We start from the raw sequence: 57,671 nt of genomic DNA, 5'->3' as shown, positions 1-57,671 counted from the left end.
GGCTGTTACATCCAAAACGACAACCATCATGGAACCTACTTCTATATCCGATGGTATTATTTCTTTACCATGTAAATCATAATAGGTTCGATTAATAGTTAAGAAACCATCTTGCGATGTTGGTGCAGGAGGCGTTTTTGCATAACCTGTAACTGAAAATTTAATATAAAGTGGCTGATCATGAGCGGAGTTATTAATAGACAATCCTTGTGCTAATCCCTCAAAATCATAGGAGTGTGAAACAATTGAATCAACATCATCAATTTTGCCATTTATTGACACTTTGAATTTATTACCATTTTTATGTTGATCTAATGTCCAACCAGCAATAAATAACGCATTTAATTCCTGAGTTGAGAAATAACGTTGATCATTTAATAATTCTGACAAACTATATAGATAACTTGCCTGATTATTCTTAGCCATATTATTTTCTATCAATAAAGAAAGAATTAATGACTGATCACGAACTGTACTACCATAATTGCCTAACCACCTATCATTATATGCATATGGAGTAGTAAAAACTAACGGCAGTAATTTGTCATAGGTCGACTGATAACCATTCAATTTTGCTGTTACCGCTAAATGAGCTAATGGTAACGGTGAATAGATAAATGATGTATCACTGCTCATTATTTTATCGGTTAAATAATTAATTTCATTACGCATTGCAGCAGTGATTTTCTCTTGTTTAGAAAGTATCATCAAAGCATAAGCTTTAATAGATAATTTATTAAACTCAAGCACGTTTAAATCACCGTAATAACTAAGATTATTAAATGCAGAGGCATCATAAATATATTGACCAATACGCGTCATTGCAGCATCAAGCGCTTTATCATTAACCTGATATCCACGTTCTTTAGCTTGCAATAAAAAGTCTGTCGCATAGACTGTTAGCCAATGTTCTTCTTCACTATAGTTACTCCATAAACCAAAGCTTCCATTACTACGTTGCATTGATAAGATGCGTGAAATACCTGTTTGAACTTTTTCTCGACGCTTTTCATCAGAATCAGTTTTAATGCCTAACTGCGCCAGTTGATCACTGTTAGCATATAAAGATGGGAATAACCCACTCGTAGTTTGTTCTAAACAGCCATACGGGTAAGCAAATAAACTTTTGATATATTGTGCAATATTTAAAGGAGGTTGATTAGAGACCACTAACTGCCCTTCAACAGTATTTTCGATTAAACCAGTTAAAGCTTGGTCTGATAATTGCCAACTTTCATTTGCATCTAATGCTGCGACATAAGATCTTGAAGTTGCGGCATATGCGGGTCTTATGCCAATTGTCCAAGAACGACTTATATTGAAATCAGAATTATCTTCAAGCAAAATGCCTTTTACATCTATCTTTATTGTTCCTTTACCATAACCATAGTCGGCAGCAACAGGAATCTTAATAATATCTTTCTGTTTACTATCTAGTTTTACAGCAACCGATTTTGTTTCATTTTGATAAAGCAAACCACTAGTTGATACCTCAACTTGCATGTTTTGCGTACTACCAGTCAAATTATGCAAATCTAACGCTAAAATCGCCTGATCACCACCAGATAAGAATCGAGGTGTTGTTAATTCAGCAATAACAGGAGCAGCAACTTTCATCGTTTTTTCAGCTCTACCAAAACGATTGTTATCCCAAGCTTGCGCCATTATTCGTAGTTCACCATTAAAATCAGGCAATGGTAAGTTAATGATCCCTTCGCCTTCATCATTTAACTGAATAGTTTCAAGTTGTTGTGCTACAATTAGGACTTCATTTGATGGTTTTTTACCACCAGCACCCATCGCATCACCACCAAAGCTCATACTAACATTACGCCCTGAAGCTTCAATCAATTTACCATAAACATCGTAAATATTGACATCATAGCGTTTACGCCCTAAAAATCCTGTATAAGGATCAGGAGTAACAAAATCAGTAATGTTTAATACACCGGAATCAACTGCAGAAACTAAAACAGTGACTTTTTTATCCTGTTGGATAAATTGTTTATCCATTTTGATTTTTATCGGTACAGTAGTTTCAGGTTCAACTTGTACTGGAGCATTAATTGCAACATTTAATTGTCGGTCTGCTGTATCAATTGGTAAATATAATAATCCAATCGCTCGTTTAACTGTTTGTACAGTAGCATCTGTCGATGGACGAATTATCATGGTGCTAATATAGATATCATGTCGTCCCCAATTTTCAATTGGTATATCAACATCTAAACCATTTTCATCAATAGTGATTGATTTTTTCCAAATGGTACCTTCATTGCTTTCTAAAGAGATATAACCGGAGCCAGCAACTGGTGCTTGCACATTCACTCTAGCTATATCGCCAACTTTATAAGATGGTTTATCAATAGTTAACTTAACTTGATCTGGCCGTACAGATTTTGTGCCACGAGTATTATCTTCCCAATCATAACCAGCCCAAAAACGGAAACTTGTCATAACGTTAGTTTGAGGATCAACAACTTCAACTCGATAAGAGCCATAATCTGTTGGTTGAAAACTTATTTTGGTTGTACTATTTGCATCAATAGATAGTTGATTTTCTGAAACCACATATTCACTAGAATTATAGTTTAATCGCCAACCATCCTCATCTGACCAAGTCCAATAATAACTACGACGTTCGCGAATCAACCGAGCTTTTAATGAATTTGTAGCTAACTTTTCACCTTCAAGATTGACATAAGCAATTTCAAATTCGGCATTATGGTCAATGTCAACGGTAGGTCGATCATAATATTGATCCTTATTCCAATCATAATATGGTGAATCTTCAAATAATGCTCGAATTGCAGGTAATTTATCTGCCGGCCATATGGTTTGTGTCGCATAACGTGTAACCGGTCGACCTCCTGAATCAAGTAAACTTGCTTGTAAAACCAATTTAGCAGGAGACTGTAATCCAGACCAGTTATCTTTGCTAACCTCAATTTGAGTTAAACCATCATCATCCAACTCCACTTCAAGAGGATCAAGCTCACGATATAGGCTTTCGTCTGTCACTTTTCCAATTTTGAAGTCAGCTAGGCCAGTAACTGAATCAACGCTCTTTAAATAGAGATTAGCTTCTAAACTGTTACCTGTTGCTGGTTCACCATATAAATACCAACCTTTAACATTAAAGTTAATATCTTCGTCATTAAGAATCGCACTGTTTGCTGAGCTTTTGATTTCCATTGCCATACGCTCAGGCAAAAACTCTTCAACTTTAAAGTTCCAAAAGCGATAATTATCATCGCCTAAATTAAAACGAATTGACCACTTACCAGTTGCTGCATCATCAGGAATATCAAAAGTTTGCTGATATAAACCATTTAAATCAGCATTACTTTTTAATTGGTAATTCTTAATCACTCGACCATCAGGAGAAATAATATCAGCAATGATTGGTTGATCCGGTAATGATTGCCCATCAGCATTACGTAATAATGCATTAAAATAGACAGTTTCTTCTGGACGATAAAGATCACGAGGTCCAAAAACAAACAATTGTTTTTGATAAAAAGGACTGCCTGACAAATTGAAATCAGTCAGATTAAGCGCATTACTATCAATATTTACAAATGAAGTTTGCAGGCCATCACAGGCTGTTAATACCGAATAGTCATAATCTTTATCTAGGTTAAATTCAGCATAACCATTCTGATCGGTCACTACTGAAATTGTATGGCAGTTTTTATTATTTTCATTTTTACGGCACATTAATGACAAGTTAATATTTGCTAATGGTTTACCATTATCTAAACCATGAGCCATTACGACTAGCTTAGCATTTTTATAACGATGAACTGACACACCAATATTACTAATTGAAAATAAAGTTGCTGGATTCGATTCGTTATAAATACCTGCCTCATTCATCACAGCAATATAAACACCTTCTTGATTAACTTCAGATATATTAGAAAGGTTTACTAAAATGGTTTCTTGCGCATTAGGTTTTGGATGAAGATCAAACCTTGATGAGTAAACTAAATCAGCATATCTAGTAAACTCTTTTTTGTTCCAAATTGAGAGTAAATCAATAAAACCAAAATAAGAAACAAATTCAGGTAATTTTTCTGGTTTAATTTTAAAAAAGTTAATATCAATTTTATTTACATTCAATGTTGTGACAGGTAATCCGCTCATAGATTTACTTGGTAGTAATATACCCGAACTTGCAAAACCTACTGTAGGTTGGCGGTCTTGAGTAGTAATTTCTTTTTGATAAACAGATTCTAAATGGCTATCATTGATGGCTGATAATAATTTATCAATGGTTAAAACCAGTTGCCGATCTGGTTGAAGATAACGATGTCTTAGCTCTAAACCATTATCCGATAACTCCCATGCACCATCAACATTACCTGTTTTTCTATCAACTAATCTGAGTAAATTAGAAAAATTCAATTTAGGATTTAGTGGTACAGAAAAAGTCACCACTAAAGTACTTGAACCATCGAGAATAACCTCTGAGCTATCAATGACAGTTAATTGTTTACCTTTATACTTTTCAATTAACTCTGGCGTTGGATTAAAGGCATTATGAGATTGAGATACAGCTTCACTTTCAGTTAAAGTTTCTGTTGCAACAGTATCGGTTTTGTTGTCAATGACATCTGTTGTAAACTCAGTTTTATCAACTTTCTGCGACTCTACAGTTTTATCTTCTTGATTATCACAAGCACATAGCATAAAAAATAAACTTAACACCGCTAAGTGTTTACTCAATCTCATTATTTCACCTAATCCCTTACTGTTACAATGAATGTATTGGTTGTTTTTTTAGCTATATTATGCACTTTCAGGCAAGGTTTGGCAAAACTTCTTTAATCAAATTTTTAAATTTTTTTATAATTAAATTATGAATTTTGTTGAAATTTTGAGGAACGGATTTTTTTGAGAGATAAAAATTGGCAGTTGGAATTTATTATATTGCCAATAAACCTTAACTGCCAGATAAATAATGAACCATAGGTAAACTTAAAGTCAAGTTACTGGGATTTGATAACTAATTTGTTTAAGATAAAATTTAAAATAATTCCGTATAATGGTAAAAAGAATAAACCACAGATGATTATTTTAAAGCTATAATCAATAGTGGCAATTTCACCCCAATGCGCTGCCATAAATTCGTCATTAGTTTTATAAAAAGCTATAGCAAAAAAGACAATAGTATCAATACCATTCCCTAATATTGCCGAAGCAGAAGGTGCCACCCACCATGCTCTGTTTTTTCTTAAATAATTAAATACGGTAATATCCATTAACTGTCCAACTAAATAAGCGGCAAAGCTAGCTAACGCAATCCGGAAAACAAAGCTATTAAATTCAGATAAAGCAGCCAATCCCATCCAATGAGTATCAAAAAATAACACTGAAACCCCGTAAGAAAGTAGCAAAGCAGGTATCATTACTACAAAAATTATTTTTCTGGCTAGACTAGCGCCAAAGACCCGAATAGTTAAATCCGTAGAAAGAAAGATAAATGGGAAAGTAAAAGCGCCCCAAGTAGTATGAAAACCAAAAATATCAAATGGGATTTGTACTAAATAATTGCTTGAAGCAATAACTAAAATATGAAAGAACGAAAGCCATCCAAGTGCTTTCATCTGTTCTACATGAGTAAATGGTTTAGTTTGTTCTGAATTAGTGTTCAGATACATAAGTTTTTCCTTTTTTAATGGGGTAAGCGAACCCAGTGTTACAATTAATTTGAATGACTAAGGTAATCGGTTAAACCATTATCTCGAAGAATACAGCTAGGACATTTACCACAACCACCATCAACGCCATAATAACAAGTATGGGTATATTTTCGGACATAATCCAAATAACCAAGCTTATCGGCCATTTCCCACGTTTGAGCTTTAGTAAGATACATCAATGGTGTAATGAGATTAAAGTTATAGTCCATAGCCAAATTCATCGATACATTCATTGATTTAATAAAGATATCTCGACAATCAGGATAACCACTAAAATCAGTTTCACAAACTCCGATAATAATATCGCAAATATCTTGTTGTTTGGCATAACATCCAGCTAGAAGTAAAAACAGCATATTACGACCATCAACAAATGTATTAGGATAATCAGTTTCCTTAGTGGCAGTAATTTCTTGAGAGTCATCAATTAAAGCATTATTGGTTGTCTGTTTAATCACCGACGTATCAATAACGGTTTGTTTGACACCAAGATCTTCAGCAATCCATTTAGCTTTTTCCAGTTCAATTGCATGACGTTGGCCATATTGAAAACTAATGGTTTCGACATTTTCACGACCATAATCAGCAATAGCTTGCAATAAACATGTGGTAGAATCTTGGCCACCAGAAAAGATAACAAGTGCTTTACGATTTTGCATTTTTAACTATTCCTGTAAAAAGATTAACGATTATCGATTTTTTCAGGATAAAGGTCATGATTAGCTAAGCGATTCACGGCTATTTGTTGCCAATCAGTACCTGCTTTACCATAATTAGCATAAGGATCAATAGATATTCCACCTCGGGGGGTAAATTTTCCCCACACTTCTATATATTTTGGATCCATCAATTTAATCAGATCTTTCATGATGATATTAATACAATCTTCATGATAATCACCATGATTGCGGAAGCTGAATAAGTAAAGTTTGAGTGATTTACTTTCTACCATTTTAATATTTGGCACGTACGAAATATAAATAGTAGCAAAATCAGGTTGCCCAGTTATTGGACAAAGACTGGTAAATTCGGGACAATTAAATTTTACAAAATAATCGTTGCCTGGATGTTTATTATCGAATGTTTCTAAGATTTCTGGACAATAGTCAGTAGGATAGCGAACGGATTGATCGCCTAGTAGTGTTATATTACTCATTTTTTTCCTTAGTTTTTTAGCGTGGGAGGTTCACGAACCACGTAATCAGGCGCACACCATACTCTTTTTAAATAAAAAAGTCCAGTTTAAGCAAAGTTGAGTGTATTAATAAAAAGCACCATTAATACTAGATCAATGGTGCTTATTTAGTTATAACTTAGTAAAAAAATGTGAGGAAAGCACTTTTTAAGCCGAATATAATTTATTTGCTGGTCAATTGTTTGTAATAATCAGCAAGCTTCTCTTTAGCATCAGCTAATTCTTTTTCGGCATCATTTAATTTCGCTTTTAATGCATCGATTGTATCTTGATGGGCATTAACCTTGTCTTTTGCATACTCTTTAGTTTTTTCAGCTAATTCTTTGGTTTTATCTGTAACATCTTTAGTTTTTTCAACTATTAATCTTTTATATTTTTGTTCTAAAGTTTCATCAGTACAATTGGTATTAACTTCTTGCAACGCTTTTTCAAGACCAGTCACTTCATTACTATTATTTGCTTTTTTAGCTTGTTCAATTTTTGTTTCAATTGCTTGCTTTTTAGCATCGCAATTTAATCCTTGGTTTTCGTCATTACTTGATGCATAACTATTTACCGAAAATGCAGTAACTAAAGTGATAATGCTTAACTTACTTAATAACCTTATTGCTGATTTCATATTGACTCCCCTTAAGTTTATTTTCTTAATTGAACACAATCTACTTTATGATCTTTACCTTTGGTTAAAATTAAACTTGCTCGTTCCCGTGTTGGTAGGATATTTTCAATCAAATTTAATTCATTGATATCTCGCCAAAGGCGGTTAGCAATATTCACGGCCTCTTCCTCTGGAAGCTTTGAATAATGGTTAAAGTAAGAGTTAGGATCGCTAAATGCCCCAGCTCTAAATTTTAAAAAACGATTAACATACCAATCGTGTAATAGCGGTAATTGTGCGTCGACATAGATCGAAAAATCGACATAATCAGAAACAAATACACGATTATTAGCTTGAGTATAGTTTATGCTGCCTTGTAAAACATTTAATCCTTCAAGAATTAAAATATCAGGACTATCAACAATAATATGTTCATCTTCAACAATATCGTAGACTAAATGAGAATAAACGGGCGCCTTAACTTCTGCTTGTCCTGACTTTACATCAGCAACAAAATTAAGTAATTTCTTGATATCATAGGATTGTGGAAACCCCTTTTTATTCATGATACCACGTTCTTCAAGATAACGATTAGGATATAAAAAACCATCAGTTGTCACCAATGCAACTTTCCGATGCTCTGGCCAACGAGTCAACAATGCCTGTAGGACACGGGCGGTAGTGCTTTTACCAACAGCTACACTACCTGCAATACCAATAATATAAGGTATTTTTTGACTTTTTCCTAAAAATTTTGATAACACTGCCTGACGGCTAAAACTGTTGCTTATATAATAATTGAGTAATCGAGATAAAGGCAAGTAAATTTCACTTACCTCATCCATGGATAAATCTTCATTAATACCTTGTAATGAAGTCAATTCTTCTGGCGTTAAAGTCATTGGTACCGCATTACGCAAGCTCGCCCATTCTTGTCGGGTAAATTGCATGTAAGGGCTCAAATGATTTGTCATATTTTATTCTCTATTGCTAGCTGATATAAATAATTTGGCTCAGATTATACTAAATCTATTTTTTTACAATCATAAATTGGTATTATCTCATGCTCATAGCTATATTGATGACTTACTGGTAAAATACATTTAGTCAGTTAATAATCAGATATTAAATTGAGATTGTATGTTAAAAAATAAATCAAAACAAAAACCTAAAAAAACCCGCCAAGAGATTAATGAAGAATCTCGTGAGTTAAAGCGCAAACGTAAGCATAAAGGTTTACCTAGTGGTTCACGTTTTAGTGGTCAAGATAACAATCAAAATAATAAAACAACTAAAGCAATAAAAGATCCTCGTATTGGCAGTAAAAAACCAATTTCATTGGTAGTAGATGATAATTCATCTATTAAAAAGGTAGATAAAATTACTCAGTCCAAAATGACTAAAGCTAAATTAACACCACAACAAGAATTAGAACAACTTGAAAATGATACTAAATTGGATCAATTACTAGATTTAGTAGAGCAAGGTAAAACCTTAACTGACGAGCAACAAACTTATCTTGATAATAAACTAAATCGTATAGACAAACTTATGCAACTATTAGGTTATGAAGATGAAGATTTCGAGGATGAACAAGAAGAAATAAAAGAAGATATCGTCAGTCTACTGAAACGTAATTAATTTAGTTTTAATTAAATATGTGTTAAAAACATCAATAATCTTATATACAAAATAATCACGATAAAGAGTCGTATACCATGCCACTATTGATTATGCTATGTTTATACTTAGGATTATTTATTTGCACTTTATTATATTTAAAAAAAACAAATTACATTAAATTAAAAACACAAATAAGAGCAAAACAACGTAATACAGCAAAACGTTATGGAAATGACAATGTCAAACGCAGGACTAAATAAAAATGTGATTCAACCCCTATTATGGGATCAAGCGTTAATTGAAAAATATAATTATTCAGGTCCAAGATATACCTCTTATCCAACAGCACTTGAATTTAACGAACAGTTTACTGAACAAGATTTCATTTTAGCGACCAACCTTTATCCTGAACGACCATTATCGCTTTATATACATATTCCGTTTTGCCATAAACTTTGTTATTTTTGTGGTTGTAACAAACTGATCACACGACAAACCCATAAAGTCACTAAATATCTTGATGTATTAGATATCGAGATTGCTAAACAGTCCGAATTATTTAAAAACCGGACTGTGACACAAATGCATTGGGGAGGAGGAACTCCTACTTTTTTAACTGATGCTGAAATTAGCCGCTTGCTCTCTTCAATAAAAAAACACTTTAACTTTGCTCAAAATGCCGAACTATCCATTGAAATAGATCCAAGAGAAATAAGTCCACAAACGATTGATCATCTGGCTAATGTTGGCTTTAATCGGTTAAGTATGGGGATCCAAGATTTCAATCATGAAATTCAAAATTTAATTAATCGTGAGCAAGATGAAAACTTGATCCGTTCATTAATTATCCAAGCAAGAAAAAATAACTTTCGTTCTATTAGTCTAGATTTAATTTATGGATTACCTAAGCAAACTGTTGAAAGTTTCACGGAAACATTAAATAAAGTGATTGATATTTCGCCAGATAGATTAAGTGTTTTTAATTACGCACATTTACCTAGCCGATTTGCTGCACAGCGTAAGATCAAAGATAATGATTTACCTAATGCAAGTCAAAAATTGAAAATCTTACAAACCAGTATTGAAAAATTGACTCTTGCTGGTTACCAATTTATAGGTATGGATCATTTTGCAAAACCAACTGATGAGTTAGCTATCGCACAACAACAGAACAAGTTACATCGCAACTTTCAAGGTTATACCACTAAAGGGGATGCTGACTTACTTGGTCTCGGTGTATCAGCAATAAGTATGTTGGGAGACAGCTATGCCCAAAACCAAAAAGACTTAAAAAGTTATCAAAATCAAGTTGAACAAAAAGGACATGGTTTATGGAAAGGATTTACCTTAAATCGTGATGATAAAATACGTCGAGATGTTATTAAACAACTTATTTGCCATTTCCAGCTTGATAAAAAGCAGATTGAACAATATTACCATATCCAATTTGATGACTATTTTGCTGAAGATTTAAAACTGCTTGCACCACTAGAACAAGATGGATTGGTTGTCGTTAATCAAGATAGCATTAATGTTCGACCTAAAGGCCAGCTTCTAATTCGCAATATTTGCATGTGCTTTGATATTTATATGCGTCGATTGGTACGACAACAACAGTTTTCACGCGTGATTTAATTGAATAAATTCACGCATGACCATTTAATGATACTGATTTAAGTGTTAATGACTGGCTAAATAAACCTTAAATTTAGTCGTTTGAGCAATAATTTCAACACTTTTAAATGTTTCATCCAAGATCGATTGATATGGTAAAAATGAATTTGCCACAATACAAAGATAGCCATTTAGTTTTAAGTGTTTTTTTGCTTCCTTAATCAACTTGTTAACTGCGGTATAACTTGTTTCTTTGCCATCGTGAAAAGGTGGATTAGAGATGATTAAATGATATTTATCGCTTATATCTGAAAACACATCACTAGCAATAACACTTGCCACAATGTTATTAGCAGCTAAAGTCGCTTTACTTGATTCTAATGCAGCACTACTTACATCAGTTAATGTTAAGCTTATATCTTGATTTAGTTTACTTATGACTGTTGATAATATGCCCGAGCCACAACCAACATCAAGAATATTTCCTTTGATAATATCACTATGATCCATAAGTGCATTTAATAACAGCTCACTTCCTGCATCTAAGGCTTTTTGGCTGAAGACGCCTGGTAAGCTTTTAATTTCGATATCCTGTTTTTCAATCGTTAAGTGATAACTCAACCACCAGTCTTTTACTTCAAAAGCCAAACGACTATCAGCTCGAAAATGATATAAACCACATCGTCTTGCACTATCTATTTTTTGGATAGAACCAAAGTCACTTAACAGCCCTTCCACACTTTTTACCCCTGAACGATTTTCACCAATGATAAAAATATCACTATCTTTAGGCATATTGTTCAATAAATAGGATAACTGAAATTGTGCTTCACTCTTGGTTTTAGGCCAATAATAAATGAGTGTATTTATATCAGTATAAAAAGATGTATCAGGATAGAGCGAAAATATAGTGCTATTGGCTCGTTTACTATTTTTAAAGCTTAAAAAAGTATGATATTGGGAACAATGAATCTTAACTATATTGGCTGAAATAACCGCAGGATAATTATCTTGAATATCACCAGCAATAAGGATATTTTTATCATCAAAAAATGACTGATGACGTTCAAGTACTTGGCTAGCTGGAGTAAAAACAGATGTTGCCATAATGCCTCAATGAAAAACCTTTATAAATTGAAGCGAAGATTATACAATTAACTTCCTTTAATCCCTAGTAAAACCGTAATCTGATAATGACACAAACTGATTGGTATCTTAAACAGTGTAATATTACTCAATATGTTTTACGCAATTCAACCGTTTTTCAGGGTGAACTTGCGACTCATATAGACGATAAAATTCGTTTAATTGTTGTTGCTAAACAAAAACCAACACAAAAAATATATTACGATATTTTAAAAGCCATCCGTTTAACAGAAGAACAAGTGTTATTTCTTACCCCTTCGCAATTAATTATTTCGGCGGATGAAGTAAAAATAGTGACATGGTTTATAGATGTGCTTAGCAATGAACCATGGCAAAATAGTTTAACCATTAATACCTGTGATTTAGATTCGCTAGCTAAAGATCCACACCAAAAACGTAAACTTTGGCAGCAGTTATGTGAATATGAAAACAATTTCCATCCTGAATGAACATGATTTAACGGAAGCATATGAGTTAGAACTCATATGCCACCCTATCCCTTGGTCCAAAGAAACTTTTTTTTCAAATCAAGGGGAACGTTATATCAATCTTAAAATAACTGTTGGTAATAAGCTAGTCGGCTTTTGTATTTGCCAACAAGTTGCCGACGAAGCAACTTTATTTAATATTGCTATACATCCTGCATACAGACAACAGGGATTAGCTAAAGCATTATTAAATCATTTAATTGATAACTTAATAGCCATTAGCTCACCGCAGGCTATTTCAACTTTATGGTTGGAAGTTAGAAAATCTAACACGCCAGCAATTGAGTTATATCATTCAATTGGCTTTAACCAAATAACAGTGAGAAAAAATTATTATCCAACAGTTAATGGTCATCAAGAAGATGCAATTATTATGGCTTACACATTAACGCTATAAATTAATTTAATGGGAATAATCATGCAAAAAAAAACAGCACTACTATTTGTCAATGGTGAACCACCAAAAGATATTCCCAGTAATATAAAAGATTATACTTATATTGCCTGTACTGATGGAGCCTATCATAGCTATTTATTTACATCAGCCATTGAACCTGATTTTATTATCGGTGATTTAGATAGCATAGACTCAACTAGGGCAATTCCGTCAAAAACACAAATTATTCATACGCCAGATCAATCTAAACCTGATTTTGAAAAAGCATTATTATTTTTGAATAGTAAAGGTGTTACATCATTTACAATATATGGTGCATCAGGAGGAGCCAGTGATCATTTCTTAGGTAACTTATCTATAGCAATGCAATACTATCATCAGTTCAAAATGATGTTTTATGATAATTATTGCCATTTTTTCTTCGCTGATCATCATCAGATTATCCACCACGTGAAAAATCATATTGTTTCGTTAATGCCATTGTCTACAGTAACTAATTTGACTATAACAGGCTTTGAATATCCTTTAACTGACCAAAAATTAGTTCTTGGTGGCCACATTAGTTTGCGTAACAAAGCTATCGATGATAAAGTAGAAATCTCTTTTAAAAACGGTGATTTACTAATTTTGATCCAAAATGATTTCAATTAGATTGACATAAATATTTACATTACTTTACAATACTATTACAAACAATTAGCGTGATTTTGGTGAAAGGAACCGCTCTATGATAATAAAAAAACTTACTGTGCTTGCTTGTTCTTCTCTCGTTTCTTGCATGGCTTTTGCGCAGAACGATAGTGTAAGCATTACAGATAAGATAGTAGATAGTTTTCTCGCTTGTGATAACCAATTTTTTAAGCAATTGGCTGAAAATAAAAAATTATTCAGCGATTATGTTGATTTAACAACAACTGATAATGTTACTTATATTCCTGTAGAATCAATTTATCAACAAAACAAAGATAAAGTTAATTTCAAAAAACCTCTTAAATACCACGGATTAACAATAACTGGGTATCAAAACATCTATATTCCAACCAATTTATCTGGACAATATTACTATTGGGGCTTTATTTTTGATAATAGCCAAGAAGAAATTACTAATACACTTAATAATTTAAAATGGTTAAAATATAATAACGCTGTTTATATTGCCAATGCCAAAATCTATGATCGCAATGCAAAATCACCGGTATGGCAAGATAATCCCTACTCAATTGATGGTGTTGTACCAAAACTTGGTACCATTGAAAAATCACTTTATCTAGAAGCCTTTACTGATAATCAAAACCGTGTGCTTTGTTCCATCCAAGGTGATATAAAGAAAGACATTCTTTATAAAGATCGTCCAGATATGAAACCACTTGACGACAAAATGGATAAAGAGCGCCAAGAAAAGATCAAAGCTTATAAATTGAAAAAACAACAAGAAAAAGAACAAAAAGAAGCTCAAGAAAAGCAATCTCAACCCCAACAAGATAAACCAGTTGAAAATAGCTCAAAAGAGGGAGATAAAATTTAAATGAAAAAATTATGTTTATTTTTAATGCTCTTTTCTTTTACAGCTATTACTCATGCAGAAGAAAAGAAACCACTTACTCAAGATGAATTAGCAGCTCAAGCTAAAGAAGTAGAAGTAATGCTAAGTAATCCTAAAATAGGTGAACAATTTACGCCTCTATCTAAAACTGATGAGGATAACACCATTGGTTATGCCTATCTTGATAAAAAATCCATAAAATTACATCCTTATAACGATAAAATTCGAATTTTTAAGGAAGTTACCAATTACATTCCAGCATTAGTTCAAGATATTGATAATGTAAAAACACCATATCATACAGTAGTTGTTAATCATTATGCTAATTGTGATAAAAAAGAAATTGCTAAAGGTAAAATTGAACTTATCGAGAACTATTTTGCCGAAGGTAAACTAGTAAATACTATTGATATTCCAAATCGTTGGACGAGAGCAGATAAAGGCGATGAAAAGCATAAATTACTCGTTATTGCCTGTTCATTACCATTAAACAATTAATTCGATTTTCATTCGTTTTTACTCTTGCCGCCTAGCGGTGGCGGAGTATTTTTTTTTATGTTAATATCAATTTATTAACTGTATAATTTTAATTACATCAATATGAATATCACGCAATTCCATGCCTTAACCGATCAACTTTTTTACCAAATCGAATTATATCTAGATAAATACGCTGACGAACACGATATAGACTTAGATTATGAAACTAATGGCAACGTTATTACCATTAGTTTTCCAAACAATAGTAAAATTATTGTTAATACTCAAGAACCACTTTTTCAAGTTTGGTTAGCAACACAAAAACAAGGTTATCATTTTGATTTAATTAATGAACAATGGATATGTAATCGAACTGATCAACCATTTGAAGAGATATTTGCTTCGTCAGTGCAAGAGCAATCTGAGCAATAATTATAATGATCAAAAAAGGATACTAAGTTAAAAGTTAGTATCCTTTGATTGTTTAGTATTTTATTATTTACATTAAGGTAAGATTTGCCAGTTTCACAACTAGCCATTTAACCCCTTCGTTAACAAAAGCAATTTGCACTCGTCTATGTTCACCTTCGCCATCTAAATTAACAATGGTACCTTCACCAAAACGATTATGCTTAACTTTCCTACCTAATGTGTATCCATCACTTTCTTTTTTCTTCTTAATATATGACTTTTTACGATCTTGATAGAATTGCTCATCTTTAGTGAAAGTATCATCATCATTATTATTAAATGATGTTAAATTAGCTCGGTAACTGATTTCTTGTAAATTATCAACTGGTAATTCTGCTAAAAAACGTGATGGCAAATTACGCTCTTCACGCCCATAAAGCCGCCTTAGTTCAGACAAAGAGAGCGTTAAAAACTTACGTGCTCGGGTAATACCGACATAAGCTAAGCGTCTTTCTTCTTCCATTTTGTCTCGTTCTTGAGAGGAACGTTGTGCCGGAAAAATACCCTCTTCCAATCCAACAATAAAAACATTGTCAAATTCTAATCCTTTTGCTGAATGTAAAGTCATTAATTGCACCGAATCTTGTTGATTTACTACGTCACGGCTTTCAAGAGAGGTAAATGCTAAAAATGATTCTAAAACAGTTAAGGTTTTGCCTGTTTCATTGTCCTGAATTACATTATCTTGGTTAACTCTAAAAAATTGCTCTGCAGATGAAACAAGCTCCTCTAGATTATCCAATCGTGCTTGTCCTTTGATGCCTGGTTCTTGTTCATACATTTGCAATACGCCAGATAATTTAATAATTGCATCTAGTTGTTTATAAAATGGTAATTCATTAACTTCGACATGAATAGATTCCATTAATTCTAAAAAACGACTAATACCTGAACGTTGCCTTTCAGTTAAAGCATTTTTTTGGATCAGCATTAAACATGCATTCCATAACGAAATATTATTTTGCTTAGCACATAATCTAACTTTGTCTAAAGTGACATTACCTATTCCACGAGTTGGAGTATTTACCGTAGTTTCAAATGCCATATCATTATCATGGTCATGCAATAATCGGAGATAGGCTAAAGCTAATTTAACCTCTTGCCTTTCATAGAATCTTATCGAACCATAAATTTGGTAAGGTACGCCAGCTTGTAATAAAGTATCTTCAAAAATACGTGATTGCACATTATTACGATATAAAATGGCACAGCTAGCATAATTATGACCATCGTCATGATATTTTTTTATTTGTCCTACAACAAACCTTGCTTCATCAATATCGTTGAAACCGACATATAGTGAAATTTTTTCTCCGTCACCACTGTCGGTCCATAAATTTTTACCTAACCGATTTTGGTTGTTAGCAATCAATTTATTTGCAGTATCTAAAATAATGCCTGTCGATCGATAGTTTTGCTCTAGGCGAATAATTTCAGTTTCTGGATAATCATTGATAAACATTTGTAAATTATCAGCATTAGCTCCACGCCAACTATAAATTGACTGATCATCATCACCAACAATCATTACATTCGCGGTGTCTCCAGCTAATTTTTTCACCAGCCAATATTGGATTTTATTAGTATCTTGAAATTCATCTATTAATATATTTGAAAAACGATGGCGACAATAATTTAAAACATTTTCATTACGACAAAGCAACTCATATGCTCTCAAAATTAATTCTGAGAAATCAACATACCCAACTCTGTCGCAAATTGCTTGATAATCACGATAAATTGTTTGCCACATTACTTGTTTCGGATCTTCTGGTTTTAGATTATCTGCCCTAAGACCTTTTTCTTTTTGTGTGGAAATAAAATTAGCACACTCTTTTGGTGACCATTGCTTTTCATCAATTTTCAGTTCACGAAAAATTCGTTTAATAAGACGAATCTGATCTTCACTATCAATAAGTTGAAAATTTTCGGGTAATTTAGCTTGTTGAGAAAACATACGCAATAAACGGTGGGTTAAACCATGAAAAGTTCCTACCCACATACCATTTAGGTATCCTTCACCGACTAAAGCTTGTATTCGCTCTTGCATTTCAGCAGCTGCTTTATTGGTAAAGGTGACTGCAAAAATAGAGTTAGGAGAATAATTTTTTTCAACACACAACCAAGCAATTCTATGAACTAATACACGTGTTTTACCACTTCCCGCACCAGCAAGAACAATAGTATATTGACTATCAGTTGTAACAGCATTTTTTTGTTCTGTGTTTAAGTCGGTTAATAACGACTGTTTATTTTCCATTATGTGTTAACCCATCGCAATTATAGCAACCATTAATTAGTATTAATGTTGTAAATGTTTTTAAATTTTTCATTATATTTATAATTATTATAAGTAGGGGTATAAAAGAATAAAGACAGGTATTAAATGCAAAATACATTTAACTTCACTGTCTTTTTATACATATATGAACTGAATTATAACAGATTATCTAATTCTGGCAATTGCGTTATTTCAATATGCGGTAAACATCTAGCATCGGAGAGATGATAAATATCCTGTCCAAAAATATTAATCCAACAAGCTAAAAAACCATTATTAATCGCACCATTGACATCTGTCTCCAAATTATCACCAACGTGCAGAATATAATTATTAGGAATAGCCAATTTTTGCGCGGCTAAAGCAAAAATTTCGGGAAATGGTTTTGAACGACCGTCAGGACCACCTCTTAGCGAAAATTGAAAATAATCGCCTAAACCTATTCTATTTATATCAACATTACCATTAGTAATTACCCCTAATGGATACTTATTGGCTAATTTAGTTAATAACATATGCGTTGATTTAGGAACAACCATTTTATGACGCCAAAAATTAAAACAATCAATAGCTTCATCAATAATCTTGCTATATTGAGATGAAGGGATATTGGTTTTATTTAATAACGATTTAATTGTCTCAACTCGCCAATCAATAACATCATGATATATTTCTGGATTTATAGCGAGCACCAATTTTTTTTCTTGATAGTACAAATCCAATGTCAAATAATGTAATGGCTCATATTGTTGTAAATTTTTTATCACTTCCTCTTCAGCTTTATCTACAATCATACTATTGTCATATAAAGTGTCGTCGAGATCGAATGTGATTGCTTTAATGCAGTTAATTGAACGATAAAAATGCATTATTTTCTTCCTCTTTTAGCTCTCGGATGAGCCGAATCATAAACTTCTGATAAATGTGAAAAATCCAAATGGGTATAAACTTGAGTAGTAGATAAATCGGCATGACCTAATAATTCTTGTACTGCCCGTAAATCACCGCTCGATTCAAGCATATGAGTAGCAAATGAATGACGCAGTTTATGCGGATGAATATGTGAACTTAATCCTTGTTTTATTCCCCATTGTGCAAAGCGTTTTTCAACATTTCGTGGTGAAATTCGCTTACCCAGTTTAGAGATAAAAACAGCATCATCTTGCGGTTTTAAATCATTTCGCATAGTTAACCATTGCTCAATCCATCTAATTGACTCTCGGCCTAAAGGCAATTTCCGCTCTTTATTACCCTTTCCTGTTACCCGGACTTCACCTTCAGTTAAATTTAATTCCCGACAATTGAGACTTACTAATTCAGAAAGGCGTAATCCTGAACCATACATCACCTCCAACATTGCCCTATCACGTACAGAAAGCGGATCACTATACTCAATATCAAGCAGCTGATTGATCTCATCGATATCAATATTTTTTGGAAGATGTTGACCCAATTTAGGGTTTAATACACCACGGGCTGGATTGGCTGAGATCAGATCGTTTTTAACCATCCAATCAAAAAAACTGCGTAATGCAGATAATCTTAATGATAAACTACGAGCTTGTAAGCCGGTTTGTCGACTGCGACTAATAAGTAACCTCACAGCAGATGAATCAATGTCCTGCCATTTAGTAATATCTAAGCCGTCAGTTAAATCAATAAGCGCATAAAGTTGACGACGATAGTTAATTTGAGTATTAAGACTAAGTTGTTTTTCAGATTTTAAATAATTTAAAAAATGATCTACAGGCTCGGTTAAAAAAGAAGAAAGATTAGAATTCATTTTAACCATCATATTTCCTTACTTTTTGCGCATGATCCATTTTTCAACAAGAATTGGCAATATTTCACCGATTTTTTCTAACAATAAGGTACCTTGTCCTGTCTGATAATGCTGTGGATCTGCACTCGTAAACATTAACAAACCAAAATCGCCAAATTGCCCTAACAATGATAAAGCCACAGAGCCAACGTAACCATGTTTAGGTAATAGAAAATCTAATTCAGTTGTATTTAATGAACCTAAATAAAATTGGCTATACTGTAAATGTCTTACACGAATAAAATCAAACTGCGATGAATTTAAAGCTAAGTAATGATAGTTGGATGGTGCACTAAGTAACCATTTGTCATCAAATAAATATAAATAGGCACCATTAAGTCCTAAATCTTTAGCCCAAACTTTTAAAGAATCTAATAATTCGTTTATATCTTTTGCTTTAATTAATTGAAACTGCAATTTTATTAGCTGATTAAAAAGCAATTCATTAGCACTTGCGTGCTCCATCAGCATCGTGATTTCTGACTCAAGTTGACTGATTTTATTACGTTGCCTTGCCATATGCCATTCAGGTAGTGATATCATACCTCTCACTGGGTGTGGTACGCGCATACGCTCAATATGAGTCGCATTTCGAATAAAAAAATCTGGGTTATCAATAATATATTGGCTAACCATTTCATCATTTAATTTAACAAATGATTTTTTTCGTTGCGACGGTTTTGACTTCAATGTTTGTGTTTTTTTTACGACCATAATTTATTTCATTGTCTTTATGTAATCTATTAATAAAATTCATAAAGTCTAGCGTAATTAAATTGCAATATAACCATCATACACATGCGTAGCTGGTCCTGTCATATAAAGCGGCGACTGATTACCTTTCCAATCTATTATTAATTTTCCTCCGGGTAGATTAACATTCACCCGCTGGTTTAATAATCCTTGATTAATGCCAACAGCAACAGCGGCACAAGCTCCTGTTCCACAAGCTTGAGTTTCACCAACGCCTCTCTCATAAACACGTAAATTAATATTATCTCTATCAATAATATGCATAAAACCAATATTCGCTTTTTCAGGAAAGCGTTCATGTTGCTCTAATAACGGACCTAAAGTTAATACTTGAGCGGTTAACACATCTTCAACTTGAATTACACAATGCGGGTTCCCCATAGAAGCGACACCACATAAAACTGTTTGTTCTTGTGCTCGAATAATATAAGTTTTTTCTTCTTTAATGGCTTTGAAAGGAATTTTATTAGGCTCAAAAATTGGTGTTCCCATATTAACCCGAACGGTTTCATCATCATTTACCGTCAAAACAATATTACCTTTCATAGTACTGACTTTTAATACTCTTTTTTTAGTCAATCCTTTCAATCGTACAAAACGAGCAAAGCAACGAGCACCGTTACCACATTGCTCAACCTCTGAACCATCAGCATTAAATATACGGTAATGAAAATCACTTTCAGGAGAATAAGGTGGCTCAACAATAAGTAACTGATCAAACCCAATTCCTGTATATCGATCTGACATACGTTTGATCATTTCACTTGAAAGATGAACATTTTGCGTTACTGCATCAATAACCATAAAATCATTACCCAGTCCATGCATTTTTGAAAAGTTCATCTCTAGTTACCTTTTATTGTAAATCGTCAGTATTTATTACTTTTTCATCATATTGTTTGATTAGATGTATTAATCAAGCAAAAATTAGAAAACATATGTATCAACTTCATAATGAATTATAATACTAATTCACCACGCCATAAATCATCAAAAGTTTCACGCTCTCGAATCAATTTATGCTGATTACTATCTTCAAGCATGACTTCGGCCGGTCGAGGATGACTATTATAATTAGACGCCATACTAAAGCCATAAGCACCTGCACTACAAATAACTAACAGATCATCTTGTTCAACTGAAAGTTCACGTTGATAAGCTAATACATCACTAGATTCGCAAATTGGCCCTACAACATTATAAATCTTTTTGGTATTTGAATCTCTTGATTCTTTAACAGGTAGGACTTGCATCCACGCTTGATAAAGCGCTGGTCGAATCAGATCATTCATTCCGGCATCAACAATCGCAAAATGATTGCCATCTTGATGCTTAGTATATTCAACTTTAGTAATTAATAATCCAGCATTGGCAACGATTGATCTACCTGGTTCGAAAACAATTTCAAGTTCAGGATAATTTTTTAACTTTTCAATTAGTTTTGATACCAGTAATGTCGCTGATGGTGGCTGTTCATCATCATAACAAACACCTAAACCTCCGCCTAAATCAATATGCTTAAGATGAATATTTTCTGCTGCTAGTTGGTCAACTAATGCCAATATACGATCAGCTGCATCAAGAAAAGGCGACAGCTCAGTTAATTGAGAGCCAATATGACAATCAATACCGACTATTTTAATATTATTTAATGATGCTGCTTTACGATAAGTATCTAAAGCTAATTGATAACTTATACCAAATTTGTTTTCACGTAATCCTGTTGAAATATACGGATGTGTTTTTGCATCTACATCCGGATTAATCCGTAAAGAAATGTTCGCTGTTTTCCCTAATTGATGAGCAATATCATTGATACGATATAATTCAGGTTCTGATTCAACATTAAAACATTTAATTCCTACTTCAAGTGCACGTCTAATCTCAACAACAGATTTTGCAACTCCTGAAAATACAATTTTTTTAGGATCAGCACCAGCTTTTAATGCTCTCTCTAATTCACCTTGTGAAACAATATCAAAACCAGCACCAAGTTTAGCTAATAAGTTTAAAACAGATAAATTGCTATTCGCTTTTGCTGCATAACAAATCAAATGCTTCTTATTTTTTAAAGAATCTTGATAAGAAAGAAATTGCTTAGTTATGTGATCAGCAGAATAAACATATAAAGGAGTACCATATTGATTAGCTAAATCGCAAATAGAAACGTTATCCGCCAATAAATAGCCATTTTGGTAATGTAAAAAATCCATCATATTATTCCTTTAAGCTAATTTATTTGTATCATTAGATTCAATAATTGCATTTGACTGATCTGCTGGATGATAAAGAGGTCCTTTTAAACCACAACCTAATAAGGTGAAAATAACTAAAAAAAGAGAAAAGAGTTTTAGAGCGGATTTCATAAAATATTCGCAATTTAATCAGATTTATAATGCAGACTATATTACACGATAGCCATATTCGTGCAAAGATCAAATCTTTAAGTTTTCTAAGCATGATACAAAAAAAATTTGCATAATTTTATGCTATTGATAATAAAAAGTTATATAAAAATTTAATATAAATTACAACACTTAAATCATAGTATCGCTAAAATTTAGTTCAATTAATCATAATTATTTTATTATTGATAATCAGAGAGTCTAAAAATAAAATTATAATTGCAATTAATAAATTTAAAGCTGCCATAATTGGATTAATTATATATCTTCAAATGATATATAAAGAATATCAATGCTCCATTTCTAAAATTCATGAAACATAGAACATTGATAATTTATGATTAGATAAAAATTAACTAAACAGGACAAATTCGGCATTTTCAGCTATGGTTTTGAGCCGTTTTTGAGCTGTTATAATGTTTTCTCTCCATTTATGATCTTTTGCCCACATTTCAATAACAAGCGGAGCAGTATAATTTATCTGTTTTAGTATTTTAAATATAGCAAGAAAATCAACCTCCCCCTCACCAATAGTTAAATCTCTAAACTGACCAGAATAATTAGCTTTAACCTTATAAGTATCTTTTAGATGTATTTGAACAATGTGCTCTCGACTTAACATAAGCTCTGTACAGACATCATAATTCCAACCAGAAATGTTCCCTACATCTGGGTAAGCCATAAAATAAGGAGAATTGACTTCTTTTTTTAGAATTTCAAACTTACAGAGTGAATTGAGATAACTAGTATCCATGATTTCAACGGCAAGCATTATCCCCATTTTTTCAGCCTGTTTCGCTGACCACTGCATTCCCGCAATAAATCGCTGGTGAGTCTGTAAATTGGCTGGTTCATAATAAACATCATATCCAGCTAATTGAATTACCCTTATTCCTAGTTTATAGGCGAGCATCAGTGCTTTATTCATAATAACTTTGGCTTGCTGACGTACGCTTTTATCGGCAGATCCAAATGGAAATTTACGATGAGCACTTAAACACATAGAATGCAATGGTAGTCCATATTGTTCACATAATCGCTTTAATCGATAAATTTCATCATCTGACCAATCAAGTCTTGCTCTTCGCTGTTCTGATTCATCAATTGATATCTCGATAAAATTAAATCCTAATGTTTTCGCTTCGTGCAGTTTTTCTTGCCAAGTAAGTTCATTAGGTAATGCCTTTTCATAAATACCAATATAATTAGATTGATTGGTCGGATTGATTGCATATTTTGCCATAATAAAACCTAATAATATTTATTTGAACATCAAATATGCAGTCATTTTACTGACTGCATCGCATCTATTACCAATATTTAGCAATTTGCTCTCTTAAAGCTTGAGCAGTTTGCTTACCATTTTCACTAGCAAGAGCTCGACCAGCAATAAAGGCTTTGGTTTTAATTCCTGCAAATAGGTGAATATCTTCAGGAATAATTCCGCCCGTTATGGAAAGTTCAAGACCTAAATCTGACAATTGTCGCATTTTAACCAAATCATCCTTTCCCCAGCCAATACCAGCTAATTCAGCATCACGAGAACGGTGATAAATAGCCTGTTTAATACCTAATTTTCGCCACGCTTTGGCATCATCAAAAGTCCAATGTCCATATAGTTCAATTTGAATTTCACCTTTGAAATCATCTGCCACTTTTTTACATGCTTCAATAGTGGCAATATGTGCTGCTGCTGATACAGTTAACCAATTAGCACCTGCATTAAAAGCCATTTTTGCTAAAATAGCTCCGCCATCAGTGGTTTTCAAATCACACACTAAGATATGATTAGGATACAGTTGCCTTAAACATCTAACACTTTCCATTCCACCACCAAAAGCAAGAATAGTTCCTACTTCTATGATATCTACAAATCCTGATACGTTTTTAGCAACATCAAGAGCTGATTTTAAGTCTGTTTGATCTAAAGCAATTTGTAATTTTGGTAAAGTCATTTTATTTCCTTAATTTATTTTATTTTGGCCATAATAAGCATTAGCACCGTGTTTACGGAAATAGTGCTTATCGGATAATGTTTGTTGAATTTTAACTGTTTGGTTAAGTTGTCGAGTTGAAATGGCCATCATTGCCACTTCTTCAAGAACTACCGCGTTATGAACAGCATTCGAAGCATTTTTACCCCAACAAAAAGGCGCATGACCTGAAACAATCACACCAGGCATAGCACTAGGATCAATAGCTTTACGCCTAAATTCTTCAATAATGACTAAACCGGTATTTTTTTCATAATCTGTAGCAATTTCACTATCAGTTAGTCGACGAGTACAAGGTACATCACCATAAAAATAATCAGCATGTGTAGTGCCTAGTGCTGGTATATCCAATTCAGCTTGCGCCCAAACGGTTGCATATCGCGAATGAGTATGGACAATCCCACCAATATTTGGGAATGCTTTATAAAGTTCAATATGTGTAGCTGTATCACTAGAAGGGTTTAAATGACCCTCTATTATTTCACCCGTTAATGACACAATGACAATATCATCAATAGCCATATCACTATACTCAACACCAGAGGGTTTAATAGCTATCACCCCATTTTTACGATCAATTTCTGAAACATTACCCAGGTAAAAGTGACAAGATGATATTTGGGTAATAATAAGTTAGCTTGTAATACTCGGTCTTTTAAAGCTAGAAACATATTTAACCTCCATTCAATGCCTGATCGATGACAGCATAGACATCTTCTTTCGTGTTACAGCATCTTAATTTATCTAAATCAATACCTGTTTCACTATTTTCATCCTCTACGATTTTTATCACTTCCATCAAACCTTCCATATGCTGATCAGATGTACTGCCAGCAAGCGTGACAAGTACATCAACAGGTGCAACTTCACCGTCAAAATATATTGGATTTTTCAAGGTAACTAACGCAAAAGCAGTGCGATTTACACCATCTTCAGGTCTGGCATGTGGCATAGCGAGATTTGGAGCAATAATAATGTAAGGTCCCATTGTGTTAACACAATGAATGATTGCTTCATGGTAAGATGATTCAATTGCATTAGAAGCAATAAGCATATCAGTACCTAACTTCACCGCCTCTTGCCAATTATTAGCGTCTGCTTTTAGTAAAATAGAGTTATTTTCAATTAATGATTCTTTGAAAGCCATGTTAGCCTCCTTTTTAGTATATTTTGTCTATTTAGCATTAACTTTATTGATAATCTCGATGAGTTCATCGCCAAATGTTTGTGGATTTAACATATTTTGTACACCTAATGCATGTTGTCCTTCATTAACTTCAATTTCATGAATTAAATGCTTTGAAGCAACAATAATGTCAACGTTAGGCAATCGTGATTTGTAATCCGTAACTGCACATGAATCCATAATATTTGGAATACCTTTTTTATCTAGATAGTTAGCTATTTTCATTTTCATCATCATTGACGAGCCTTGACCACTACCACAGACAGCAAGAATACGTATCGGTTGACCTTCACTGATTGCTACTTCATCCATTTTTTCAACAACAGCTTCATTAATATCTTGGCTAACATCGTTGTCTTCTAGTCGATTTTTTTGTAATGCTTCTTCTGCTCGTAATCTTTTTGCAGCAAAAAACATATACACCAGTGCTAGTCCGATTAGTAAATAAATGAATAAATGAGAGAAAGATAAGCCTTGTAAAATTGGAGGAAATAAAATTGCCCAATCAGCCATTCCCATCCATGAATCAATTGGTGTGCCATGTTGAGCAAAAATATTAATTACCCACGCCGAACCCAATACTTCTATCATTCCCATCACAAAACAGATTTTCATTACTGCTTTCCATCCACCAAAATGGTTAGCGAATACCCCTATTGTTGCATTTGAAAAAAACATCGGGATAAATCCAGGAATAATCATGATTGGAGATTTAAAAATCAGTAATAGTGCAATAGCTAAAAATTGACCTAATGCGCCCCATATAAAACCGAATACCATTGCATTAGGAGAAAATGCATAAATAGCAGCACAATCGATAGCAAGAACCGCATTCGGAATTAATTTTTCAGAAATGCCTTTAAATGCTTCGGATAACTCTGCTACAAACATTCTTACACCACCAACAATAACCTGAATTGCGACAGCAAATTTAAGTCCTGTTTCAAAAATATAAATAGTCCAATGGGTTGATCCAGCCATTGTTTGTAAGTTATCTAAGCCAAATGAAAGTAAAATAATTCCGAAAAATATCGTCATAACTATTGTAGTTGCAGCAATACTATCGTGAAAAATATGTAACCATTTAGGTAGTTTTAAATTATCAACAGAATCATTTTTGTCCCCTAATTTTGGCGCTAACTTAACTGCTATCCATGAACCAAACTGTTGTTGATGGCCTATTGAAAAACCTGCTCCTCCAGTGACTGCTTCGGTAGGTTTAAACATCATATTCGAGAATATTCCCCAATATAACGCAGTGATAATTGATGAATAGATAATGGTTTCCCACATGCTATAGCCAAATAAGAAATAAAACAGTGTAATTAAACCAACTTGTTGAAACATAATATGGCCAGTTAACATAATCGTTCTAATACCAGTTAAACGACGAAAAATAACAAGTAGGATATTAATAGCTAATGCCAGTAAAACAGCATAGCCAACCCATGAATAGTGTTCACCCATGCCATTTTCCACCGCAACCATAGAAGCATATGTATCAATGATTGATCCTGTAATACCATGATATTCTGAAAGTTTGGCAATAACAGGTTTAAAAGTTGAAACTAAAACACCTGAACCAACTTGTAATAACATAAAACCAACAATGGTTTTAATCGTACCTTTTAAAATAGTCGTGATATCTTTACGTAAAAGGCAATAACCTAACATGGTGACCAACCCTAATAATAAAGGTGCCTTTGTCATAACCTGACTATAAAAAATATAAAATATGTTATAAATTACTTCCATATGTCCCTCTCATTGGTTATCGACATTTCTAACGTTAACGTTATTGTTTAGGTATCTATAACCTTCAAATGTCTTTTATATAATTACCTATCGCAAAACTCATAGATGGAACTTCAACCTATTTAATATTATTCAGTTCGCTGAATAACACTTGTTATATTCCACAATCAAAAATAATCATTCAATGATTGTTTATGATTATTTTGATATTGATCACTTTTCTAAACTTATTGACTTAGCAATTGTGACATTCATCACATTATCTTCAAAAAACAGAAGCAAAACCTAAAAATATAACTATTATTATCAATATATTGAACTTATGATTATTAATATTGATATTTAAATAATTGACAAAATGCAAAATGATAACTAACATCATTTTCAATCAAATTTAATCATATTAAATTAATAAGAGGGAACAATGAACGAAATATCACGCCACAACGAAATAGTGGCAATGGTTAATGAAAAAGGGATGGTAAGAGTTACTGAATTGGTTTCTTATTTTGCAATATCACCAGCGACAGCCCGTCGAGATATTACAAAACTCGATCAGGACGGAAAAGTAAAAAAAGTTCGTAATGGCATTATGCGAATAGAAGTACAAAAACCAATTTGGGCACCGATAGGAAATAATAATACCGATCATTATCATGAAAAAGCACGTATTGCCATAAGAGCGGCAAAATTGTGTGGAAGTGATGAAAATATAGTTATTAATTGTGGTTCAACAGCATTTTTATTAGGTCGTGAATTATGTGGTAAAAATGTTTCGATCATTACCAACTACTTTCCTTTAGCTTGTTACTTGATTGAACATGATCACGAAAACGTCATCATTATGGGAGGATTATATAACAAAACACAAAACATTATTCTAAATCCTATAGCAAATATAACTGATTCTTATGCAGGAAAATGGATGTTTACAAGTGGTAAAACATTAACACCCAATGGGCTGTATAAGAATGAAATACTAGGAGCGGTGGCTGAACAACAAATACTTGAAAAAATTGAAAAATTAGTAGTCGTTGTTGATAGTTCTAAAATAAATACTAAAGCTAATTCTGGTATGCTTTTTTGCCCAGTAACTAAAATTGATATTTTAATTACTGGTAAACAAGCAAATAAGGAAGTAATTGAAAAGATAAAGGAACAAGGTACTGAAGTGATTTTAGTTTAAAAACGCAAATATAGAAGGAATAAAGTATGAGTAAAGTGAACGAAATTACCAGAGAATCATGGATTTTAAATACATTTCCTGAATGGGGAACATGGCTTAATGAAGAAATAGAAACAACCGAGGTTAAACCAAATACATTTACCATGTGGTGGCTTGCTTGTACTGGAATTTGGTTAAAATCTGCAGGTAATACAAATATTTCTGTCGATTTTTGGTGTGGTACAGGTAAAAAAACTCACGCAAATCCATTCATGAATAAACAACATCAAATGATGAGAATGGGAGGAGTAAGAGAATTACAACCTAATTTAAGGACTAGCCCATTTGTCCTCGATCCTTTTGCAATAAAAGAGATTGATGCAGTTATGGCAACCCATGACCATGCCGATCATATTGATGTTAACGTTGCCGCGGCAGTCATTCAAAATTGTTCACCGAAAGTAAAATTTATTGGCCCTAAAGCCTGTGTTGACCTATGGAAAAGCTGGGGAGTTCCTGAGGATCGTTGTATTGTTGCTAAGGTAGGAGAAACCATTGAAGTTGGTGATATCACAATTCGCGTATTAGACTCTTTTGATAGAACTTCATTAGTAACCTTACCTAAAGGTGTATCATCTACTGACAAATCAATATTAGATAGTATGGATGATCGCGCTGTAAATTACCTATTCGAGACTTCTGGTGGTTCACTTTATCATTCTGGGGATTCTCACTATTCTAATTATTATGCAAAACATGGTAATGATCACAAAATTGATGTTGCATTGCTATCTTATGGAGAAAACCCTAGAGGGGTGACGGATAAAATGACATCTTCTGACATTTTACGTGCAGCAGAATCATTAAAAACGGAAGTCGTGATACCTTTCCATCATGATATTTGGGCTAATTTCCAAAGTGACCCTCGTGAAATAGAAGTACTTTGGCGAATGAAAAAAGAATCGTCTTGAATATGAATTTACACCATTCTTTTGGCAAGTTGGTGGTAAATATACATATCCAACTGATAAGCATAAAATGAACTATCAACATTATCGCGGATTCAGAGATATTTTTACAGATGAACCAGAGCTGCCATACCGTTCATTTTTATAATTAAAAAGCTAACTGATGTGGACTAGAACATCTTTCTAAGTCCACTTTTTTATTGTTTTTTTCTATTTTGTTATATCCTAGTAAGAAAAGAGATTTCAACAAAACAATAATTACTAATATTCTAAACTATAAGCAATTTATCAATAAGAACAAGATTAAGCATTGATATATTTTTGCCGTTCCGGAAGCCAACAATCAACAAGTTGTTTAGCGCACTCTGGAGACTCGCTTAAGATAAGATATGATGCTTTTTGCACCTCGCTAATTAAATGCTGATCACGGATTAAATCAACGATCTTAAAATTCGCTTCCCCCATTTGCCTAGTACCTAAAATTTCACCACTACCTCTAATTTCAAGATCTTTTTGGGCAATCACAAAACCATCATTGCTTTCACGCATTACTCTCATGCGAGCCTGAGCAATTCTACTTAATGGAGCTTGATACATTAACACACAATGTGAAATTGCACTGCCGCGTCCCACCCTACCTCGTAATTGATGTAGTTGAGCAAGTCCTAAACGTTCAGCATTTTCAATGATCATTAAGCTTGCATTGGGCACATCGACCCCAACTTCAATAACCGTTGTCGCAACTAAAAGTTGAACCTCTCCCGCTTTGAAAGCCTGCATAACAGATTGCTTTTCATCAGATTTCATTTTGCCATGGACAAGTGCTATATTTAAGTGTGGTAACCTTTCTTTCAATTCCTCAACTAACATTTCAGCGGCTTGAGCATCCAGAGTTTCTGATTCTTCTACTAAAGTACAAACCCAATAAACCTGACGATGACTTAAACAAGCTTGATTAACCTTGTCGATAATTTCTTCTCGACGGGAATTAGGAATAACAACAGTGGTAACAGGGGTTCGTCCTGGAGGTAATTCATCAATTATTGAGACATCCAAATCTGCATAAACTGTCATTGCCAACGTTCTTGGTATTGGTGTTGCTGTCATGATTAATTGATGTGGATGTATGGCATTTTTAATACCCTTTTCCCACAAACTTAACCGTTGATTCACGCCAAATCGATGTTGTTCATCAATAATAACCAGCCCCAAATTGGAAAATTCAACTTTATCAACAAACACCGCATGGGTACCAACTAACATCGTTATTTCACCTTGCTTTAAAGCCTCATATCGCTGCTGTTTATTTTTAGCTGTTAATCGACCAGATAGCCAATCTACAGTAATACCTAATGGTTCAAACCATTGTTTAAAATTATTAAAATGTTGCTCTGCCAATATTTCGGTTGGCGCCATTAAAACAACTTGATGACCATTCTCTATCGCATTTAAGGCTGCCATAGCTGCCACTAAAGTTTTACCTGAGCCTACATCTCCTTGCACTAGTCGCATCATTGGAATATGTTTTGTCATATCTTGGTAGATATCTTGTACAACTCTTTGTTGAGCATGCGTTGGATTAAATGGTAATGAAGCTAGAAAAGGCAGAATCAATCGCTGATTACTGTGCATTGAATAAGCACGTTGCTTTTGATTATCTCTTTTAATCATTAACATGCTTAAATGATAGGCAAGTAACTCTTCAAATACAAAACGTTTTATAGCTGGATGTTCACCGACTAATAACTGGTCAATATCAGTCGTAATAGAAGGATTATGAATGATATTTAATGCATCTAAAATAGGTAAATAATTTTGACTTAATGAATCAGGTAATATTTCATTTGGTAAATTGTTTTTCAGTAAAATTAATGCCGATTTTATCATTTTACGGATCACATTTTGTGTCAATCCATATGTAGAAGGATAAATAGGTGTAAATCGCTCTTCATTTAAATCGCTTAGCGAAGCTTGTTCAGCTTTATTCGCTTTGATCTTAAATTGCGGATGAATAATTTCTAAATTAGTTTTACCGCTTTTTATTTCACCATATGCACTTATCCATTTTCCTACTATCATCGACGCTTTCATACCTGCATTAAAATGCATAAAACGTAAAATAGCGATTCCAGAATCATCTTGAATATAACATAACAGCATTTGACGACGCTTAAAAATAATCTCTGTTTTAATTATGCGACCTTCAATAGTGGTATATTCGCCAACTGTAGCATCACCGATAGCGCAAGAAGAACTTCGATCTTCATAACGGAGAGGAAAATGTAATAGCAGATCTTGAATGGTTTTAATGCCTAGTGCATGGAATTTACTTTCTAAACTAGCACCAATACCAGCTAATTTGATTAGTGGTATATGGTTTAGTAAACGATCAGACATGATAATTAATTAATATTACGCATCACACTCACTACATCTTGTTGTAGTGATAACTTTCTAATTAAATCATTTAATTGTTGTGAGTTTTTAACTTCAAGCTGCAAAATAATTGTATAAATTTGCCTATCTTTTTCTTCGGTATTCAACCACTGAATATGAGCTTTTTCGTCATTAATAATCGAAAGAATATGACCTAAAGTGCCTTGACTATTAATAATATCTATCCAAATCTCAGCAACAAATAGTTGTTCAATATTTGGTGCCCACTTAAGTGCAATATATTTTTCTGGGTTATTTTGATAACCACTAATATTGCGACATGATTCATGATGAACGGTTAAACCTTTTTCAGGGCTAACATGGCCAACAATCGGATCATTAGGAATAGGATGACAACATTTTGAAAAGGTCACCAAAACGCCTTCACTACCGGTAATAACTAGGGTTTTATTGGTATCAGATTGATTAGATAAAAGCGCTTTATGTTCTAAACCTTTAACAATAAAATGGGACATGATGTTACCAAGACCAATTTCGGCTAATACATCATCAAAGCATGTTAACTTGGTTAACTCAACAATACGATCTTTCTGTTTGAGTGTTAATGATTCAATACCACCTGATTTAATTAACGCTAAATTAAGTAGACGACGCCCTAACTCAATTGCATCTTCTCTTTTTAACGTTTTTAGTGCTTGGCGAATACGAGATCGTGCTTTAGCACTAACGACAAAATTTAGCCAGCTAGCATTAGGACGACTTTCTGGCGAAGTTATAATTTCGACAGTTTGGCCATTACTTAAAGGTTGAGAAAGCGGATAAGGTTTACGATCAACTAACGCACCAATACATTGGAAACCAATATCAGAATGCACTGCATAAGCTAAATCAACTGCTGTTGAGCCTTCAGGTAATTGGACGATACGACCTTTTGGAGTAAAAACATAAATCTCTTTTGGAAAAAGGTCTGATTTAACATTTTCAATAAATTCAAATGAATTACCAACACTTTGCTGAAGTTCTAGCAAACTTTGCATCCAGCGTTGGGCTTTAATCTGAGTGGTGGTATTGTTTAACTCATCATTTTCATTATAAATCCAATGCGCAGCAACGCCCATTTCCGCCATTTGTTCCATGTCTTCAGTTCGTATTTGAACCTCTACCGGGGTACCATGCGGACCAATTAATGATGAATGCAATGATTGGTAACCATTAGCTTTAGGAATAGCAATATAATCTTTAAAACGATTCAGACGTGGCTTATATAAATTATGCACTAAACCAAGTGCACGATAACAAGCATCAACATCTTCCACTACAATTCGGAAAATATAAATATCCATAATTGAATGAAAATGTTGTTCACGCAGTTGCATCTTCTGATAAATCGCATAGATATTCTTTTCAAGCGCTTCTACTTGAGCATCAATACCTGCATCTGCTAGACGACTTCGTATTTCGGAGAGAATTTGTTGGATCAGTTCTTTTCTGGTACCTCGAGCAATTTTAACCACTTTTTTAAGAACCTTAGCTCGATTAGGATGCATAGCAGTAAAACCAAGTATTTCAAGCTCAGTTTTAATATGATGAATGCCTAAACGATGAGCCAATGGCGCATAAATCTCTAAAGTTTCTTTAGCAATACGGCGACGTTTATCTGGTCTTAAAGCACCAAGAGTACGCATGTTATGCGTTCTATCAGCTAATTTAATTAAAATTACTCGCACATCTTCGGTCATGGCTAAAACCATTTTCCGAAAATTTTCAGCTTGAGCTTCTTGTCGATTTCTAAATTTTAACTTATCAAGTTTTGAAACCCCTTCCACTAAAACTGCAACATGCTTACCAAATTTCTGCGTAATATCTTGGAAGGTTACCGGTGTATCTTCGATAGTATCATGCAAAAGTGCAGCGATGATGGTTTCATAATCTAGCCGCATATCAGCTAAAATGGCTGCAACAGCAACTGGATGGGTTACATATGGTTCACCGCTACATCGGAATTGCCCTTCATGTGCTTGCTTAGCAAAGAGATATGCAGCTTGGATCAATTCAACTTGCTTGACAGGAAGATAAGATGCAACTACCTCTTTTAAGCTTTCAAAATATTGCATGGGCAATTCTCAGCAATGTTTATTCGTATGAAGGAGTATTTTCTAAAAGTACCGTTTCATGAAGGGCTGTACGCACTTCTGATTCTTCATCTTGACGAGCTTGGAATTCAGCAGTATCAAGAATTTGTTTATTGACAAGTCCATCTTCAATTTCGCGTAAAGCAACCACAGTTTCTTTATCGTTTTCTTCTGGAATTAGTGGCGATTTATTTTCGACTTGTAATTGACGAGCACGTCTTGCGGCAACTAAAACGAGATCAAAGCGATTACCAATTTTTTCTACTGCATCTTGGACAGTTACACGAGCCATTTTTACCTCTAATATTTTAACTTATATGCTTCAATTGAAAGATCCGCTATTCTACTTAATTTTGTAGCGAATTGTCCATAACTAATATTACTATGTTATGCAAAATTCACTATTTTAGATAAATTAAAATAATAAATATTTATTCCATTACCTCTAGCCAAACATTAGCACCTATTATAGGCATATCTAAAAGGTAACGTCGTAAGCCATCCAACGCAATTGCTGCCAAAACTTGTTGCTGCGTTCTTTTGCTTTGACTTCGACCAATATACTTTAAGTTGAAATGCAATACTTTTTTTAATGTTGCAATAATTAAAGTAAATTGACTATTCTTTTCTTGAAAATTGATAATACCGATCGCAATATTAGCACCTTGTTCTTTTAATAATTTTGTGAAATAACTGCTCGGATCATCCAATAATAAAGGTACAATCTCTGATTTTATGACAGGCGCATCAGCTTCGAGCAATTGATAACTAATAATCCCCGCTGATTGCTGTTCAATAATAACGACAGATTGATTTTTATCGTGCAATAATTTTGATACCACATGAGCCAATCCTGACTCATCTAATTCATTTAATACACCTTCATAAAGCAAATTAGCATTAACAATCGATTTAATTTGTTGCCATAGCTTATCCATTTCACTTCTTTGGCTTTCAGGACCCGTTGCTTTTAATTCAATAATAGGCATTGCAGCACGATAACCAATCGTGATATTTTCTGGAATCTCGAGTATGGCGTCAATTTCTTGTGCTAAATCGCTTTCAGTTCGGCCCATTGTTGTTAATCGATAACAAAGTTTGCTATCAGTCAGCGGGTAGTTTAACTTGATCTCGGGGAGAATCTCATTTTTAATCATTTGTTTAAATTCAGAAGGCACACCTGGAGTAAAGAATAATAGACAATTATTCACCTTCATTTTAAAACCGCATGCGGTACCAATAGGATTATCAATTAACGTCGCACTTTGAGGTAACATAGCTTGTTTAATATTACTTGCAGGCATCGCCCTACCACGATTAAGAAAATAACGCTCAAGTGACTTAAGCCATTCTTCGTGTAAAACTAACGATTCATTATTAGCCAGTGCGGCTGCTTGAGCACTAAGATCATCACTAGTCGGCCCTAATCCACCATTGACAATTAAAATGTCATTTTGCAAACTACGCTCTTGCAAAGTATCAATCAGCGTTGATAAATTATCCCCTACTGTATGACGAGAAGTAATGATAATACCTTCTTGAAACAGAAAATCAGATAACCATGCAGCATTAGTATCAATAATTTGACCATATAAAACTTCATCACCGGTACTAAGCATTTCAATTTTAATACGATCTTTGATGTTAGCCATAATTACCCTTAGTTAATTAAAAATGATTATTTAATGTTTAGTTAATAACTTCTTCATCCTCTTTACTATCCATATGCTCCTTACTTTGCACTAATCGCACAGCAAAATAGAGGTCATAAGCAAATTCGATATAATCACTATCTAATTTAAGATTCATCTGTTTAAACCAATTTTTTAATGTTTTGCGTCGACCAGCCAAAATTAGCACAACATTTCTAACTTTTAATGAATTTACCAATTCATCAATACCCGTCAACACACTAACATCTTTATAAGTAAAACAAGGTATCGCATCGACAATGACATAATTGATCGGATCAGCAGAATCATCAATATAATTGATGATTCTACGCTTAAAATAGGCAATATTAAAATAAGTAAGTGGCGAATTAAATCGATAAATCATAGTATTACTCAATGGTTTGACATCTGAACCAATTGAATGAATTCGACCACCATCATCAACACCTAATAGTTGATCATTCGGTCTAAAAACACGACGTAAAAATAAAAATAATCCTAATAAAACCGCCAGCGCCATCCCCGGAATAATACCAATAACTAAAACTGAAATAAGTGTAGTTAAACTTAAATAGAATGCATCGCGATCAAATTTAAAAAACCGAATAATGGTTTGAAAATTAATAAGTGACAACGAAGAATAGATGAGAATCACGCCTAATACGCAGGTAGGAATGTATTGTAATGGAGATAAAAAGAACAACACTACAAAACCAATTAAAACAGCTGCTATGATTGACACTAATTGGGTTTTACCGCCATTAGCATCATTAACAGCTGTTCGAGATGAAGTACCACTAACAACAAATCCTTGGGATAACCCAGCAACTATGTTGGCCATACCCAATGCTTTAAATTCCACATCGGCATTGGTTTCATAATTATTTTTAGAAGCAAAACTACGTACCGTTATCATCATACTAACAAAACAGATAACGGCAATATTAAGAGAAGGAACGACTAGATTTCGCATTAAGCCTTTATCAAAATCTAACCATGATTCTGCTGGAATGAAATCACTGGTCACGCTACCAATAATCCGAACGTTATATTGTTCAAAATTAAACAGCCATGAAAAAAAAGTCATAATAATGACCGCAAACAGTGGTGCCGGATAACGTGGTTTAAATTTTTTTAAAGCTACCAATATTACTAAAGTAAAAAATGAGACTAACGCAGTTAATATATGAATTTGTGATATCTTTAAAGGAAAATAAACAATCCGCTCAATCAAATAAGAGTAGTCATACTGAAATCCCAATGTTTTGGCGAGCTGATCAACCATAATCGTAATTGATATACCATTTAAAAGACCAATTAAAATCGGTTGGCTTAATAAATCAGCTAAAGCCCCTAGGTGAAGTTTACCGGCAATTAGACACCAAATACCAATCATAATGGTTAATAATACAACTAATTGCCAACGTAAAACGGGATCATTAGCAGCTAAAGGGAAAACTACAGCGGCTACAACTGCACAAGTTGCTGTATCTGGCCCAACGATTAATTGTTTAGAAGAACCAAATAGTGCATACACAATCAGTGGCAAGATGGTCGAATATAAGCCAGCAATTGCTCCCACGCCAGTCAGTTCAGCATATGCTATTGAAACTGGTAACGAAACCGCAGCTACTGACAATCCAGCTTTAATATCAAAATTGAGATATTCTCGCTTATAATGCAATAAACTCATCAGCCCAGGCATCCAAAAAATGATTTTTTGGAATAATGCACTATTAGTAAACTTTCCCATGTTTAATTACTTTCCTGCTATACTCATTTTCTCAATCAATATTGAACCACATTGTATATTACTTCTTGTTTCAATATCATTACCTATCGCTACAATATTCTGATATATTTCTTTAAGATTACCGGCAACGGTAATTTCATTAATTGGATATTGGATTTTACCATTTTCAACCCAAAAACCTGTAGCTCCACGCGAATAATCACCGGTCACATTGTTAACACCTTGTCCCATTAATGACGTAATAACAACGCCTTTATCTAGTTTTCTTAACATTGCAGTGAAATCAGCATCAGTTTGGCTTGGTGAGACTAACCAATTATGTATACCACCTGCATGTCCAGTAGATTTCAAACCCAGTTTTTTGGCTGAATAATTACTTAATAAATAAGTTTGCAAAATACCTTGTTCAATAATATTGCGCTTAACAGTTCTCGTCCCTTCACTGTCAAATGGTGAAGAACCTACTCCTCTTAAAATATATGGGTCTTCCAAAATTGTCAGCCAAGCGGGAAAAATTGCTTTTCCTACACTATCCAACAAAAAAGAAGACTTTCGGTAAATCGAACCACCACTAATTGCAGCAACTAAATGCCTTATTAACCCCACTGCTACTTCAGAACAAAAAAGGACAGGTACTTGCATGGTTGGAATTTGTTTAGCACCTAAATGGGCAACAGCTTTCTCAGCAGCTTGTTTTCCTACCCAAACAGGTGATTGCAGCTCATTAATCTCCCGAGACGAAGTATAGGCATAATTACGCTCCATTTGCCCATTTTGCTCAGCAATCACCGAGCAAGAAAGTGAATGCGAACTGGCACAGTAGCCTTGTAACATTCCTAAACTATTACCATAGACATAAACACCATAACGGCTATTAAAATAACCACCATCACAACTTATTAATGAAGACTCAGTAAGCGCTGTTAGTTCCGTCTGTTTAGCTTGTTCTATTGCATTATCAACATTTAAATCACTTGGATGAAAAAGATCTAAATCGGGAATATCAAATGCCATAAACTCTCGATCGCCCAAACCAGAACATGAGTCAGGTGAAGTATATTGCATAATATTGATAGCCATATCCACTGTTTGGCTGATCGCCTGTGGTGACAAGTCACTAGTAGATGCGCTACCCTTACGTTGATTTTGATAAACGGTTATACCTAATGCACCATCACTATTAAATTCAACATTTTCAGTATCACCTTCTCTAGTACTGACACTAATACCAGTAGATTGATTAATCGACACCTCTACTGAATCGACCCGAGCTTGTGCTTGTTTGATAGCATCGGCAACAATAGCGGATAGATGTTGTTGTTGGCTTATCGCATCTTTTTTAATTTGTTCAATACTCATTTTATTATTTTCTACAATTCTGCTAGTGATACGTTATAATATGCCAGAATTTAATTTTAGTTAACAAAAGAAATAGCATGAATAACAATCAAGAGCCAAATCTAGAACCCGACTTCAATATAAATCAAGAAGATGATGAAATTATTTACGTTAGTAAAAGTGAAATCAAAAGAGATGCCGAGGTGCTTAAAAAATTAGGTGTCGAACTTGTCAATTTAAGCAAAAATGAAATAAGTAAAATCCCACTTGATGAAGACTTATTATATGCTATTGAATTAGCTCAAAAAATAAAAAAAGAAGGCTATCGTCGACAAATTCAATACATAGGTAAATTACTTAGAAATCGTGATATTGAACCGATTACACAAGCATTGGATAAACTCAAAAATCGTCATAATCAGCAAGTTGCCATGTTTCACCGATTAGAGAAACTACGTGATGAATTGATCGAAACTGGCGATGCTGAATCAATTATGGAGTTATTTCCTACCGCAGATAGACAGCAATTACGCACACTTGCGCGTTCAGCTAAAAAAGAACTAGCTGCAAATAAACCGCCAAAAACAGCCAGACAAATTTTTCAATATTTAAAAGAATTGAGCGAAACAGAGTAAGTTTTTATAATGTTCGCTTTATATTTATGATTAAACACTACTAACTAATAAAAGATAGAGGATACAAAAATGGGACTATTAAACGTACCAGCCGGTAAAGAATTACCTGATGACATCTATGTTGTGATTGAAATCCCAGCGAATGCTGACCCAATTAAATATGAAGTCGATAAAGATACAGGTGCAGTATTTGTTGATAGATTTATGGCAACTGCAATGTTTTATCCATGTAATTACGGTTATATTAATCACACTTTATCACTTGATGGAGATCCAGTTGACGTATTAGTTCCAACTCCATACCCATTACAACCAGGTTCTGTAATTCGTTGTCGTCCAGTTGGTGTTTTGAAAATGACTGATGAAGCAGGTTCTGATGCTAAACTAGTTGCAGTACCGCATACTAAACTATCAAAAGAATATGACCATATTAAAGATGTAGACGATTTACCTGAATTATTAAAATCACAAATCAAACACTTCTTTGAACAATACAAAGCACTAGAAAAAGGTAAATGGGTAAAAGTTGATGGTTGGGATAATGCTGAAGCCGCTCGTAAAGAAATAATTGAATCTTTTGAAAGAGCCAAACAGAAGTAATCCTACCTAAATTATTCAAAAAAGTAATCATTTCTACTGAGTCATAAGAAAAATTTTTTATGATTCAGTTTTTAAACTTTTTTTTACTTTCGAAATAACTTCAATAACTTAGCACCACTACAATTTGTCATTTATCAAATTACACAATTTAATATAAAAATTTTATATAAAACCGCGCACTAAGATGAAAAAATTGTCATTAACATCTTGCTTTCGATTTTAAATTGTGAGGTAATAGTAACGGGCTAACAACAAGAAGCATTTTTATGAAAACGATTAACTTTCTAATTTAGTTCCAGACTAGTTAGATTAGTTTATGAGTGGGTGTATTAATGTTTAGTTAATGCCTAAACTGCCGATAAGGCAAATTATTAATTATTGTTAGGATGTCTAGTAAATGAATAAAAAAACAGGCCAAGTAAAATGGTTCAACGAAAGTAAAGGTTTCGGTTTTATCACTCCAGCCGATGGCAGCAAAGATGTATTCGTACATTTTTCTGCAATCTCTGGTGATGGCTTTAAAACCTTAGCTGAAGGACAACAAGTCGAATTTGCTATCCAAGATAGCCCTCGTGGACCAGCAGCGGCTGAAGTAGTTGTTATCTAATTAAACTTTAATTAAATAATAAAAACAAAACGCCTATTTCTCGAAATAGGCGTTTTTTTTATTAAGGTAGAATATAATTTCCCTTTCTAGAATTAAAAAAAGCGACACAAGGTCGCTTTTTTGCAATTACAACTGCTTCTAATTATTTAGCAACAACTGCAATTAAGTCTAATACTTTGTTTGAGTAACCAACTTCGTTATCATACCAAGAAACTAATTTAACAAAGTTGTCACTTAATTGGATACCAGCTTTAGCATCAAATACAGAAGTACAAACTTCACCTAAGAAATCTGTAGACACAACGTCATCTTCAGTATAACCAAGAACGCCTTTCATTGGACCTTCTGCTGCTGCTTTGATAGCTTTACAGATGTCTTCGTATTTAGCTGGTTTTTCTAAACGTGCAGTTAAGTCAACAACAGAAACGTCAGGAGTTGGAACACGGAAAGCCATACCAGTTAATTTACCATTTAATTCAGGAATAACTTTACCTACAGCTTTAGCTGCACCAGTTGATGATGGGATGATGTTTTGAGCAGCACCACGACCACCACGCCAATCTTTGTGAGATGGACCGTCAACAGTTTTTTGAGTTGCTGTAGTTGCGTGAACAGTAGTCATTAACGCTTCAACGATACCGAAGTTATCATTAACTACTTTAGCTAAAGGCGCTAAACAGTTAGTAGTACAAGAAGCATTAGAAACGATATCTTGACCTGCATATTCTTTATCATTAACACCCATAACAAACATTGGAGTATTGTCTTTAGATGGGCCAGTTAAAACAACTTTTTTAGCACCAGCTTGGATGTGTTTACGAGCAGTTTCATCAGTTAAGAATAAACCAGTTGCTTCAGCTACAACATCAACACCTACTTCATTCCATTTTAAGTTCGCAGGATCTCTTTCAGCAGTAACGCGGATTGTTTTACCGTTAACGATTAATTTACCGTCTTTAACTTCAACAGTACCATCAAAACGACCGTGAGTTGAATCATATTTAAGCATATAAGCCATATAATCAACGTCTAATAAATCATTGATAGCAACGATTTCGATGTCAGAGCGTTTTTGAGCAGCACGGAAAACAATACGACCGATACGGCCAAAACCATTAATACCTACTTTGATTGTCATAACAATTACCTTCTTTTTGTTTTAAATGATAAAAATAACTTGCAGTAAACTACCAAATTTTGGGGGCTTATTCAAGACCATTACACATAATTAGGCACGAATTAATCAAATAGTTTTTAACCATAAAAGAAATTATGGACAATATTAAATAAAATCAAATAATTAATGTAATGAAAATTTTTACTCTCAGCATAAAAATAACCACTGCATTAAGTAAAAATAATTCGTTATAATAAGTTGGATTATAAGAATGATACCGCTTCAAATTAAGTAACAATTTCATAGCGAAGATTTTATCGACCATAAACCTAATATATATTATTCTAGCAATAATTTATGCTAGCTTAGCTTAGTTACAAAATTTTACTATCATAAGCCATTTGGCTGTCTGACTATGGGATTCTGCGATAGAAGTTGAAATTGTAATAGATTTGATAAATTGAATTTTAAACATTAAAGAAATAACACTATGACTGATAACCAAGATTTTACCGACCACACACCAATGATGCGCCAGTATCTAAAGTTGAAAGCTGAAAATCCTGATATTTTGCTATTTTATCGTATGGGGGATTTTTATGAGATGTTTTATGAAGATGCTAAACGTGGTTCACAGCTCTTGGATATTTCACTAACCAAACGAGGCTCATCTAATGGTCAACCTATTCCGATGGCCGGAGTACCTTACCATGCGGTTGAAAGTTATTTAGCCAAACTCATTTCACTTGGTGAATCAGTCGCAATTTGCGAACAAATTGGTGATCCTGCAACAAGTAAAGGACCTGTTGAACGTAAAATTGTTCGTATTGTTACTCCCGGTACTGTTAGTGATGAATTATTGTTAGAAGATCGCAAAGACAATTTACTTGCTTGTATTTGGCAACAAAAAGAACACTTTGGTTATGCAACTTTAGACATGAGTTCTGGCCGTTTCTTTGTATTTGAATGTGATAATCCCGAAGCAATACAAGCAGAATTACAACGAACCGCGCCTGTCGAATTACTCTATCCAGAAAATTTCGAATCGCTGTCTTTGATTGAACATCGTCATGGTTTAAGGCGAAGACCTATATGGGATTTCGATCTTGAAACGGCAAAACAACAACTTAATTTACAATTTGGTACTAATGATTTAGTTGGTTACGGAGTTGAGAATTGTCATTATGCATTATGTGCAGCAGGTTGCTTATTGCAATATGTCAAAGATACCCAACGCACAGCTATGCCTCATATTCGATCAATAATTAAAGAATCGCCTGTTGATTTTGTAGTCTTAGATGCAGCTACCAGAAAAAACTTAGAAATTACTGAAAATTTATCGGGTGGCACTGAACATACCGTTGCCGACATTTTAGATAAAACCCAAACCGCTATGGGTAGTCGAATGCTCAAAAGATGGTTGCATTCACCAATACGCAATCTATCTATCTTACACAATCGGCAACAAGCAATAAGTGAATTACAAAATAATATTATCGATTTACAACCGTTATTAAAACAAATCGGTGATCTTGAACGAATTTTGGCAAGATTAGCATTAAGAAGTGCACGTCCGCGTGATTTTGCTCGATTACGTGATGCCTACAACCTTTTACCACAACTTCAGCAATCATTGTCTGAACTTAAGGCACCGGCACTCATTGCATTGCGAGCTAAAATCAATCAATTTGATCAAATAGCCGATCTATTAAATCGAGCAATTATTGAATCACCACCAGTAATTATTCGTGATGGAGGTGTCATTGCTAGCGGTTACAATCAAGTGTTGGACGAACTGCGTGATCTAGCCGATGGTGCAACCAACTATTTAGAACAGCTCGAAATTCGCGAGCGTGAAACTTTAGGCATTGATACATTGAAAGTTGGTTTTAATGCGGTTCATGGTTATTATATCCAAATTAGCCGTGGCCAAAGTCATTTAGCACCAATCCATTATACCCGAAGACAAACACTAAAAAATGTCGAACGCTATATTATTCCTGAGTTAAAAGAGTATGAAGATAAAGTCTTAACATCTAAAGGTCGAGCTTTAGCTCTAGAAAAACAACTTTATGAACAACTATTCGATCAACTGATGCCATCATTAGCTGATATGCAAATCAGTGCTGATGCAATTGCGGAACTTGATGTACTAACCAACCTTGCTGAAAGAGCCTTGACGCTTAATTATTATTGTCCAACCTTAACCAATCAAGCAGGTATTGAAATCAAAGATGGCCGACACATTGTAATAGAACAGGTATTACAAAAGCCATTTATTGCCAACTCATTATCATTATCACCAAATAGAAGAATGCTAATTATAACTGGTCCAAACATGGGTGGTAAAAGTACCTATATGCGTCAAGCTGCATTAATCATTCTACTTGCTTATATTGGTAGTTTCGTTCCTGCCTCTAAAGCAATCATTGGTCCTGTTGATCGTATTTTTACACGGATTGGTGCTTCCGATGACTTAGCTTCGGGACGTTCAACCTTTATGGTGGAAATGACTGAAACCGCTAATATTATGCATAATGCGACACCAAATAGTTTAGTTTTAATGGACGAAATTGGGCGTGGAACGTCAACTTATGATGGTCTGTCACTAGCATGGGCATGTGCTGAAAATTTGGCTAACCAAATCAAAGCAATGACTCTATTTGCTACCCACTATTTTGAACTAACTCAATTGCCAGAACAGATGCAAGGTGTTTATAACATCCATTTTGATGCAATAGAACATGATAATACTGTCGCCTTTATTCATGAAGTCTCAGAAGGTGCTGCAAGCAAGAGTTTCGGTATAGCGGTAGCAGGACTTGCAGGAGTACCTAAAACCATCTTAAAACGCGCCAAACAAAAACTAAAAGAGCTAGAAGTCATTTCTAAACAATCAGCTAATAGCTATGTTGAAAGCTCACAACTTACCTTTATTGGCGATGCAGAACCATCAGAAGTCGAACTAGCCCTACAACAGATCGATCCTGATGCACTAACACCAAAACAAGCGTTAGAAACCATTTACCAATTAAAAAAATTACTTTAACTAATCAACAATAATAGTAAATTAATCAAAAACCGCCATTAAATTAATAGTGGCGGTGATAATTTTAGAATTTTGGTTTGAATTATTTCCAAAATTTCTTCTTGGAGGTTTTACCAATACCTGGATTGAAACTATTAGTTGGATCTAACTCATGGTAAAAGTTTTTCAAATCTGAATTAGCATGATACAAATGGCCAACATTATGTTCAGCTGGATATTGCGCTCCACGCTGATCAAGTATCACCAACATCTCCTCTTCCACTTTAGCACAGTCAGTACCTTTTTTTGCCAAATAGTCTTGATGGAACACTGAACAGAAAAAATGACCATAATATAACTTATGAATAAAATGCTGACTAATGCTTTCAGGCAAGGTTTCGAACCAATCTTTATCATTACGTCGTAAAGCGATATCTAACGCGACTAAATCCTCAACCGTTTTAGTATGCACATTACGATAAACTGTCGCCGCACCAGCAACGGCAAAACGGTGCAACATTGCGGCTTCTGCCTCTTTATCATTACAACGAAAATAACTGCCATTACGTTTTTCCGTTGAACTGGTAGCAAAATAGTCCTGCAAAAATGCCTCAGCTTCAGCTATGCCTCCATCAGACATTTTTAAAATCAAATGATGTTCATAACGATCACGATAATCACGCATCGATTTTGGCAAATGATTTGGCCACAATTTACAAACAGTCACGGCAAATTTATCGGAAAAACTGCCCGAAATGAAGGGAATTTTACTCATTATTCGATCAACAAAATTCTTCAAAGCATACATGCGAGGTATGTTATCGGTGCCCAATTTTTGGATCGCTAAAAATAGATGTTTACCATATACTGCAGCTATATCAAACGCATCTCGATGAATATACTCACCAGATACTGGTAAATTTTTAAATTGTCCTAAAATATGACGACGAATATCATCCAGTTCATTGGTATTATTCGTGCCAATATAAAACACTGCAGTATTTTCTTCTAATGGAAACGTATCTAATCGCACCGCAAATACCATTAACCGCCCTGCACTACCTGACGCTTCGTAGTGACGAGCTGGATCTGCATTATATCGAGCCGGCGTATCAGCATCGATTTGTCGCACATGATCACAATAATGGTGATCATGCCCTAAACCTGCGTTCGGGTTAACATCTTTATCGGTATAAACACGATTTTGTAGATTTTGTAAAATATCTTCAGGCGTATCGCCTAACTCAATACCTAAATGATTAACCAAATGTAACTGCCCTTGCTCGTCCAATTGAGCAAATACTGCCATTTGAGTATAAGCTGGCCCCCGTTGAATTAACGCACCACCCGAATTATTACAAACGCCACCTAATACTGAAGCACCAATACAAGACGAGCCAATCACTGAATGTGGTCCACGATGATATTTTTTTAGTTCTTTTTCTAAATGAAATAACGTACTACCCGGCAAACAGACAACCTGATCGCCATTTTCAATTACTTGAATACCATCTAATCGACGGGTACTTACAATAACTATCGGTCTATCATAATCATTACCATCTGGCGTTGAACCACCTGTTAAACCAGTGTTAGCTGATTGAGTTATTACAATAACATCAGCTTCAACACAAGCTTTTAAAACTTGCCACTGCTCTAATAGTGTGCCAGGTATAACCACCGCTAATGCATCCCCTAGGCCAAAACGCGCACCTTGGCGATAAGGTAAAGTACGACTTGGATCAGTTAAGGTATATTTATCGCCAACAATACTTTTTAACTTTTCAACAAGGCCTGATGTACTATTATTCACTGTCATTTTGGTTCCCTTATTTAAATTAGAATTAGACAAATATTCAACTCTTCCTGATCATATTATAACCAATTAAATTTGTTGAAAAGAGCACATTACACTTTACAGAGAGAAAGAACAAAACTGACACAAAAAGCTAAAAGGAATAAAAATAAAAGATAATTATTAGTGTATAGAGGTGGTATAAAGAATGAAGATTAAAGTTTTATTGAACAATGCATACATTTTTGAGTTTTAAAAATAGCGTTCCTCAACTTTTTTTGCTAAAAAATTCTTTTAGTCGATAAAAATACTTTCCTAAAAAAGCAAATATACGGTGTTGGTTACTATTCTTTTTTAGTTTTTTAAATTCTTGAACTGATTTTATTAATGGTACATCTGTTTTGAATATTTTTTTCGGTTTCTTTGGCTTTCTAATATTTTTATTTTGTATTCGATTTTCAATAACGCCAACAATACTAATCATAATAACAAATAATATGATTAAAAATTCAGAAAAAATAAAGAAAAATACCTGTTCACTATTGCCCCTAATAGTATAAAATCTTGTTGATACTACAGCTGCATAGCTATCTGTGATCGTCAGCAAAAATAGCATGAGAAATAAAAAAACACTTTTCAAATTTAACATTCCTTTGTCACTATATTCTTAAGTGATGACTGAAAATAAGCATACAACAAAGTATAAAATTTGCATATAAATTAGATAATTTTAGATTGTATTTCATTAGAAAAATCATTTAATTTTTCCAATTATATTATATAGGTTATGCAGATAATTTAAACATTGTTGTATTATAGATTTCATAACTTCATAATTAAAAAATATAGTTTAATCGCTTCAATATCTCGTTCGTTTCGTATCGGTGCTTTAATGACCTTATATATCGGTGGACAAGTAGGATTTAAACTCCGAATAATTGAAGAAACACCTGAAGAAGAAAAAATTGAATCGACATTATCGTTATTAGACGGTCAACAACGAATTACTTCAATGTATTAAGTAACTTTCCACAAACAAACTGTTGAAACAAGCACACCTAAAAGTAAAAAGTTAAACGCAGATTTATATTGATAGAAAAAAGCCTTAGATTCTAATATAGATAGAGAAGAAGCAATTATAGATATTGCTGAAGATAAAAATTTGAAAAGGATAAGAAGATTAACTCAGATTTAATTCTTTGTACATTAACTATTTAATATATTAAAATTTAAAATAAATATTGAATGGTTGGGAATATAATAACTAAATTTTATAATAATATGATGAAAAAACTTTATTTATTGATTATTTTCTTTTTTCTATTTTATAGTAGTAAGTCTGCAATTGCCGAACAAAAAACTATTGATGTAAATCCTATTAAAGAAACATCAGTAGTGCCAGAAAAAAATACTCAATCTCAATATATTTCTTATGAAATGGTGAAAAATTTATCCTTAGATGATGCACTAGAGAAATTTCCTTCCTATAAAAAAGAAACATATATTTTAGGAACTACTCAAGGTCTAATAACAGAATTTAGGATAGGGCTGCTTAATATTTTCAAACAAGACGAAATTAAACAGGGGAAAATTAAAATAACCGAAATAACTTGGCAAATTAATGCTGTAGAAAATTTAACAGTTTGGTATCACCTACAAAAGGAACAATGGCTACCTATAGATCATTATATTTGGCATAAAGATTCGCTGTTTTAATCTGTTAAAAAATAGTTTGCCACCAATGACGACCACTATCTACAATTTAATAAGAGATCCATTTTATTAGTAAATGGATCTTAACGCTAAATTATAGAATCAAAAATCAAGTATAAAAAATACTAGAACAACGTAGTTTATCTTATAATCCGAAATGCTTTACAAAGCGAATACAACATGCAATCACTTTCAATTTCATCTTAATAAAATTCAATTATTCATTTTCAATAACGAGTTTATAATCTTTTGCAATAATATCAAAAACATAATCATATGTTTGTAATACATAGTGTTTATGATCTTCGCTTATCTTAGAGGATATGCTGCCGTTTTTTAACTCTTGAATTAAACTAGAATTACAAACTAAATCAAAAGATGAATCTAATTTTTTTTCATTTATATAAAGATCTAATTCGCAACACTGATAATAAATAACACCAGAAAAAGAAAAAATATATGGAATAAAATGTTTGTCAGAATTTATACCCGTCAATGAGGAGCTAAATTCACCTTTAATAATACAACAATATTCTGTACCAAATATCTGTCTAAATTCATCCAAATAAATAGCATCTCTGCCATAAATAATACCTATCTCTTTAGTTTTAATAGCCCTGTATTCCATATTATTGAATCATCCAGTTTTTAATTTTTTATATTAACTTAATATTAACAAGCACTAAAGTGCAAAAGTCAGTAGATAAATTTTGCACTAACAGGACCCATTAGCTGTATCCGATTGCATTATAGAAAATATAAAATCGCACATTTATAGGAATAAAGCATTTTATTTCTGCAAATTCCTAATCAACCAGAATAATTAAGTAAATAAAAAATTTTGCATATCTTTATATTTTTGTTGAAGTAATACTTTCTAATCCAATTTTGGATGTTGATCAACCAGTTCTTGTCTTTTATTTTGTAGTTTTTCGATCTGTTGATCAATATCTTCTACTTCATCTTCAATAGAATCAAAATGTTCAGATAAGAGAGCTTTGGCTTCATAGCGATCAGCCGCAGTTGGAGTCGTACCGTGCAATGGTTTTTTAGCTGTTTCGTGCATTGCAAGACCAGTAATAACACCAATAAAACCTATCATCATTAAGTAATAAGCTGGCATAAATAAATTGCCGGTTGATTCAACTAACCATGCCACTAGTGTTGGTGTTAACCCTGCAACAATAATCGCAATATTAAAAATACTGGCAATGGCACTATAGCGAATATTAGTTGGAAACATTGCCGGCAATATTGAAGTGATAATTCCAGTAAAACAGTTTATGAATAACGCTAAAACAAATACTCCTAAAAAGACGAGTGGAATATGTTGGCTATTAATTAACACAAATGCTGGATAAGATAAAAGAAGTAAGCCAATACTACCAATCAATATAAAGGGCTTGCGACCTATTTTGTCACTTAATAAGCCAATTATGGGTTGAATAATTAACATCCCAACCATAATAGCGATAATAATTAGCAAGCCGTGCTCAGTATCATAATTTAGGTTATGTGCTAAATAGCTTGGCATATAAGTTAATAATAAGTAAAAAGACACATTAGTCACAATGATCAATCCAGCACAAATTAAGATATGTCGCCAATATTGGCTAATAATTTGTTTTAGCGCAGTAGTTGATGATGTTTCAGCTATGTCAGCTGATTGCCTAGCCTCAAGGTGCTGTTGAAAAGTTGGGGGTTCTTCTGAGATATGATGCAATATAAAGCTAATTATACCTAAAGGTAAAGCGATTAAAAATGGGATACGCCAGCCCCAACTGTACAAAGACGACTGACTAAGTAGCATAGACAAAAATACTACTATACCTGCCCCTAAAATAAATCCAACCATTGAACCAAAATCAAGCCAGCCACCAATAAAACCTCGTTTACGATCTGGTGAATATTCAGCAACAACTGTTGCTGAACCTGAATATTCGCCACCTATTGAGAAACCTTGAGCTAATTTAACAATTAATAACAGAACTGGTGAGGTAACACCAATAGTTTCATAAGTGGGAATAAGGCCAATACCAAACGTACTTAATGACATTATCACTAAACTAATCGATAACACTTTTTGACGGCCAATATTATCACCAATTAAACCAAAAATAATGCCACCTAATGGGCGAATGAAAAAGGGAATCGAAAAAGTGGATAATGCAGCAATAATTTGCACACTAGGAGATACATGAGGAAAAAATATCTGTCCGATAATATAAGCCAAAAAACTGTAAACCCCAAAATCATACCATTCAATAGCATTACTAAAAGCCGATGCCCAAGTCGCTTTTTTTAATTGATTATCATCAATAATGGGAATATCCGTAATGTCTAACGGTTTATTATTCGTTTTATTCACTTTTGCCATAAAATACCGCCTTTTAAATTAATCAATATCAAGATTTAAATCCAAATAATTAACTTTAATTAGCTACTATGCCAAACAGCAGTAGTTATCATTACCCGACTTGACTTACTTTTTGTTGAAAGTGTACGATTATTATTAATAGAAGACCATATCACAATGATTGATACAGTAAAAAAGATAAAATCGTAAAGTTGTAAAAATGTATAATAAGTAACACTGACAAATAATTAGAGTTATCTAAGTGACTAGATAAAGAATTAAGACAAAACTTTAATCACATATAATTGCAAATTTAGTTTTGTTTATACGAATAATACTCCAAAGAGTATAACCAAAATTATATACCTAAAATCAGCAAAAATAACGCTCTTATCATACTATTTTATCATTTACTTTTTTAATCAAGTAATGGATGTCTATTGCTAGTAACCTTATCTATAATCCTTTAAAATAATATAACTTAAACTGATGAGGTATTCCCTATGCGTTGGAGAAACCAAAGAGAGAGTGATAACATTGAAGATCGCCGCTCACAATCAGGAAGTGATATTGGAACAAGGATTCCAATTGGTGGTAAAGGTAAAATTATTTTATTTATTGTCGTGTTAGTTGCTGGTTATTACGGCGTTGATTTAACTGGCTTACTGAATAGCAATCTGATTGATTTAGACGATACCACATCCATATCATCAACATTGCCTGTTGATAATAGTTCTATAAATAATAATGCAACTAAATTTACCTCAATTATCTTGGCCAGTACTGAAGATTATTGGAGTCAAGAGTTTCAACAATTAGGTAAAACCTATATTGCACCTAAATTAGTACTTTATAGTGGTGCAACTCGAACTGCTTGTGGCACAGGTCAAGCAATGATGGGGCCATTTTATTGTAATCTCGATCAAACGGTTTACCTTGATCTATCATTTTATCAAGAGATGAAACAACGCCTTGGAGGCGGTGGTGATTTTGCTCAAGGCTACGTGATTGCTCACGAAGTAGGACATCATGTACAAAACTTACTTGGGATTTTTGCTAAGGTTGAACAATTAAGGCAAAATCAATCTAACGAGACCAATAACCAGTTATCAGTCAAACTTGAATTACAAGCCGATTGTTATGCTGGATTATGGGGAAATGCCATGCAAAAACAGAATATTTTAGAAATGGGTGATATCGAACAAGCCCTAAATACCGTACAAGCAATTGGCGATGATCGCTTACAACAGCAAAATAATGGTTATATAATTCCTGATAGTTTTACTCATGGTTCATCAAAACAACGTTATAGTTGGTTTAAACGTGGTTTTGATAGTGGAGCAATTGATCAGTGCAATACATTTATTCAATAAGGAAATTAAAAAGGAAATAAGTATGTCGAAAAAATTAGTCAACCGAGTTTTATTAGTTAATGATGATGGAATTGATGCACCTGGGATCCGAATTTTAAAGAGTATTGCTGAAAATATTGCCAACGAAGTTTGGATAGTTGCACCAGTTGTCGATCAAAGTGGTGTTTCTTGTTCAGTTAGTTTGAAATCACCATTTCGCGTACAAAAGCGTAACCAAACAGAATATGCAGTTTATGGTACACCAGCTGACTGTTCGTTATTTGCCATCAAATCATTAATGGCTGCACAATTACCAGATTTGGTTCTATCTGGGATTAACAATGGTTCAAACTTAGGCTTTGAAACTGTATTATCAGGAACAGTTGGCGCAGCAATGATGGCTATGACACTTGGTGTGCCAGCAATAGCATTGAGTCAAGTGAGTAGTGAGGACAATATACCAACAGATTGGCATTGCTCAACTCATCTTGCTGAGTCAGTAATAAGGCAATTGCTATCCCTAACGACACCAAAGAATACTTGTTTTAATATTAATTTTCCTAATTGCCGAGCAGAGCAAATAAAAGGAATTAAAATCACCAAGCAAGGGACTGCTGATGTTAGCAAATTTGTAGTTGCTGAAACACAAGATCCTGAAGGTCATGAATATTTTTGGTTTAGAGCACAACGCAATCAAAATGTGCTTGATGATGATAAGGAGCTTGATGCAGCCAATAATGGCTATATCGCGATTACGCCATTACATTATGAACGTACTGATTACGACTTTTATCAACAAATAAAAGCTACATTTAACGTTTAACTTTTTGTTTTATGGAATTATTGCGTCTTCCTTGATTAGCTAAATAATCAGGAAGACGTAAAATATAAGTATAAAGCTTTTGAAATTATTTCTTAACCAATGCACAAAAGACAAAAGAAATAGTAACCATCACTAAGCCAATCCAATAAATTATTTCATGACCATATGCTTGTGATGCAAAACCTTGAATAATCCCAGCCAAAATAACACTACAAATAATGCCATTATTAAATAAAGTTGAAGCAACCCCCATTCGAGTTGGTAACAAGTCTTGAAAATAGATAATACCAATATTGGCAACGATGCCAATAAATAGTGCGTTAAAAATCTGCAATACATATAACATGGTTGGGTCAGTGAATAAAATCATACCAACATAAAATAAAATTCCGCAAATGATAGCGATAAAAAACAGATTTCGCTTACCTAATGCTGGCACCATATAGCCAGCAATTATCATTACTGGAATCTCAATCCCTGCAGCCAGCCCCATTAACGCACCAGGTAATGAATCAGAAAGATGCAATACCTTTTCAACATAAATTGGCATATCGATAATATACATCATATTAGCAGTCCACATAAAAATAGTAGAAAGTAGCAAACACATCACATTACGATTAGTAAAAATTGATTGATTAGCGGTAGCTAACTGACCAGGACTAAGTGAGCTGATTGACTTCTTTTCTACTGGTGGTAAAAAAACTGCTACTACAAACATGGATATGATAAACATCGACATCGCACATAAATACATTGAGGTAAAACCATAATGGATAGCTAAACCAAATGATAATGGCGGACCAATAACCCATGCCAAAGATAATTGCGCTCTAATCAATGAATTAAATGCAACAGCATTACGGCCACTTTTTTCAGCATATTCTCGCGCCATAGCAAAAACTTGTGGCATGGCAGCCGAAGCTAACGCTGCAAAAAATACGCCTAATGTAATTAATACATAATAGTTACGTGAATAAGCAAAAATCAGACTATTTGCTAATCCCATCAAGCAACAAAAAATAACAATCTTACGTCTGTCACCTTTGTTGTCTGAATATTTGGCTAACAAATAACTACCGATAATACTAGCTAATGCATTAATTGAGAAAAAGATACCTACCAAACGAGGATCAGCACCCACTTCAAATGATAAGAAACGACTTAAGGTGGGTGATTGCAATGCACCAGCCACACCAATAATAAATGTAGTCACTAAAAAAGCGCCAAAAATTACGCCCGATTTTCGAAGAGATGAAGAAGTCATAATAGGAACTTAACAATTTGATAATGTGTGATAATTATATCCCTAAAAGTAGTGTGAATATAGGCTTAAGTTTGATCAGTAGCTAATTATTCAAGCAATAGTTAATATTAATAATAAAATAAATTTGTGCTAATGATTTTTTCACCATTAAATTAAACGATCAATGCCATTAAGTTTGCCATCAAACGCAGAGAAAACAATTGTTACTGAACAGCCATATAACCACTTAAGTCAAAATCACCAGCAGGTTTAAATCCTCATGACTTAGGTTTAGATTTCTTTACTACTATAGGAATGGCTTTTTCTTTGATGATTAAATAATTGTAGTAATTGAGGATAACAAACGAGTTTTTTGAAAAGAGTTCCTAATTTTTAATTCGAGAAAAGACAAAAGATGAATATTTTTAATCCTCTTAAAAACCCTTTCCTCAAAAATTTCTAAACATTATTTCTATAAAAAAATTTGAACCAAAAAAGTTTCGGTATCTTAATCATCATTGAATAAATAGGTAAGCGACATGGTTTAGTAAAACTAAAATAATATATAAACTGGGTAAATTACAGAAAATATATTATTAATTGAATTATTTTTTATTATTCAATTAATCTAGTATTTACTAAACCATGCATGAAACCAATAGATTGATAGTAATCTCTTTATCAACAATAAGTTAGCAAATTTTTACTTTAATCGAATTGATTTAAATCAATTTTATTGACAAATCCTGAATAAATTCATAAACAATTTCAACAGAAAATATCTCGACAACAACAAAAATTCATGATTATTCCAATCTTTGGTTAGAGAACATCCATGTTAATTAACAAAAATACCTTTTTTTGTACTGGTTAGTATAAATAATTTATTTTTTTTTACAATTTTAGTTTTAAAAAAATTGTTAAGATATGTAAATAAATTTCAAAATTACTATTCCATTTTCTTTATTATGTTTTACAAATTTAGTTAAAAAAGATTTCTTTTTGTTTTTTTGAGTGTACAATCAAAATCATCCACAAAAAGAGGTAACGTTATGTTATATAATAACAAATCCACCAAAACTCACCATAATAATCACGACCATTGTCATGGAGATTGTCATAATATTGCTCATAATCATACACATAATTCCCAACATACTCATGAAACAAATCATGAACAGGCTATAGGACATTGTTGTGATGGGCATGATCATAATTCATCACAACAGTGTGAAATTGAAGATCCTCCCGAAGATCCTGAACGGACCAGTCAAGATGTTAAGCTTACCTGGAAAATTCAGGGTATGGATTGCGCACATTGCGCAAGTAAAATCGAAAACGGTGTAAAAATACTACCTAATATAAATCAAACCAAAATTATTTTTTCTACTGAAAAGTTAATTGTTTTTGTTCCTAAGCATGATGATGCAGTAATAAAAATGATTGAAGACAAAGTCACGGAATTGGGATATACCCCAATTTTTGAATCAACCCCTAACCATGTTCATCACCACGAGCATTCACATAATTTTGATAAAAAAGCATTTATTCCGTTAGGTATTTTAGGCATATTAATTGTTATTAGTTATCTTATTTTGTTGATGAACCATACAGTTGGAGAGTATGCGTTTATAGTAACAGCTGTTATTGGGATAATCCCAATTTTGAAACAGGCTATGGTGTTAACCCGTAGTGGTACACCGTTTGCTATTGAGTCTTTAATGAGCATTTCGGCGATTGGTGCACTGTTTATTGGTGCCGCCGAAGAAGCCACCATGGTCATCTTTTTATTTATGATAGGTGAAATGCTTGAAGGCTTCGCCACTAGTAAGGCCAAAAAAGGAATTTCGTCACTGGCAGAATTAATGCCTGATGAAACAGTGGTTATCATTGATGGTAAAAGAAAAACCGTTGCCAGTCATACATTAAAACCTGATGATATAATCGAAATTTCCTCTGGTGGACGATTACCTGCTGATGTTGTTTTGATTAGTGAACAAGCCAGTATTGATGAGAGCGCTTTAACTGGTGAATCAATTCCAGTTAATTACTTAAGTGGTGACAAAATTTTAGCTGGCTCGTTAGTGGTAGATAATACCATTCAACTTAAGGTAGTTTCGGAATCAGGACAAAATGCGGTCGATCGCATTTTGCAATTAATTGAAGATGCAGAGGATCGTAAAGCGCCAATTGAGCGGTTTATTGATAAATTTAGTCGTTATTATACTCCAGGCATTACACTATTTGCTTTATTAGTGGTAATAATTCCACCATTATTGATGGGTGCAGACTGGTATACATGGATCTATCGAGGATTAACATTATTATTAATTGGTTGTCCTTGTGCATTAGTCATCTCCACACCAGCAGTTATTACTTCTGCCTTATCTAGCGCGGCTAAATATGGGGTATTGATAAAAGGTGGTGCCGCACTTGAACATATTGGTTCAATCAAAATGCTGGCATTCGATAAGACGGGTACCTTAACCGAAGGTAAACCACAAGTAACAGATGTAATTAACCATCAATGTTCCATAGAACAGTTATTATCTATTGTTGCGGCTATTGAAAGCGGATCACATCATCCGCTTGCGAAAGCTTTAATTGATTATGTGAGGCAAAAACAGATCCCTTTTTACGAAGCAAATAATCGTAAGGCAATTGCTGGCGTTGGCATTCAGGGAGAGCTTGATCAACAAACTTATTTTGTCGTGTCACCAAATAAGATTGAAACAGTAGCAAACGCACTAAGTATTGAAGATCTGCAAACGATCAACCAACTTGAAGATAATGGTAAGACTGTAGTAGTCGTCACAACTGACCAACGATTATTGGGAATTATTGCTTTACAAGATGTACTACGAAATGATGCTTTGCCAGCTATCGGTGAACTTAAACAACTTGGTTTACAAACCTTAATGTTAACCGGTGATAATCAACGAGCAGCAAAAGCAATTGCAGGTAAATTGGGCATCGATTATCGTGCAGAGTTACTGCCAACTGATAAATTAGTAAAAATTGAGGAGATTGGACGCAATACTTCAATTGCGATGATTGGTGATGGAATTAATGATTCCCCGGCAATGAAAGCTGCAACTGTCGGAATAGCTATGGGCAGTGGTACTGATGTTGCACTTGAAACTGCTGATGCAGCACTGACTAAAAACAGTTTATTAAGTTTGCCAATATTAATACGCCTAGCCCGTTTTGCTAATCGTAATATTAAACAAAATATCACTATTGCATTAGGTATTAAGCTGATATTTTTAATCACCAGCTTATTTGGCGTAACTGGACTTTGGTTAGCTGTGTTAGCCGATTCGGGTACCACCGCGATTGTTACCGCTAATGCCTTGAGATTATTAAGAGTTAAAAAATAACAAACAATTAAATGGTGCCCCATTACAATTAAATGGGGCTATTTTATACAGTGCTATTCATCACTTCTTAATGAAATTTCCCCACCAATAAAAGTATTAGTTTTACCATTTTGTTCTAAGATTAATGCACCTTG

At 33.6% G+C, this 57,671-nt stretch carries 49 protein-coding genes, 2 pseudogenes and 1 riboswitch (2 of these 52 only partly in view); of the genes and pseudogenes, 19 read left to right on the top strand and 32 right to left on the bottom strand.

What is annotated here, in order from left to right:
• The 6 genes from RAM17_RS05310 to coaA all read right to left on the bottom strand — a co-directional run.
• Window positions 1–4,737 carry the 5' portion of an alpha-2-macroglobulin family protein gene (locus RAM17_RS05310; RefSeq protein ID WP_146208340.1) on the bottom strand. Its footprint begins 396 nt before the window's first position, so the window shows 4,737 of its 5,133 coding nt (coding positions 1–4,737); it begins with the start codon at window positions 4,735–4,737; its stop codon lies beyond the left edge, outside the window.
• 257 nt (window positions 4,738–4,994) lie between these two features.
• A complete protein-coding gene (locus RAM17_RS05305; RefSeq protein WP_110448223.1) occupies window positions 4,995–5,666 on the bottom strand; it encodes a 7-cyano-7-deazaguanine/7-aminomethyl-7-deazaguanine transporter in 672 nt (223 codons plus the stop codon).
• Between the two features lie 44 nt (window positions 5,667–5,710).
• Window positions 5,711–6,367: a 7-cyano-7-deazaguanine synthase QueC gene (gene queC / locus RAM17_RS05300; RefSeq protein WP_110448224.1), complete on the bottom strand. Its 657-nt coding sequence runs from the start codon at window positions 6,365–6,367 to the stop codon at window positions 5,711–5,713.
• Window positions 6,368–6,390: 23 nt separating this feature from the next.
• Window positions 6,391–6,864: a preQ(1) synthase gene (gene queF / locus RAM17_RS05295; RefSeq protein ID WP_086363504.1), complete on the bottom strand. Its 474-nt coding sequence runs from the start codon at window positions 6,862–6,864 to the stop codon at window positions 6,391–6,393.
• Between the two features lie 2 nt (window positions 6,865–6,866).
• Window positions 6,867–6,911, bottom strand: a riboswitch (PreQ1 riboswitch).
• Window positions 6,912–7,066: 155 nt separating this feature from the next.
• Window positions 7,067–7,522: a DUF1090 domain-containing protein gene (locus RAM17_RS05290; protein WP_110448225.1), complete on the bottom strand. Its 456-nt coding sequence runs from the start codon at window positions 7,520–7,522 to the stop codon at window positions 7,067–7,069.
• A gap of 17 nt (window positions 7,523–7,539) precedes the next feature.
• Window positions 7,540–8,475, bottom strand: a complete 936-nt coding sequence (gene coaA, locus RAM17_RS05285) for a type I pantothenate kinase (protein WP_086357041.1) — start codon at window positions 8,473–8,475, stop codon at window positions 7,540–7,542.
• Between the two features lie 166 nt (window positions 8,476–8,641).
• Here coaA and yihI point away from each other — a divergent pair, with 166 nt between their 5' ends.
• Window positions 8,642–9,142: a Der GTPase-activating protein YihI gene (gene yihI / locus RAM17_RS05280; RefSeq protein WP_110448226.1), complete on the top strand. Its 501-nt coding sequence runs from the start codon at window positions 8,642–8,644 to the stop codon at window positions 9,140–9,142.
• Between the two features lie 219 nt (window positions 9,143–9,361).
• Window positions 9,362–10,759, top strand: a complete 1,398-nt coding sequence (gene hemN / locus RAM17_RS05275; RefSeq protein ID WP_110448227.1) for an oxygen-independent coproporphyrinogen III oxidase — start codon at window positions 9,362–9,364, stop codon at window positions 10,757–10,759.
• Window positions 10,760–10,804: 45 nt separating this feature from the next.
• Here the strand turns inward: hemN and rsmC are convergent, their stop codons facing one another.
• The gene (gene rsmC, locus RAM17_RS05270) at window positions 10,805–11,845 is read right to left on the bottom strand and encodes a 16S rRNA (guanine(1207)-N(2))-methyltransferase RsmC (RefSeq protein WP_110448228.1); all 1,041 of its coding nucleotides are present in this window, start codon (window positions 11,843–11,845) and stop codon (window positions 10,805–10,807) included.
• A gap of 86 nt (window positions 11,846–11,931) precedes the next feature.
• On the opposite strand from rsmC, the gene RAM17_RS05265 reads away from it, so the two are divergent.
• The 6 genes from RAM17_RS05265 to cyaY all read left to right on the top strand — a co-directional run bounded on the left by RAM17_RS05265 (window position 11,932) and on the right by cyaY (window position 15,224).
• Window positions 11,932–12,333, top strand: coding sequence for a DNA polymerase III subunit psi (locus tag RAM17_RS05265; RefSeq protein ID WP_110448229.1), 402 nt, complete (start codon window positions 11,932–11,934; stop codon window positions 12,331–12,333).
• Entirely contained in the window at window positions 12,308–12,769 is a 462-nt protein-coding gene (rimI, locus tag RAM17_RS05260; RefSeq protein WP_110448230.1) for a ribosomal protein S18-alanine N-acetyltransferase, read from the top strand. Before RAM17_RS05265 ends, rimI begins: the two co-directional genes overlap by 26 nt.
• A gap of 21 nt (window positions 12,770–12,790) precedes the next feature.
• Window positions 12,791–13,420 (top strand): thiamine diphosphokinase, encoded by a 630-nt coding sequence (locus RAM17_RS05255; protein ID WP_181414684.1) that lies wholly within the window; start codon window positions 12,791–12,793, stop codon window positions 13,418–13,420.
• Window positions 13,421–13,496: 76 nt separating this feature from the next.
• Entirely contained in the window at window positions 13,497–14,294 is a 798-nt protein-coding gene (locus RAM17_RS05250) for a hypothetical protein (protein WP_110448232.1), read from the top strand.
• Window positions 14,295–14,810: a surface-adhesin E family protein gene (locus RAM17_RS05245; protein WP_110448233.1), complete on the top strand. Its 516-nt coding sequence runs from the start codon at window positions 14,295–14,297 to the stop codon at window positions 14,808–14,810.
• A 102-nt stretch (window positions 14,811–14,912) separates the two neighbouring features.
• Window positions 14,913–15,224, top strand: coding sequence for an iron donor protein CyaY (gene cyaY / locus RAM17_RS05240; RefSeq protein WP_198199271.1), 312 nt, complete (start codon window positions 14,913–14,915; stop codon window positions 15,222–15,224).
• A 67-nt stretch (window positions 15,225–15,291) separates the two neighbouring features.
• On the opposite strand, the gene uvrD is transcribed toward cyaY, so the two are convergent.
• From uvrD to RAM17_RS05180, 12 genes and pseudogenes are all read right to left on the bottom strand, one after another.
• Window positions 15,292–17,523 carry a DNA helicase II gene (uvrD, locus tag RAM17_RS05235; protein ID WP_110448234.1) on the bottom strand — a complete coding sequence of 744 codons (2,232 nt, stop codon included), beginning with the start codon at window positions 17,521–17,523 and terminating at the stop codon, window positions 15,292–15,294.
• Between the two features lie 176 nt (window positions 17,524–17,699).
• Window positions 17,700–18,413 carry a 5-amino-6-(5-phospho-D-ribitylamino)uracil phosphatase YigB gene (yigB, locus tag RAM17_RS05230; RefSeq protein ID WP_110448235.1) on the bottom strand — a complete coding sequence of 238 codons (714 nt, stop codon included), beginning with the start codon at window positions 18,411–18,413 and terminating at the stop codon, window positions 17,700–17,702.
• Window positions 18,413–19,327 carry a tyrosine recombinase XerC gene (gene xerC, locus RAM17_RS05225; RefSeq protein ID WP_110448389.1) on the bottom strand — a complete coding sequence of 305 codons (915 nt, stop codon included), beginning with the start codon at window positions 19,325–19,327 and terminating at the stop codon, window positions 18,413–18,415. Before xerC ends, yigB begins: the two co-directional genes overlap by 1 nt.
• Window positions 19,328–19,345: 18 nt before the next feature.
• On the bottom strand, window positions 19,346–20,056 hold the full coding sequence (locus RAM17_RS05220; protein ID WP_372339522.1) for a DUF484 family protein: 711 nt from the start codon (window positions 20,054–20,056) through the stop codon (window positions 19,346–19,348).
• An 81-nt stretch (window positions 20,057–20,137) separates the two neighbouring features.
• Entirely contained in the window at window positions 20,138–20,962 is an 825-nt protein-coding gene (gene dapF / locus RAM17_RS05215) for a diaminopimelate epimerase (RefSeq protein WP_065650897.1), read from the bottom strand.
• Between the two features lie 116 nt (window positions 20,963–21,078).
• Window positions 21,079–22,332, bottom strand: a complete 1,254-nt coding sequence (lysA, locus tag RAM17_RS05210; protein ID WP_110448237.1) for a diaminopimelate decarboxylase — start codon at window positions 22,330–22,332, stop codon at window positions 21,079–21,081.
• Between the two features lie 12 nt (window positions 22,333–22,344).
• The gene (gene lptM / locus RAM17_RS05205; RefSeq protein ID WP_110448238.1) at window positions 22,345–22,485 is read right to left on the bottom strand and encodes an LPS translocon maturation chaperone LptM; all 141 of its coding nucleotides are present in this window, start codon (window positions 22,483–22,485) and stop codon (window positions 22,345–22,347) included.
• 391 nt (window positions 22,486–22,876) lie between these two features.
• Complete coding sequence (locus tag RAM17_RS05200; RefSeq protein ID WP_110448239.1) at window positions 22,877–23,767, bottom strand: L-ribulose-5-phosphate 3-epimerase; 891 nt, start codon at window positions 23,765–23,767, stop codon at window positions 22,877–22,879.
• A 67-nt stretch (window positions 23,768–23,834) separates the two neighbouring features.
• On the bottom strand, window positions 23,835–24,479 hold the full coding sequence (locus RAM17_RS05195; protein WP_086363488.1) for a 3-keto-L-gulonate-6-phosphate decarboxylase UlaD: 645 nt from the start codon (window positions 24,477–24,479) through the stop codon (window positions 23,835–23,837).
• 9 nt (window positions 24,480–24,488) lie between these two features.
• A pseudogene (locus tag RAM17_RS05190) lies at window positions 24,489–25,189 on the bottom strand (L-ribulose-5-phosphate 4-epimerase).
• A gap of 2 nt (window positions 25,190–25,191) precedes the next feature.
• The gene (locus tag RAM17_RS05185; RefSeq protein WP_110448241.1) at window positions 25,192–25,665 is read right to left on the bottom strand and encodes a PTS sugar transporter subunit IIA; all 474 of its coding nucleotides are present in this window, start codon (window positions 25,663–25,665) and stop codon (window positions 25,192–25,194) included.
• 27 nt (window positions 25,666–25,692) lie between these two features.
• Complete coding sequence (locus RAM17_RS05180; protein WP_232350069.1) at window positions 25,693–27,414, bottom strand: PTS ascorbate-specific subunit IIBC; 1,722 nt, start codon at window positions 27,412–27,414, stop codon at window positions 25,693–25,695.
• 469 nt (window positions 27,415–27,883) lie between these two features.
• On the opposite strand from RAM17_RS05180, the gene ulaR reads away from it, so the two are divergent.
• Both ulaR and ulaG read left to right on the top strand, forming a co-directional pair.
• Complete coding sequence (gene ulaR, locus RAM17_RS05175) at window positions 27,884–28,645, top strand: HTH-type transcriptional regulator UlaR (protein WP_086363484.1); 762 nt, start codon at window positions 27,884–27,886, stop codon at window positions 28,643–28,645.
• A 26-nt stretch (window positions 28,646–28,671) separates the two neighbouring features.
• Window positions 28,672–29,740: pseudogene (ulaG, locus tag RAM17_RS05170) on the top strand (L-ascorbate 6-phosphate lactonase).
• Between the two features lie 155 nt (window positions 29,741–29,895).
• On the opposite strand, the gene recG reads toward ulaG, so the two are convergent.
• The 6 genes from recG to pmbA all read right to left on the bottom strand — a co-directional run bounded on the left by recG (window position 29,896) and on the right by pmbA (window position 38,906).
• Entirely contained in the window at window positions 29,896–31,989 is a 2,094-nt protein-coding gene (gene recG, locus RAM17_RS05165) for an ATP-dependent DNA helicase RecG (RefSeq protein WP_110448244.1), read from the bottom strand.
• Between the two features lie 5 nt (window positions 31,990–31,994).
• On the bottom strand, window positions 31,995–34,103 hold the full coding sequence (gene spoT / locus RAM17_RS05160; protein WP_110448245.1) for a bifunctional GTP diphosphokinase/guanosine-3',5'-bis pyrophosphate 3'-pyrophosphohydrolase: 2,109 nt from the start codon (window positions 34,101–34,103) through the stop codon (window positions 31,995–31,997).
• Between the two features lie 19 nt (window positions 34,104–34,122).
• On the bottom strand, window positions 34,123–34,413 hold the full coding sequence (gene rpoZ, locus RAM17_RS05155; RefSeq protein ID WP_034903119.1) for a DNA-directed RNA polymerase subunit omega: 291 nt from the start codon (window positions 34,411–34,413) through the stop codon (window positions 34,123–34,125).
• A gap of 139 nt (window positions 34,414–34,552) precedes the next feature.
• Window positions 34,553–35,773: a CinA family nicotinamide mononucleotide deamidase-related protein gene (locus RAM17_RS05150; protein WP_110448246.1), complete on the bottom strand. Its 1,221-nt coding sequence runs from the start codon at window positions 35,771–35,773 to the stop codon at window positions 34,553–34,555.
• 37 nt (window positions 35,774–35,810) lie between these two features.
• A complete protein-coding gene (locus RAM17_RS05145; protein ID WP_198199255.1) occupies window positions 35,811–37,547 on the bottom strand; it encodes a SulP family inorganic anion transporter in 1,737 nt (578 codons plus the stop codon).
• Between the two features lie 6 nt (window positions 37,548–37,553).
• Window positions 37,554–38,906 (bottom strand): metalloprotease PmbA, encoded by a 1,353-nt coding sequence (pmbA, locus tag RAM17_RS05140; RefSeq protein ID WP_110448247.1) that lies wholly within the window; start codon window positions 38,904–38,906, stop codon window positions 37,554–37,556.
• A 77-nt stretch (window positions 38,907–38,983) separates the two neighbouring features.
• On the opposite strand from pmbA, the gene yjgA reads away from it, so the two are divergent.
• The 3 genes from yjgA to cspE all read left to right on the top strand — a co-directional run bounded on the left by yjgA (window position 38,984) and on the right by cspE (window position 40,727).
• Complete coding sequence (gene yjgA / locus RAM17_RS05135; RefSeq protein WP_110448248.1) at window positions 38,984–39,520, top strand: ribosome biogenesis factor YjgA; 537 nt, start codon at window positions 38,984–38,986, stop codon at window positions 39,518–39,520.
• A 69-nt stretch (window positions 39,521–39,589) separates the two neighbouring features.
• Window positions 39,590–40,120: an inorganic diphosphatase gene (ppa, locus tag RAM17_RS05130; protein ID WP_065578025.1), complete on the top strand. Its 531-nt coding sequence runs from the start codon at window positions 39,590–39,592 to the stop codon at window positions 40,118–40,120.
• A gap of 397 nt (window positions 40,121–40,517) precedes the next feature.
• Entirely contained in the window at window positions 40,518–40,727 is a 210-nt protein-coding gene (cspE, locus tag RAM17_RS05125) for a transcription antiterminator/RNA stability regulator CspE (protein ID WP_025315032.1), read from the top strand.
• Window positions 40,728–40,869: 142 nt separating this feature from the next.
• On the opposite strand, the gene gapA is transcribed toward cspE, so the two are convergent.
• Window positions 40,870–41,865, bottom strand: coding sequence for a glyceraldehyde-3-phosphate dehydrogenase (gene gapA, locus RAM17_RS05120; protein WP_086363477.1), 996 nt, complete (start codon window positions 41,863–41,865; stop codon window positions 40,870–40,872).
• Window positions 41,866–42,334: 469 nt separating this feature from the next.
• Between gapA and mutS the strand changes: the two genes are divergently transcribed.
• A complete protein-coding gene (gene mutS / locus RAM17_RS05115) occupies window positions 42,335–44,893 on the top strand; it encodes a DNA mismatch repair protein MutS (RefSeq protein ID WP_110448249.1) in 2,559 nt (852 codons plus the stop codon).
• A gap of 82 nt (window positions 44,894–44,975) precedes the next feature.
• Here the strand turns inward: mutS and dld are convergent, their stop codons facing one another.
• A complete protein-coding gene (dld, locus tag RAM17_RS05110; protein WP_110448250.1) occupies window positions 44,976–46,691 on the bottom strand; it encodes a D-lactate dehydrogenase in 1,716 nt (571 codons plus the stop codon).
• 244 nt (window positions 46,692–46,935) lie between these two features.
• Window positions 46,936–47,307 carry a hypothetical protein gene (locus tag RAM17_RS05105; RefSeq protein WP_146208341.1) on the bottom strand — a complete coding sequence of 124 codons (372 nt, stop codon included), beginning with the start codon at window positions 47,305–47,307 and terminating at the stop codon, window positions 46,936–46,938.
• Window positions 47,308–47,559: 252 nt separating this feature from the next.
• Between RAM17_RS05105 and RAM17_RS05100 the strand changes: the two genes are divergently transcribed.
• Both RAM17_RS05100 and RAM17_RS05095 read left to right on the top strand, forming a co-directional pair.
• Entirely contained in the window at window positions 47,560–47,688 is a 129-nt protein-coding gene (locus RAM17_RS05100) for a hypothetical protein (RefSeq protein ID WP_258334370.1), read from the top strand.
• Between the two features lie 224 nt (window positions 47,689–47,912).
• Complete coding sequence (locus RAM17_RS05095) at window positions 47,913–48,383, top strand: hypothetical protein (protein ID WP_146208342.1); 471 nt, start codon at window positions 47,913–47,915, stop codon at window positions 48,381–48,383.
• A gap of 214 nt (window positions 48,384–48,597) precedes the next feature.
• On the opposite strand, the gene RAM17_RS05090 is transcribed toward RAM17_RS05095, so the two are convergent.
• Window positions 48,598–49,008: a hypothetical protein gene (locus RAM17_RS05090; protein ID WP_110448253.1), complete on the bottom strand. Its 411-nt coding sequence runs from the start codon at window positions 49,006–49,008 to the stop codon at window positions 48,598–48,600.
• A 249-nt stretch (window positions 49,009–49,257) separates the two neighbouring features.
• A complete protein-coding gene (gene proP, locus RAM17_RS05085; protein ID WP_110448254.1) occupies window positions 49,258–50,757 on the bottom strand; it encodes a glycine betaine/L-proline transporter ProP in 1,500 nt (499 codons plus the stop codon).
• Between the two features lie 482 nt (window positions 50,758–51,239).
• Here proP and ypfJ point away from each other — a divergent pair, with 482 nt between their 5' ends.
• A complete protein-coding gene (gene ypfJ, locus RAM17_RS05080; RefSeq protein WP_110448255.1) occupies window positions 51,240–52,109 on the top strand; it encodes a KPN_02809 family neutral zinc metallopeptidase in 870 nt (289 codons plus the stop codon).
• A 22-nt stretch (window positions 52,110–52,131) separates the two neighbouring features.
• Window positions 52,132–52,911, top strand: a complete 780-nt coding sequence (gene surE / locus RAM17_RS05075; RefSeq protein WP_181414685.1) for a 5'/3'-nucleotidase SurE — start codon at window positions 52,132–52,134, stop codon at window positions 52,909–52,911.
• Between the two features lie 85 nt (window positions 52,912–52,996).
• Here the strand turns inward: surE and RAM17_RS05070 are convergent, their stop codons facing one another.
• Window positions 52,997–54,178 carry a sugar efflux transporter gene (locus tag RAM17_RS05070; protein WP_110448257.1) on the bottom strand — a complete coding sequence of 394 codons (1,182 nt, stop codon included), beginning with the start codon at window positions 54,176–54,178 and terminating at the stop codon, window positions 52,997–52,999.
• Between the two features lie 1,031 nt (window positions 54,179–55,209).
• Between RAM17_RS05070 and RAM17_RS05065 the strand changes: the two genes are divergently transcribed.
• Complete coding sequence (locus RAM17_RS05065) at window positions 55,210–57,537, top strand: zinc/cadmium/mercury/lead-transporting ATPase (protein WP_110448258.1); 2,328 nt, start codon at window positions 55,210–55,212, stop codon at window positions 57,535–57,537.
• A 53-nt stretch (window positions 57,538–57,590) separates the two neighbouring features.
• Here RAM17_RS05065 and birA read toward each other — a convergent pair whose 3' ends face one another.
• On the bottom strand, window positions 57,591–57,671 hold the 3' portion of the coding sequence (gene birA, locus RAM17_RS05060; RefSeq protein WP_110448259.1) for a bifunctional biotin--[acetyl-CoA-carboxylase] ligase/biotin operon repressor BirA. Its footprint extends 873 nt past the window's final position; the window shows 81 of its 954 coding nt (coding positions 874–954); its start codon lies beyond the right edge, outside the window — the gene reads right to left on this strand; it ends in the stop codon at window positions 57,591–57,593.

The organism is Gilliamella apis (genome assembly GCF_030758615.1).
GTDB classification, from domain to species: domain Bacteria; phylum Pseudomonadota; class Gammaproteobacteria; order Enterobacterales; family Orbaceae; genus Gilliamella; species Gilliamella apis_A.
The sequence above is the reverse complement of the archived record's forward strand: the minus strand, read 5'-3'. Positions and strand labels throughout refer to the sequence as shown.

Bases quoted from the DNA above. Each gene is read 5' to 3' on its own strand.
- RAM17_RS05305 (WP_110448223.1), bottom strand. From the start codon at position 5,666: ATGTATCTGAACACTAATTCAGAACAAACTAAACCATTTACTCATGTA.
- queC (WP_110448224.1), bottom strand. From the start codon at position 6,367: ATGCAAAATCGTAAAGCACTTGTTATCTTTTCTGGTGGCCAAGATTCT.
- queF (WP_086363504.1), bottom strand. From the start codon at position 6,864: ATGAGTAATATAACACTACTAGGCGATCAATCCGTTCGCTATCCTACT.
- RAM17_RS05290 (WP_110448225.1), bottom strand. From the start codon at position 7,522: ATGAAATCAGCAATAAGGTTATTAAGTAAGTTAAGCATTATCACTTTA.
- coaA (WP_086357041.1), bottom strand. From the start codon at position 8,475: ATGACAAATCATTTGAGCCCTTACATGCAATTTACCCGACAAGAATGG.
- yihI (WP_110448226.1), top strand. From the start codon at position 8,642: ATGTTAAAAAATAAATCAAAACAAAAACCTAAAAAAACCCGCCAAGAG.
- hemN (WP_110448227.1), top strand. From the start codon at position 9,362: ATGTCAAACGCAGGACTAAATAAAAATGTGATTCAACCCCTATTATGG.
- rsmC (WP_110448228.1), bottom strand. From the start codon at position 11,845: ATGGCAACATCTGTTTTTACTCCAGCTAGCCAAGTACTTGAACGTCAT.
- RAM17_RS05265 (WP_110448229.1), top strand. From the start codon at position 11,932: ATGACACAAACTGATTGGTATCTTAAACAGTGTAATATTACTCAATAT.
- rimI (WP_110448230.1), top strand. From the start codon at position 12,308: ATGAAAACAATTTCCATCCTGAATGAACATGATTTAACGGAAGCATAT.
- RAM17_RS05255 (WP_181414684.1), top strand. From the start codon at position 12,791: ATGCAAAAAAAAACAGCACTACTATTTGTCAATGGTGAACCACCAAAA.
- RAM17_RS05250 (WP_110448232.1), top strand. From the start codon at position 13,497: ATGATAATAAAAAAACTTACTGTGCTTGCTTGTTCTTCTCTCGTTTCT.
- RAM17_RS05245 (WP_110448233.1), top strand. From the start codon at position 14,295: ATGAAAAAATTATGTTTATTTTTAATGCTCTTTTCTTTTACAGCTATT.
- cyaY (WP_198199271.1), top strand. From the start codon at position 14,913: ATGAATATCACGCAATTCCATGCCTTAACCGATCAACTTTTTTACCAA.
- uvrD (WP_110448234.1), bottom strand. From the start codon at position 17,523: ATGGAAAATAAACAGTCGTTATTAACCGACTTAAACACAGAACAAAAA.
- yigB (WP_110448235.1), bottom strand. From the start codon at position 18,413: ATGCATTTTTATCGTTCAATTAACTGCATTAAAGCAATCACATTCGAT.
- xerC (WP_110448389.1), bottom strand. From the start codon at position 19,327: ATGAATTCTAATCTTTCTTCTTTTTTAACCGAGCCTGTAGATCATTTT.
- dapF (WP_065650897.1), bottom strand. From the start codon at position 20,962: ATGAACTTTTCAAAAATGCATGGACTGGGTAATGATTTTATGGTTATT.
- lysA (WP_110448237.1), bottom strand. From the start codon at position 22,332: ATGGATTTTTTACATTACCAAAATGGCTATTTATTGGCGGATAACGTT.
- lptM (WP_110448238.1), bottom strand. From the start codon at position 22,485: ATGAAATCCGCTCTAAAACTCTTTTCTCTTTTTTTAGTTATTTTCACC.
- RAM17_RS05200 (WP_110448239.1), bottom strand. From the start codon at position 23,767: ATGGCAAAATATGCAATCAATCCGACCAATCAATCTAATTATATTGGT.
- RAM17_RS05195 (WP_086363488.1), bottom strand. From the start codon at position 24,479: ATGACTTTACCAAAATTACAAATTGCTTTAGATCAAACAGACTTAAAA.
- RAM17_RS05185 (WP_110448241.1), bottom strand. From the start codon at position 25,665: ATGGCTTTCAAAGAATCATTAATTGAAAATAACTCTATTTTACTAAAA.
- RAM17_RS05180 (WP_232350069.1), bottom strand. From the start codon at position 27,414: ATGACAAAGGCACCTTTATTATTAGGGTTGGTCACCATGTTAGGTTAT.
- ulaR (WP_086363484.1), top strand. From the start codon at position 27,884: ATGAACGAAATATCACGCCACAACGAAATAGTGGCAATGGTTAATGAA.
- recG (WP_110448244.1), bottom strand. From the start codon at position 31,989: ATGTCTGATCGTTTACTAAACCATATACCACTAATCAAATTAGCTGGT.
- spoT (WP_110448245.1), bottom strand. From the start codon at position 34,103: ATGCAATATTTTGAAAGCTTAAAAGAGGTAGTTGCATCTTATCTTCCT.
- rpoZ (WP_034903119.1), bottom strand. From the start codon at position 34,413: ATGGCTCGTGTAACTGTCCAAGATGCAGTAGAAAAAATTGGTAATCGC.
- RAM17_RS05150 (WP_110448246.1), bottom strand. From the start codon at position 35,773: ATGGCTAACATCAAAGATCGTATTAAAATTGAAATGCTTAGTACCGGT.
- RAM17_RS05145 (WP_198199255.1), bottom strand. From the start codon at position 37,547: ATGGGAAAGTTTACTAATAGTGCATTATTCCAAAAAATCATTTTTTGG.
- pmbA (WP_110448247.1), bottom strand. From the start codon at position 38,906: ATGAGTATTGAACAAATTAAAAAAGATGCGATAAGCCAACAACAACAT.
- yjgA (WP_110448248.1), top strand. From the start codon at position 38,984: ATGAATAACAATCAAGAGCCAAATCTAGAACCCGACTTCAATATAAAT.
- ppa (WP_065578025.1), top strand. From the start codon at position 39,590: ATGGGACTATTAAACGTACCAGCCGGTAAAGAATTACCTGATGACATC.
- cspE (WP_025315032.1), top strand. From the start codon at position 40,518: ATGAATAAAAAAACAGGCCAAGTAAAATGGTTCAACGAAAGTAAAGGT.
- gapA (WP_086363477.1), bottom strand. From the start codon at position 41,865: ATGACAATCAAAGTAGGTATTAATGGTTTTGGCCGTATCGGTCGTATT.
- mutS (WP_110448249.1), top strand. From the start codon at position 42,335: ATGACTGATAACCAAGATTTTACCGACCACACACCAATGATGCGCCAG.
- dld (WP_110448250.1), bottom strand. From the start codon at position 46,691: ATGACAGTGAATAATAGTACATCAGGCCTTGTTGAAAAGTTAAAAAGT.
- RAM17_RS05100 (WP_258334370.1), top strand. From the start codon at position 47,560: ATGACCTTATATATCGGTGGACAAGTAGGATTTAAACTCCGAATAATT.
- RAM17_RS05095 (WP_146208342.1), top strand. From the start codon at position 47,913: ATGGTTGGGAATATAATAACTAAATTTTATAATAATATGATGAAAAAA.
- RAM17_RS05090 (WP_110448253.1), bottom strand. From the start codon at position 49,008: ATGGAATACAGGGCTATTAAAACTAAAGAGATAGGTATTATTTATGGC.
- proP (WP_110448254.1), bottom strand. From the start codon at position 50,757: ATGGCAAAAGTGAATAAAACGAATAATAAACCGTTAGACATTACGGAT.
- ypfJ (WP_110448255.1), top strand. From the start codon at position 51,240: ATGCGTTGGAGAAACCAAAGAGAGAGTGATAACATTGAAGATCGCCGC.
- surE (WP_181414685.1), top strand. From the start codon at position 52,132: ATGTCGAAAAAATTAGTCAACCGAGTTTTATTAGTTAATGATGATGGA.
- RAM17_RS05070 (WP_110448257.1), bottom strand. From the start codon at position 54,178: ATGACTTCTTCATCTCTTCGAAAATCGGGCGTAATTTTTGGCGCTTTT.
- RAM17_RS05065 (WP_110448258.1), top strand. From the start codon at position 55,210: ATGTTATATAATAACAAATCCACCAAAACTCACCATAATAATCACGAC.